This window comes from Streptomyces sp. NPDC104371, from assembly GCF_055583785.1.
On the sequence record NZ_JBVJNF010000010.1, the window covers coordinates 1 to 54,932 of the forward strand.

Annotated in this window: 58 protein-coding genes and 1 pseudogene (1 of these 59 running past the window's edge); 33 read left to right on the forward strand and 26 right to left on the reverse strand. The window is 71.7% G+C overall.

Annotation, left to right across the window (positions count from 1 at the left end; all coding sequences use genetic code 11):
- The first annotated feature begins 140 nt into the window (after window positions 1-140).
- A complete protein-coding gene (locus tag ACZ60T_RS26530; RefSeq protein WP_469668139.1) occupies window positions 141-686 on the forward strand; it encodes a GNAT family N-acetyltransferase in 546 nt (181 codons plus the stop codon).
- Between the two features lie 5 nt (window positions 687-691).
- On the opposite strand, the gene ACZ60T_RS26535 is transcribed toward ACZ60T_RS26530, so the two are convergent.
- From ACZ60T_RS26535 to ACZ60T_RS26560, 6 genes are all read right to left on the reverse strand, one after another.
- Entirely contained in the window at window positions 692-2,293 is a 1,602-nt protein-coding gene (locus ACZ60T_RS26535; protein WP_469668140.1) for a type IV secretory system conjugative DNA transfer family protein, read from the reverse strand.
- Window positions 2,294-2,309: 16 nt separating this feature from the next.
- Window positions 2,310-3,731 carry an ATP-binding protein gene (locus ACZ60T_RS26540; RefSeq protein ID WP_469668141.1) on the reverse strand — a complete coding sequence of 474 codons (1,422 nt, stop codon included), beginning with the start codon at window positions 3,729-3,731 and terminating at the stop codon, window positions 2,310-2,312.
- Window positions 3,732-3,737: 6 nt separating this feature from the next.
- The gene (locus ACZ60T_RS26545; RefSeq protein WP_365625092.1) at window positions 3,738-5,297 is read right to left on the reverse strand and encodes an SCO6880 family protein; all 1,560 of its coding nucleotides are present in this window, start codon (window positions 5,295-5,297) and stop codon (window positions 3,738-3,740) included.
- Entirely contained in the window at window positions 5,294-6,637 is a 1,344-nt protein-coding gene (locus ACZ60T_RS26550; protein ID WP_469668142.1) for a hypothetical protein, read from the reverse strand. Before ACZ60T_RS26550 ends, ACZ60T_RS26545 begins: the two co-directional genes overlap by 4 nt.
- On the reverse strand, window positions 6,627-7,463 hold the full coding sequence (locus ACZ60T_RS26555; RefSeq protein WP_469668143.1) for a DUF8175 domain-containg protein: 837 nt from the start codon (window positions 7,461-7,463) through the stop codon (window positions 6,627-6,629). Before ACZ60T_RS26555 ends, ACZ60T_RS26550 begins: the two co-directional genes overlap by 11 nt.
- 231 nt (window positions 7,464-7,694) lie before the next feature.
- A complete protein-coding gene (locus tag ACZ60T_RS26560) occupies window positions 7,695-8,003 on the reverse strand; it encodes a hypothetical protein (RefSeq protein WP_365625083.1) in 309 nt (102 codons plus the stop codon).
- 650 nt (window positions 8,004-8,653) lie between these two features.
- On the opposite strand from ACZ60T_RS26560, the gene ACZ60T_RS26565 reads away from it, so the two are divergent.
- The 5 genes from ACZ60T_RS26565 (at window position 8,654) to ACZ60T_RS26585 (ending at window position 16,654) form a co-directional block, all read left to right on the forward strand.
- A complete protein-coding gene (locus ACZ60T_RS26565; protein WP_469668144.1) occupies window positions 8,654-9,133 on the forward strand; it encodes a hypothetical protein in 480 nt (159 codons plus the stop codon).
- A 9-nt stretch (window positions 9,134-9,142) separates the two neighbouring features.
- Complete coding sequence (locus tag ACZ60T_RS26570; RefSeq protein ID WP_469668145.1) at window positions 9,143-13,633, forward strand: HAD-IC family P-type ATPase; 4,491 nt, start codon at window positions 9,143-9,145, stop codon at window positions 13,631-13,633.
- A 163-nt stretch (window positions 13,634-13,796) separates the two neighbouring features.
- Window positions 13,797-14,555, forward strand: a complete 759-nt coding sequence (locus ACZ60T_RS26575) for a trypsin-like serine peptidase (RefSeq protein WP_469668146.1) — start codon at window positions 13,797-13,799, stop codon at window positions 14,553-14,555.
- A gap of 112 nt (window positions 14,556-14,667) precedes the next feature.
- Window positions 14,668-15,678: a C40 family peptidase gene (locus tag ACZ60T_RS26580; RefSeq protein ID WP_469668148.1), complete on the forward strand. Its 1,011-nt coding sequence runs from the start codon at window positions 14,668-14,670 to the stop codon at window positions 15,676-15,678.
- Between the two features lie 277 nt (window positions 15,679-15,955).
- On the forward strand, window positions 15,956-16,654 hold the full coding sequence (locus tag ACZ60T_RS26585) for a phosphatase PAP2 family protein (RefSeq protein WP_365625068.1): 699 nt from the start codon (window positions 15,956-15,958) through the stop codon (window positions 16,652-16,654).
- 9 nt (window positions 16,655-16,663) lie between these two features.
- Here ACZ60T_RS26585 and ACZ60T_RS26590 read toward each other — a convergent pair whose 3' ends face one another.
- Complete coding sequence (locus ACZ60T_RS26590) at window positions 16,664-16,825, reverse strand: hypothetical protein (RefSeq protein ID WP_365625065.1); 162 nt, start codon at window positions 16,823-16,825, stop codon at window positions 16,664-16,666.
- Window positions 16,826-16,946: 121 nt separating this feature from the next.
- Between ACZ60T_RS26590 and ACZ60T_RS26595 the strand changes: the two genes are divergently transcribed.
- Window positions 16,947-17,789 (forward strand): SCO4651 family lipoprotein, encoded by an 843-nt coding sequence (locus ACZ60T_RS26595; RefSeq protein ID WP_469668149.1) that lies wholly within the window; start codon window positions 16,947-16,949, stop codon window positions 17,787-17,789.
- A gap of 136 nt (window positions 17,790-17,925) precedes the next feature.
- The gene (locus ACZ60T_RS26600; RefSeq protein WP_252427953.1) at window positions 17,926-18,096 is read left to right on the forward strand and encodes a hypothetical protein; all 171 of its coding nucleotides are present in this window, start codon (window positions 17,926-17,928) and stop codon (window positions 18,094-18,096) included.
- A 42-nt stretch (window positions 18,097-18,138) separates the two neighbouring features.
- On the opposite strand, the gene ACZ60T_RS26605 is transcribed toward ACZ60T_RS26600, so the two are convergent.
- Window positions 18,139-18,495: a metal-sensitive transcriptional regulator gene (locus ACZ60T_RS26605; protein ID WP_469668150.1), complete on the reverse strand. Its 357-nt coding sequence runs from the start codon at window positions 18,493-18,495 to the stop codon at window positions 18,139-18,141.
- Window positions 18,496-18,797: 302 nt separating this feature from the next.
- Here ACZ60T_RS26605 and ACZ60T_RS26610 point away from each other — a divergent pair, with 302 nt between their 5' ends.
- Genes ACZ60T_RS26610 through ACZ60T_RS26620 form a run of 3 tightly spaced genes read left to right on the forward strand, consistent with a single transcriptional unit; the run spans window position 18,798 to window position 20,668 of the window.
- A complete protein-coding gene (locus ACZ60T_RS26610; protein ID WP_252427916.1) occupies window positions 18,798-19,418 on the forward strand; it encodes a DUF47 domain-containing protein in 621 nt (206 codons plus the stop codon).
- 7 nt (window positions 19,419-19,425) lie between these two features.
- A complete protein-coding gene (locus tag ACZ60T_RS26615; RefSeq protein WP_365625058.1) occupies window positions 19,426-20,424 on the forward strand; it encodes an inorganic phosphate transporter in 999 nt (332 codons plus the stop codon).
- Window positions 20,425-20,467: 43 nt separating this feature from the next.
- Window positions 20,468-20,668: a DUF5988 family protein gene (locus ACZ60T_RS26620; protein WP_252427913.1), complete on the forward strand. Its 201-nt coding sequence runs from the start codon at window positions 20,468-20,470 to the stop codon at window positions 20,666-20,668.
- Window positions 20,669-20,777: 109 nt separating this feature from the next.
- Here ACZ60T_RS26620 and pstB read toward each other — a convergent pair whose 3' ends face one another.
- From pstB to ACZ60T_RS26655, 7 genes are all read right to left on the reverse strand, one after another.
- Complete coding sequence (pstB, locus tag ACZ60T_RS26625; RefSeq protein ID WP_365625055.1) at window positions 20,778-21,554, reverse strand: phosphate ABC transporter ATP-binding protein PstB; 777 nt, start codon at window positions 21,552-21,554, stop codon at window positions 20,778-20,780.
- 85 nt (window positions 21,555-21,639) lie between these two features.
- Complete coding sequence (gene pstA / locus ACZ60T_RS26630; protein WP_469668151.1) at window positions 21,640-22,683, reverse strand: phosphate ABC transporter permease PstA; 1,044 nt, start codon at window positions 22,681-22,683, stop codon at window positions 21,640-21,642.
- Window positions 22,680-23,678, reverse strand: coding sequence for a phosphate ABC transporter permease subunit PstC (gene pstC / locus ACZ60T_RS26635; protein ID WP_469668152.1), 999 nt, complete (start codon window positions 23,676-23,678; stop codon window positions 22,680-22,682). The genes pstA and pstC overlap by 4 nt, the downstream gene beginning before the upstream one ends.
- 103 nt (window positions 23,679-23,781) lie before the next feature.
- Complete coding sequence (gene pstS / locus ACZ60T_RS26640) at window positions 23,782-24,909, reverse strand: phosphate ABC transporter substrate-binding protein PstS (RefSeq protein WP_469668154.1); 1,128 nt, start codon at window positions 24,907-24,909, stop codon at window positions 23,782-23,784.
- Between the two features lie 265 nt (window positions 24,910-25,174).
- Window positions 25,175-25,588, reverse strand: coding sequence for an NUDIX hydrolase (locus ACZ60T_RS26645; protein ID WP_365625043.1), 414 nt, complete (start codon window positions 25,586-25,588; stop codon window positions 25,175-25,177).
- Window positions 25,589-25,645: 57 nt separating this feature from the next.
- A complete protein-coding gene (locus ACZ60T_RS26650; protein ID WP_469668155.1) occupies window positions 25,646-26,701 on the reverse strand; it encodes a CHAD domain-containing protein in 1,056 nt (351 codons plus the stop codon).
- Window positions 26,682-29,129 (reverse strand): RNA degradosome polyphosphate kinase, encoded by a 2,448-nt coding sequence (locus tag ACZ60T_RS26655; RefSeq protein WP_469668156.1) that lies wholly within the window; start codon window positions 29,127-29,129, stop codon window positions 26,682-26,684. Before ACZ60T_RS26655 ends, ACZ60T_RS26650 begins: the two co-directional genes overlap by 20 nt.
- A 262-nt stretch (window positions 29,130-29,391) precedes the next feature.
- On the opposite strand from ACZ60T_RS26655, the gene ACZ60T_RS26660 reads away from it, so the two are divergent.
- The 5 genes from ACZ60T_RS26660 (at window position 29,392) to ACZ60T_RS26680 (ending at window position 34,091) form a co-directional block, all read left to right on the forward strand.
- The gene (locus ACZ60T_RS26660; protein ID WP_365625037.1) at window positions 29,392-29,931 is read left to right on the forward strand and encodes an RNA polymerase sigma factor; all 540 of its coding nucleotides are present in this window, start codon (window positions 29,392-29,394) and stop codon (window positions 29,929-29,931) included.
- A gap of 20 nt (window positions 29,932-29,951) precedes the next feature.
- Entirely contained in the window at window positions 29,952-30,800 is an 849-nt protein-coding gene (locus tag ACZ60T_RS26665) for a zf-HC2 domain-containing protein (RefSeq protein WP_469668349.1), read from the forward strand.
- Complete coding sequence (locus ACZ60T_RS26670; RefSeq protein WP_469668158.1) at window positions 30,797-31,666, forward strand: ATP-binding cassette domain-containing protein; 870 nt, start codon at window positions 30,797-30,799, stop codon at window positions 31,664-31,666. The genes ACZ60T_RS26665 and ACZ60T_RS26670 overlap by 4 nt, the downstream gene beginning before the upstream one ends.
- Window positions 31,663-33,228 carry an ABC transporter permease gene (locus ACZ60T_RS26675; protein WP_469668160.1) on the forward strand — a complete coding sequence of 522 codons (1,566 nt, stop codon included), beginning with the start codon at window positions 31,663-31,665 and terminating at the stop codon, window positions 33,226-33,228. Before ACZ60T_RS26670 ends, ACZ60T_RS26675 begins: the two co-directional genes overlap by 4 nt.
- Window positions 33,229-33,434: 206 nt before the next feature.
- Window positions 33,435-34,091 carry an ABC transporter gene (locus ACZ60T_RS26680; RefSeq protein ID WP_469668161.1) on the forward strand — a complete coding sequence of 219 codons (657 nt, stop codon included), beginning with the start codon at window positions 33,435-33,437 and terminating at the stop codon, window positions 34,089-34,091.
- Window positions 34,092-34,151: 60 nt separating this feature from the next.
- On the opposite strand, the gene mshD is transcribed toward ACZ60T_RS26680, so the two are convergent.
- Window positions 34,152-35,090, reverse strand: coding sequence for a mycothiol synthase (gene mshD / locus ACZ60T_RS26685; protein WP_469668162.1), 939 nt, complete (start codon window positions 35,088-35,090; stop codon window positions 34,152-34,154).
- A gap of 238 nt (window positions 35,091-35,328) precedes the next feature.
- On the opposite strand from mshD, the gene ACZ60T_RS26690 reads away from it, so the two are divergent.
- Window positions 35,329-37,125, forward strand: a complete 1,797-nt coding sequence (locus ACZ60T_RS26690; protein ID WP_469668163.1) for a bifunctional metallophosphatase/5'-nucleotidase — start codon at window positions 35,329-35,331, stop codon at window positions 37,123-37,125.
- 61 nt (window positions 37,126-37,186) lie between these two features.
- Here the strand turns inward: ACZ60T_RS26690 and ACZ60T_RS26695 are convergent, their stop codons facing one another.
- From ACZ60T_RS26695 to ACZ60T_RS26720, 6 genes are all read right to left on the reverse strand, one after another.
- Window positions 37,187-38,644 (reverse strand): sensor histidine kinase, encoded by a 1,458-nt coding sequence (locus ACZ60T_RS26695; RefSeq protein WP_469668164.1) that lies wholly within the window; start codon window positions 38,642-38,644, stop codon window positions 37,187-37,189.
- Window positions 38,641-39,372 carry a response regulator transcription factor gene (locus ACZ60T_RS26700; RefSeq protein WP_469668165.1) on the reverse strand — a complete coding sequence of 244 codons (732 nt, stop codon included), beginning with the start codon at window positions 39,370-39,372 and terminating at the stop codon, window positions 38,641-38,643. The genes ACZ60T_RS26695 and ACZ60T_RS26700 overlap by 4 nt, the downstream gene beginning before the upstream one ends.
- A gap of 129 nt (window positions 39,373-39,501) precedes the next feature.
- On the reverse strand, window positions 39,502-39,747 hold the full coding sequence (locus ACZ60T_RS26705) for a hypothetical protein (protein ID WP_365625013.1): 246 nt from the start codon (window positions 39,745-39,747) through the stop codon (window positions 39,502-39,504).
- 84 nt (window positions 39,748-39,831) lie between these two features.
- Window positions 39,832-40,863, reverse strand: coding sequence for a S1C family serine protease (locus ACZ60T_RS26710; RefSeq protein WP_469668166.1), 1,032 nt, complete (start codon window positions 40,861-40,863; stop codon window positions 39,832-39,834).
- Window positions 40,864-40,988: 125 nt separating this feature from the next.
- Entirely contained in the window at window positions 40,989-42,011 is a 1,023-nt protein-coding gene (locus ACZ60T_RS26715) for a LacI family DNA-binding transcriptional regulator (RefSeq protein ID WP_365625007.1), read from the reverse strand.
- A 74-nt stretch (window positions 42,012-42,085) separates the two neighbouring features.
- A complete protein-coding gene (locus ACZ60T_RS26720; RefSeq protein ID WP_365625004.1) occupies window positions 42,086-42,853 on the reverse strand; it encodes a response regulator transcription factor in 768 nt (255 codons plus the stop codon).
- 192 nt (window positions 42,854-43,045) lie between these two features.
- Here ACZ60T_RS26720 and ACZ60T_RS26725 point away from each other — a divergent pair, with 192 nt between their 5' ends.
- From ACZ60T_RS26725 to ACZ60T_RS26760, 8 genes are all read left to right on the forward strand, one after another.
- Window positions 43,046-43,903 carry an alpha/beta hydrolase family protein gene (locus tag ACZ60T_RS26725; protein WP_469668168.1) on the forward strand — a complete coding sequence of 286 codons (858 nt, stop codon included), beginning with the start codon at window positions 43,046-43,048 and terminating at the stop codon, window positions 43,901-43,903.
- 37 nt (window positions 43,904-43,940) lie between these two features.
- A complete protein-coding gene (locus ACZ60T_RS26730) occupies window positions 43,941-44,195 on the forward strand; it encodes a MoaD/ThiS family protein (RefSeq protein WP_365624998.1) in 255 nt (84 codons plus the stop codon).
- An 8-nt stretch (window positions 44,196-44,203) separates the two neighbouring features.
- Window positions 44,204-45,328, forward strand: a complete 1,125-nt coding sequence (locus ACZ60T_RS26735) for a hypothetical protein (RefSeq protein ID WP_469668169.1) — start codon at window positions 44,204-44,206, stop codon at window positions 45,326-45,328.
- Between the two features lie 180 nt (window positions 45,329-45,508).
- Window positions 45,509-46,264, forward strand: a complete 756-nt coding sequence (locus ACZ60T_RS26740) for an LmeA family phospholipid-binding protein (protein ID WP_469668170.1) — start codon at window positions 45,509-45,511, stop codon at window positions 46,262-46,264.
- A 190-nt stretch (window positions 46,265-46,454) separates the two neighbouring features.
- The gene (locus tag ACZ60T_RS26745) at window positions 46,455-46,535 is read left to right on the forward strand and encodes an Ms5788A family Cys-rich leader peptide (protein ID WP_365625177.1); all 81 of its coding nucleotides are present in this window, start codon (window positions 46,455-46,457) and stop codon (window positions 46,533-46,535) included.
- A 197-nt stretch (window positions 46,536-46,732) separates the two neighbouring features.
- The gene (locus ACZ60T_RS26750; RefSeq protein ID WP_469668171.1) at window positions 46,733-47,578 is read left to right on the forward strand and encodes a sulfurtransferase; all 846 of its coding nucleotides are present in this window, start codon (window positions 46,733-46,735) and stop codon (window positions 47,576-47,578) included.
- A 43-nt stretch (window positions 47,579-47,621) separates the two neighbouring features.
- Window positions 47,622-47,909, forward strand: a complete 288-nt coding sequence (locus tag ACZ60T_RS26755) for a DUF1416 domain-containing protein (RefSeq protein WP_469668172.1) — start codon at window positions 47,622-47,624, stop codon at window positions 47,907-47,909.
- A gap of 123 nt (window positions 47,910-48,032) precedes the next feature.
- On the forward strand, window positions 48,033-48,290 hold the full coding sequence (locus tag ACZ60T_RS26760; protein ID WP_252427867.1) for a DUF3099 domain-containing protein: 258 nt from the start codon (window positions 48,033-48,035) through the stop codon (window positions 48,288-48,290).
- A gap of 32 nt (window positions 48,291-48,322) precedes the next feature.
- Here ACZ60T_RS26760 and ACZ60T_RS26765 read toward each other — a convergent pair whose 3' ends face one another.
- Both ACZ60T_RS26765 and ACZ60T_RS26770 read right to left on the reverse strand, forming a co-directional pair.
- Window positions 48,323-48,685, reverse strand: a complete 363-nt coding sequence (locus ACZ60T_RS26765; protein WP_469668173.1) for a DsrE family protein — start codon at window positions 48,683-48,685, stop codon at window positions 48,323-48,325.
- A 29-nt stretch (window positions 48,686-48,714) separates the two neighbouring features.
- Window positions 48,715-49,128: a hypothetical protein gene (locus ACZ60T_RS26770; protein WP_365624981.1), complete on the reverse strand. Its 414-nt coding sequence runs from the start codon at window positions 49,126-49,128 to the stop codon at window positions 48,715-48,717.
- 177 nt (window positions 49,129-49,305) lie between these two features.
- On the opposite strand from ACZ60T_RS26770, the pseudogene ACZ60T_RS26775 reads away from it, so the two are divergent.
- From ACZ60T_RS26775 to ACZ60T_RS26800, 6 genes and pseudogenes are all read left to right on the forward strand, one after another.
- Window positions 49,306-49,428: pseudogene (locus ACZ60T_RS26775) on the forward strand (XRE family transcriptional regulator); the annotation flags it as partial.
- 10 nt (window positions 49,429-49,438) lie between these two features.
- A complete protein-coding gene (locus tag ACZ60T_RS26780) occupies window positions 49,439-49,612 on the forward strand; it encodes a DUF397 domain-containing protein (protein ID WP_469668175.1) in 174 nt (57 codons plus the stop codon).
- A gap of 98 nt (window positions 49,613-49,710) precedes the next feature.
- Window positions 49,711-50,412, forward strand: coding sequence for a hypothetical protein (locus tag ACZ60T_RS26785; protein WP_365624975.1), 702 nt, complete (start codon window positions 49,711-49,713; stop codon window positions 50,410-50,412).
- Window positions 50,409-51,197 carry a hypothetical protein gene (locus ACZ60T_RS26790; protein ID WP_469668176.1) on the forward strand — a complete coding sequence of 263 codons (789 nt, stop codon included), beginning with the start codon at window positions 50,409-50,411 and terminating at the stop codon, window positions 51,195-51,197. Before ACZ60T_RS26785 ends, ACZ60T_RS26790 begins: the two co-directional genes overlap by 4 nt.
- On the forward strand, window positions 51,194-52,318 hold the full coding sequence (locus ACZ60T_RS26795; protein WP_469668177.1) for a hypothetical protein: 1,125 nt from the start codon (window positions 51,194-51,196) through the stop codon (window positions 52,316-52,318). The genes ACZ60T_RS26790 and ACZ60T_RS26795 overlap by 4 nt, the downstream gene beginning before the upstream one ends.
- A gap of 207 nt (window positions 52,319-52,525) precedes the next feature.
- The gene (locus ACZ60T_RS26800; RefSeq protein WP_365624966.1) at window positions 52,526-53,101 is read left to right on the forward strand and encodes a heme-binding beta-barrel domain-containing protein; all 576 of its coding nucleotides are present in this window, start codon (window positions 52,526-52,528) and stop codon (window positions 53,099-53,101) included.
- A gap of 8 nt (window positions 53,102-53,109) precedes the next feature.
- Here ACZ60T_RS26800 and ACZ60T_RS26805 read toward each other — a convergent pair whose 3' ends face one another.
- Window positions 53,110-53,373: a hypothetical protein gene (locus ACZ60T_RS26805; protein WP_365624963.1), complete on the reverse strand. Its 264-nt coding sequence runs from the start codon at window positions 53,371-53,373 to the stop codon at window positions 53,110-53,112.
- Window positions 53,370-53,720 (reverse strand): DUF6247 family protein, encoded by a 351-nt coding sequence (locus ACZ60T_RS26810; RefSeq protein ID WP_469668178.1) that lies wholly within the window; start codon window positions 53,718-53,720, stop codon window positions 53,370-53,372. Before ACZ60T_RS26810 ends, ACZ60T_RS26805 begins: the two co-directional genes overlap by 4 nt.
- Window positions 53,721-53,850: 130 nt before the next feature.
- On the opposite strand from ACZ60T_RS26810, the gene ACZ60T_RS26815 reads away from it, so the two are divergent.
- Both ACZ60T_RS26815 and ygfZ read left to right on the forward strand, forming a co-directional pair.
- Window positions 53,851-54,288 carry a Fur family transcriptional regulator gene (locus ACZ60T_RS26815; RefSeq protein ID WP_365624957.1) on the forward strand — a complete coding sequence of 146 codons (438 nt, stop codon included), beginning with the start codon at window positions 53,851-53,853 and terminating at the stop codon, window positions 54,286-54,288.
- A gap of 10 nt (window positions 54,289-54,298) precedes the next feature.
- On the forward strand, window positions 54,299-54,932 hold the 5' portion of the coding sequence (gene ygfZ / locus ACZ60T_RS26820; RefSeq protein ID WP_469668180.1) for a CAF17-like 4Fe-4S cluster assembly/insertion protein YgfZ. 332 nt of this gene lie beyond the right edge of the window; the window shows 634 of its 966 coding nt (coding positions 1-634); it begins with the start codon at window positions 54,299-54,301; its stop codon lies off the right edge, out of view.

The window sequence follows — 54,932 nt, forward strand, 5'->3', positions numbered from 1 at the left end:
TGCAGGGGGGACCCTGTGGGAGAGTAGGACGCCGCCGAACTAATATTGAGGAAACCCCGCACCTTTTGGTGCGGGGTTTCCTGCGTTTACGGGGTGAAAATCGAGGCGCGTCCACTGTGTCCTGTGGCTACTGTGGCCGCATGCAGCAGAAGATCCGGTCCATACGTTCTGATGAGTGGCTCGCGGTGAAGGAGCTGAGGCTTGCCGCGCTCCAGGACGAGGTCGCGCACCTCGCCTTCCTGGAGACCTATGAGGAAGCCGCCGCCAAGCCCGACGCGTTCTGGCAGGAGCGGGCCGCTGGAGCCGCTGAAGGGGCGCTCGGCGTACAGCAGTTCATCGCCGAGACCCCGGACGGGGACTGGGGCGGCACAGTGACCGTGCTGATGGAAGAGGCCGGTACGACGGACTGGGCCGGGCACGCGGTCGAGCGGCGGCAGGCGCATGTCATCGGGGTGTTCGTACGGCCCGAGCACCGTGGCACCGGGCTGATCAAGGCGCTGTTCGACGCCGGCCTGGAGTGGGCCTGGGGCCGCGGCGCCGAGCGCGTGCGACTCCTCGTGCACGAGGAGAACGGGCGGGCCGGTGCCGCCTACCGCAAGATGGGGTTCGTGCCGAGCGGGGTCACCGTACGGCTGTCCGAGGGCTCGCAGGAGTCCGAGCTGGAGATGGTGATCGAGCGGAACTGAGCTGACTACACCGGGAGTTCATGGTGTGGCCAGCGGGTGCGGGCCTGTTCGCGGGAGCGGAGCAGGGCCAGGGTCGGCAGGCCGCGGTCCGCTCCGGTGGACAGGAGTTCCGGGAGCTGGGGGAGGGGAGCCACGGCCGCCACATCGTCCAGGACGAGCGTGAGTGGTGGGTCGAGGCGACCGGAGGATGACCGTTCGGCCATGCGGCGGCCGCGCTCGACCACGCTGGAGGCGAGGGCAGTCAACAGCGGCATGGCGCCGGGACGTTGTCTGGGGTCCTCGATGGGCTCGCCCACTACGTAAAGCGTGCCCCCTTCGTTGACGAAGGAATCCAAGGCAAGGCTGTCAGTTCGATGTGGTGTGCATGCCTCGCGGATGTTCACCGTGGAGAGGGAGGCCAGCGCGCGGCCCGTCAACTCCTGGGCCATGTCACGGCGTTCGGGATGCGAGGTCAGCGCGGCCTCCAACTCGCCGGCCGTGCCGGACGACGCCTTGGGATTCGTCCGCAGAGCGCGTACCGCCTCCTGGATCTGGGTGCCCTGGGCCCAGCGGTGGAGGTGCCGGATGGTGCGGCCGTCTATCGCGGCGGCGTGCAGATAGCTCCGCAGCAGGGTCTCCGCCACGTCCGCGAGCGCCTCGTCGATACGGGCCGTGGGGCGGACGGGGGCGAGCAGCGCGACGGCGCGTGCCGCCGCCGTGGCCTTGTCCTCGCAGCCGACGGTCGGGGCCCAGTGCAGCCGGGCCGGGGTCTCGCACAGATGCGAGGGGTCATAGAGGAGGACGGGGCCGAGCTTGGCGCGGGCGTCCTTGGTCTCCGACCACAGGGCAGGGCTGGACGTGACGACGAGCGCGGGCCCTTCCGCTTCCCGCAGGGCCTGGGCGGCGATGGGGTGACGTACGTCCGGGGCACCGAGGATGACCGAGGGAGCCGTCTGGAGAGCCGAGGAGGCCGTCTGGACGCTGCCTGTCTGCACCGCCGGGGCCGGTGGTGCCGCCTGCACTGTCTGCGGTTCGTCGGCGGACAGGGCCGCGGGGGCGACCGTCAGCGGTGCGGGCACGGCGGGAGCCTCGGTGGGTTCTGCGGCCGGGCGGGGCGTGGGCACGTGCTCGGTCACCGGGATCTCGCGCGTCACGGGCGCCTCCCGCGTCTCCCGTGTCTCCGCCGGGACCTCGTGCGTGCTCGACGGCGCGGTCGGCCGCTGCTCGGGCGCTTCGTGCCCCCGCTCCGGTCCCGGGCCCGCCGTCCTGCGGTGCGCGCGGAGCGCCCGCCACCGGGTCACCGTGCCGATCGCGAACACGCTGAGCACCACCAGCACCATCAGTTCGCTGATGAACAGGCCCCAGAACAGCCCGTACCCGGAGAGCTGGTCGGCCGGGGTGTCCGGCCACGCGCCCGCGAGATCGTGGGGCTGGGCCAGCAGTTGCCGTATGGCCATCGGCGTACGGCTGAACCGGACGCCGTGCGGCCAGGCACCCCGGGCGAACCAGCCCGCGATACCCGTGGCGGTCCACACCATCAGCGTGACGCCGAGCAGGAAGGTGAGCATGCCCACCAGCAGCCCGTCGGGGATGCCCTCCTGCTTCTGCCGCTCCCTGCCTGGTCTCATACGGGCCCGCCTGTTCCTATGCCACCGTCGACTCGGACGTGCCGTCCAGGTCGCTCAGCCGCTGTTCCATGAACGCCGCCGCACGCTCCTCCGCCTCCAACTCCGCGGCGCGCAGGGCGTCGTCCGTCAGGTCGCTCGACGACTCCGTCATCGCGCGGTCGGTGAAGACGAGCGGCCGTTCCATCTCCGTGATCAGGTGTTTGACCACCTGCACATTGCCGTTGACGTCCCAGACCGCGATACCGGGCGTCAGCGACGGGATGATCTCCACGGCCCACCGGGGCAGGCCGAGGACCCGGCCTGTCGCGCGCGCCTCGTCCGCCTTCTGGGCGTAGATCGTCCTGGTGGAGGCCATCTTCAGGATCGCCGCCGCCTCCTTCGCCGCCGCCCCGTCCACCACGTCGCTCAGATGGTGCACGACGGCCACGAAGGACAGTCCGAGCCGCCGGCCGAACTTCAGCAGCCGCTGGAACAGTTGGGCCACGAACGGGCTGTTGATGATGTGCCAGGCCTCTTCGACCAGGAAGATGCGCTTCTTGCGGTCCGGGCGGATCCAGGTGTGCTCCAGCCACACACCCACGATCGCCATCAGGATCGGCATGGCGATGGAGTTGCGGTCGATATGGGAGAGGTCGAACACGATCAGCGGGGCGTCCAGGTCGATACCGACCGTGGTGGGCCCGTCGAACATGCCCCGCAGGTCACCGTCGACCAGGCGGTCCAGGACCAGCGCCACGTCCAGGCCCCAGGCGCGTACGTCGTCCAGGGCGACGTTCATCGCCTCCGCCGACTCCGGTTCGGGATGGCGCAGTTGCTCCACGATGTCGGTCAGGACCGGCTGGCGCTCGACGATCGTCTCGTTGACGTAGGCGTGGGCGACCTTGAGGGCGAAGCCGGAGCGTTCGTCCAGGCCGTGCCCCATCGCGACCTCGATGATCGTGCGCAGCAGCGCGAGCTGGCCGGTCGTCGTGATCGACGGGTCGAGCGGGTTGAGCCGGATGCCGTGGTCGAGTGCCGCGGTCGGGTCGAGCCGGATGGGGGTGATCCCCAGCTCCTCCGCGATCAGGTTCCACTCGCCGACCCCGTCCTCGCCCTGCGCGTCCAGGACGACGACCTGGCGGTCGCGGAAGCGCAGTTGGCGCAGGACGTATGTCTTCTCCAGCGCCGACTTGCCGTTGCCGGACTCACCGAGCACGAGCCAGTGCGGGGCCGGGAGTTGCTGGCCGTAGAGCTGGAAGGGGTCGTAGATATAGCCCTTCCCGGAGTACACCTCGCGGCCGATGATCACGCCGGAGTCGCCGAGGCCGGGCGCGGCCGTCGGCAGATAGACGGCCTGCGCCTGGCCCGTGGAGGTGCGGACGGGCAGCCGGGTCGTCTCGACCTTGCCGAAGAGGAAGGACGCGAAGGAGTCGGTCAGGACGGACAGCGGATCCCGCATCAGGCCTTACCTCCGAATGCCGGTGGCGAAGGGGAGCGTGTTGACGAAGGCCCGGTGGTGCTCGCGGTCGCACCACTCCAGCTTCAGATACGACTTGCCCGCCGAGGCGCGGATCGTGCGCTTGTCGCGGGCGAGGGCCTCCGGAGAGCGGGCGGAGACGGTGATGTAGCCGACGAGGTTGACGCCTGCGGCGCCGCTCGCGAGGTCCTCGCCGCGCTGGTCGAGGCGGGAGTTGGCGGCGAGGTCGCGGGGGTCGACGGTGCGGTTCATCTTGGCGGCGCGGCTGGCTTCGGCGTCGTCGTTGGTCTTCTCGGTCAGCATCCGCTCGATGGCGACCTCGGTGGGTTCGAGGTCCATGGTGACGGCGACCGTGCGGATGACGTCCGGGGTGTGGACGAGCAGGGGCGCGAGGAAGTTCACGCCGACCGGGGTCATCGGCCACTCCTTGATCCACGCGGTGGCGTGGCACCAGGGGGCGCGGGTCGAGGACTCGCGGGTTTTCGCCTGGAGGTAGGTGGGCTCCATGGCGTCCAGCTCGGCGGGCCAGGCGTTGCGCCGGGTCATCGCCTGGATGTGGTCGATGGGGTGGTCGGGGTCGTACATGGAGTGGATGAGGGAGGCGAGCCGTCCCTGTCCGAGCGGCTGCCGTACGCGGATGTCGGCTTCCTGGAGCCGTGAGCAGATGTCGGTCAGCTCGCGGGCCATGACGATGGCGAGGCCCGCGTCCCGGTCGACCTTCCTGACGCCCTGCGGCCGTGCGGCGCGCGCCATGGCCTGGGCCTCGGCGGCGAGGTCGCGGGTGTAGTGCATACAGGCGACGAGGTAGGCGCGGTGCTGCTCGCTGCTGGTGGACACCATGGACTGGAGCTGGTCGTAGGACCGTTGCAGCCAGGCCGGGGAGCGCATGTCGCCGCGCTGGACGACGTCCTTGGCGTGGGCGTCGGGGTCGGCGGGCAGGGTGCGGGCCAGCATCTGGAGGCGGGTGACGAAGCCGTCGCCGTTCGCGACGTGCTTGAGGAGCGTGCCGAAGCGGTCGACGAGCGCTTCCTGGTCCTCGCTGTCGCGCAGGCCGACGCCGGGGCCCTCGATCTCGATCGCGGCCGTGACGGTGCGCCGGTCGGCGTGCAGCAGGACGGCGATCTCGTCGGGGCCGAAGGGGGCGGCGAGCCAGGAGATCCGGCCGATGCCCGGGGGCGGTCCGATCTCGACCTCGCGTCCGTCGAGGTGGGTGCCCGCCTCGACGGCGCCCGACCGGTAGGCGGTGCCCTGGCGCAGGGTCCGCCGGTAACTGCGGTTGATCTCGTACCACTTGTAGAACGTGCGCTGCCGGTACGGGACGTAGACGGCGCCCAGCGCGATCAGCGGGAAGCCCATCAGGAGCCCGATGCGCAGCAAGAAGATCTTGATGAAGAGCCCGCACATCATGCCGATGAACGCGCCCGCGATGATCAGCGCGATCTCGCCGGTCTCGCGGTTGCGGCCGACGATCGCATTCGGCCGGGCACGCCCGATCAGATATGTCCGGCGGGGCGTGACCGCGGGGGACAGATGGGACTCGGTCGTCAACGCCCTTCACCTCCCGTGCGGTTGGTACTGCTGTTGCGGGTGTTGCTGGAGTGCGGGGAGTCGGCCGGGCTGGTGCGCGGCGGCGGGGGAGCGGCGGCTCCGCCGCCCTGGCCCCGGGTGCTGTGCGCGGCCACGCCGCCGGACATCTGGTTGGCGGGGCGCGCGGCTCCGCCGCCTCCGCCGCCCTGGCTGTCGGCGCGGCTGCTGTGGGTCTTGATGCCCTGGGCGACGAGGGTCGCCGGGGAGCTGATGACGGCCGCGGCCTTGCGCTCGGCGCCCTGCATGATGCGGTTGTTGCGCGAGGCGGCGATGTCGTCGCCGAAGCCGGGCACGAACCGGTAGATCATGGCGCTCGAGAAGATGGCGAGCAGGATGATGGCGAGCCCGGAGACGACGGCCGCGAGGGAGTCCGGGCCGGTGCCCGTGGCCAGGGCCCCGGCGAGGCCGAGCACGATGACGATCACCGGTTTGACCAGGATCACCGCGATCATGATGCCCGCCCAGCGGCGGACATGGCCCCAGAGGTTCTTGTCGACGAGGCCCGAGTAGACGACGACGCCGAGGAGGGCGCCGACGTACAGCAGGACCGCGCGCAGGAACAGCTCCAGGTACAGGACCCCCGCCGCGACGATGGAGACGAGCGACACCAGGATCAGCATGATCGGGCCGCCGCCGATGTCCGTGCCCTTGCTGAGGGCGCCGGAGAACGCGCCGAAGAACGTGTCGGTCTGGTTGCCGGAGGCCTTGGCGAGGACGTCGCTGACGCTGTCCGTCGCCGAGACGACGGTGTAGAGGATCAGCGGGGTGAACGCGGAGGCGACGACGGTCAGCCAGAGGAACCCTATGGCCTCGGACATCGCGGTGCCGAAGGGGACCCCGCGGATGGCCCGCTTCGCGACGGCCAGCAGCCACAGCACCAGGGTCAGGATGGCCGAGGCCGCGAAGACGATGGCGTACTGCTGAAGGAACTTGTGGTTGGTGAAGTCGACACTGGCCGTCTCCTTGATGGCCTTGCTGAGCTGGTCGACGGTCCAGGAGGCGGCGTCGGCGAAGCCCTTGGCGAGCGAGGAGAGGGGGTCCTGGGGGGTGCTGGTGAGGTCGTTGGAGGGGGCGCCGCCCTTCGAGGGGGAGTTGCCCATCTCGCAGTACTTCTTGGCGTCGCCGACGATGAGGTCGCAGGGGTTCTTGCTGGGCGACGGCGACGGCGACGGCGACCCGGACGACGGGGACGTGGGGGTGGGGCTGGGATCGGCGAGGGCGCGGGTGGCCAGCAGCACCACCGCCGTCTGCGCGGCTGTGGCGGCTGCGGCGACCTTGAGTACGCAGCGGTTAGCGGGCATACGTGAACCCTCCGTACTCTTCGGTGGCCTTGCGGATCTCGTCGGAGCCGGCGGCCCGGTCGTCACCGGGGACAGGGGCGGGGCCGTTCTTCTGCTCGTCGGAGGCGATCTTCCAGTCGCCGTTGGACCATTGCAGATCGAACGTCCACGTCTTCCAGGTCGAGGTGATGGGGTCGGTCGACTTCTCGCCGGACATGCCGATGAGCCCCAGGTACCAGACCGCGACCTTGGCGTTGTCGGCGGAGTACCGCTGGACCGTGGTGCCCACGGGGACCACGCGGGAGACGAAGGTGCTGCCCGCCGGTGCGTTGCCGTCGGCGTCGAGGCCCATCTTGCCGAGAAGGTCGGCCGAGTAGGCCTGGTCCATCGCGCCCTGGAGCCGGGCTGCCGCGTCGGGGGTGTAGAGGCGCTTCAGAAGGGCTCGTCTGCTGTCTGTCTTGAACATGGCGTCAGAACCCAGCGCCACCGCGTAGTTCGCGGCAGCGGACTGCGCCCCCTCCTCGTCATGGCCGAAGCCCGAGGGGATGCCCTCCGTCTTCGTACGGACCGGGTGGGCGCCGGAGGCGGCTGTCGGGGCCGCGGCGGCCTTGTCGCCGTGGTGGTCGCCGCCCGGCGAGGAGCCACCGCCGCCGCGGTTCGCGAAGGCGATCGCCGCGATCAGCAGGACGACCACGCCGACGACCATGACCAGTCTCCGCGACGAGGACCGGCCCCGCCGGGCACCCCCGTACACATCGCCGCCCCGCTCGGGCAGCCGGGTACGGGTCTGCCCGACCCCTCCGTACTCTCCGTCGCCCCCCCGGGAGCCACCGTCATCGAGACTCACGCCGAGCACGCCCCCTCGACCTCATAGCCACTCCGCACCTCGTGTCGAAACGCGTAGATGTACGACGGTAGCCGTGCTGGTAGCCGCGCGGGCGCGGTGTGGTGACTCGACATCAGGGAAACGCAACCTCAGCCGGTGGGCGCGACGGACGGATGGGTCGGGAGAGGAACCGGGCGCGCCCGGCCGGGACCTGACGGAGCGCCAGGCGGTGCGTGGCGGTCCGGGGCGGGGCTAGACGGCCATGCCGTACACGATCGTGAACAGCGTGCCGAGCGAACCGATGATGAAGACCCCGGTGAGGCCCGCGATGATCAGCCCCTTGCCCTGTTCCGCGCTGAAGGTGTCGCGCAGGGCTGTCGCGCCGATGCGCTGCTTGGCGGCGCCCCAGATCGCGATCGCCAGGCAGAGGATGATGGCCACGGCCATCACCACCTCGACCATCACGCGTGCTTCGTTGCCCAGGCTGCCGAAGGGCCCCCAGTTCGGAGCGATACCGCCGATGATCGTGTTGATGTCGCCTTTTGCGGCCGCGAGCTCCATGTAAGTCACCGCCCCTGGTGGGTAGTTCTGTACCCCCTGCCACAGTTGCAGAGGTCAGGCTCATTCTCGCCGACAACGAGGCTGTCGTATGTCGACTTGGCGTCATTGAATTGGCCGATTTCGTATGGGCCCCCTGATTCCGATCCCCGCAGGCCCCTCGTGGGGGCGCGGGGCGGTATTCGAAGACACGTATGGTTACTCTGCGTATCTGTGTATCACGGCAGGTCACACCGGGCAATGACGCCTGAGCGGAACCCGTGGTGCGGTCCCGCTGTCGACCCCGTTCGCACCGCGCGGCCCTCGATCGGCCCGCGGTGCCGCCCGCTCAACTTGCCGGTGGCGTACGGCTGTCACCCGTACGAGCGGAAGGCTATCCCCGGTTCGCGGCGCCCGGCGCACAGGGTGGTGGCGCAACGAGGGACCGCCGGGTCTTCCTCCCTCGGGCCCCGCTTCCCCGTGCGCGGGCGATGCCCCCGTGCGCGGGGCACGCCTCGCGCCATGCGTCCCCGGAGCGGCCGAGCGTCCCCGGAGTGTCAGACGCCCTGACGCCCCTGAATACGACTCTTCCTCCCGATTTATCGTTTCTGCGAGTGAAGGCAGGGGCATCGCGGGAACCACTCATACAGAACAGATGTATGGAGGCGAGAGGAATGGCTCAGCAGAAGTCGTCGTCGGACCTTCCCGAGCCGCTGCGGACCATGGTCTCCGCGCTGCGCAGGGTGCCCGGTGCGGAGACAGTCGGCAGGGCCACCGAAGGCGCGCTGAACGCGGTCGGAGCCGTGTCTCCGCGCGGGCGGCGGCTGGCCGTGTACACAGGCGCCGGGGTGCTCGGCGCCGTAGGCCTCGTGGAGTGGCCCGTCGCGGTCACCGGTGCGGCCGTGGCCTGGCTGACCCAGTCGCGGCCCGAGCAGTCGGAGCGGTCCGCGCAGGCGGACGGTTCCCGGAGCACCCAGCGCACGGCGTCCGGCGCGCGCAAGACCGCCTCGGCCCGCAGCACCGCCTCCGGCCGGAGTGCCGCGAAGAGCGCCGCGAGGAGTGCCACGAGGAACGCCGCCAAGGCGGCGAAGGCCGCGAAGAGTGCCGACAGCGCCGGTACGACGCGGCACCGCCGTACCACCGTCGCCACCTGAGGGCGTGCGATGGGGCCAGAAGCGGGGGTGACGCGTCCCTCGACCGCCACCGGCCTCGTCCGGGCCGCCCCCGGGCGGCTGGTGCGCGGCGCCCCGGCCGCGGTGGGAGCGGCGGCAGGCGCCCTCACGGCGGCGGCGCGGGCCGGGGTCCACGGTGCCGACAGCGCGGTACGGGTCGCCCGGGTGGTGCGCAACGCCCTGCCCGGCGACACCGGCCAGTGGCGGTCCGGTGCGCGGGCCCATCTGACGCTGCGGCTCGCCGAACCCGGCCGCGCCGGGCGCGGGAACGCCGTACGACGCGTGGCACAGGCGTCCCGCAGGGTGGCCGAGGCGCTGGCCGAGCGGTCGGACGTGGTCTCCGCGTACTGGGACGGCGGGCTGACCCGGCTGGTGATCACGGCCACCGAGGCGGAGCTGACCGACCAGGTGGTGGAGCGCGCCACCGGCCTGGCCGGACGGTGGGGGCTCACCGTCGCGGCCGACCCGGAGGAGGAGTTCTCCCATCCCGGCGACCCCGCCGCCGTACGGACCGCCGCGGCGGCGCTCGCGGCCGACGTCCTCGGCGCGGGCACCGCGATCGCCGGTGCCGTCCTGCGGCTGCCGCACACCCCGCGCGTCCTGACCGCGGTGGTGACCCTGCTGCGCGAGAACCCGCGCTTTCGCACCTGGCTCACGGGCCGCCTCGGCCGGTCCGGGATGGATCTGACGCTCGGCCTCGCCAACGCGGTGGCGCACACCGCGGGCGGTACGCCGACCGCCCTGGTGCTCGACGGCGGGCTGCGCGCCTGCCAGTTGACGGAGCGGGTGGCGCGCGCGGTCGCGTTCGACGCGACGCACGACCAGTGGTGCGGGCCCGCGCGGACCGGTGTGCCCGCCGATCACTGTCCGCGCCCGCCGCTGCGCATCTCCCCGACCCAGGAGTACGCCGCCCACACCTCCGTCGGCAGCGTGCTCGCGGCGGTGGCGACGGAACTGGTCAAGCGCGACATCGAGGAGGCGGCGGAGGCGGTGCTCGCGGGCTCGCCCAAGGCCGCCCGCTACGGCCCCGCCGCCTTCCACTCCGTCCTGAGCGGCGCCCTGGCGAGGCAGGGCGTACTGGTCCGGGAGCCCGAGCGGCTGCGCCACCTGGAACTGGCCGAGACGCTCGTCCTGCACCCCAGCGCGCTGCTGACCCCGGGCGGCGCGGATCCGTGGATCGAGGCCGTCCTGGACGCGGCGCGCCACGCCGGGCTGCGGGTGGTGATGGTCGACCACCCGGCGCTGGCCGACTTCACGGGGCTCGCCGACCGGGTCGTCGGCGGCGACCGGCCGCTGGAGCAGGTGGTGGAGGAGCTGCGCGAGGACGGCGAGGGCGGGACCGTGGTCACCGTCGCCCGGCCCGCCTCGGCCGAGCAGGACGAGGTGCTCGCCGGTCTGCTCGGCAGCGATGTCGCCATCGCCCTCACGGACCGGGACGGGGTGGTCGTCTGGGGCGCCGATGTGCTCGCCCCGCACGGTCTGGCCGATGCCTGGCGGGTGCTGACCGCGATCCCGGCCGCGCGCGGGGTCGCGGGGAGGTCGCAGACGCTCGCCCGGTCCGGGGCGGCCCTGTCCGGGCTCCTCGTGGCCGTGCGCGGGGCTCGTCCCTCGCGCCGGTGGCCGCTGCCCGGACTGCGGCACACCCCGGTCGACGCGGCCACGGCCGCCGCCCTGCTGATGGGCGTACGGGCGGCGCTCCGCGTGGCCGCGGCCCCGCCCCCGCAGCCGCGCCCGCGGGTCGCCTGGCACGCGCTGGAGCCCGAGGAGGTCCAGGAGCGGCTGGAGCGGCAGCCCGAGCCGGAGGCCGAGCGCGCGAGCGATCGGGCGCGGAGCATCGTGCGGGCCCTGGCCGGGCACCCCTGGCTGCGGCCCGCGAGCGGCCCGGTGCGCTGGACGGTGCGGCTGGCCCGCGCCGTACGGGGGGAACTCGACGATCCGCTCACCCCCGTGCTGGCGGTCGGCTCGGCCGCGTCGGCGATCCTCGGCTCCGCCGCGGACGCGTTGCTGGTCGTCGGCGCGCTCGATCTGAACGCCCTGGTCGGCGGCGTCCAGCGGCTGCGGGCGGAGCGGGCGCTGTCGGGGCTGGTGGCCGAGCAGAAGCGCAAGGCCCGGCTGCGGCAGCGGCGGGGGGCGCACCGGCCCCGCAGGCGGGGCGCGCGGACCGTGGACGCCGCCGAGCTGCGCCCGGGGGACATCATCGAGCTGGAGGGCGACGACGTCGTACCGGCCGACGCGCGGCTGCTGTGGGAGGACGGCCTGGAGATCGACGAGTCCGCGCTGACCGGGGAGTCCCTGCCGGCGGACAAGCAGACCGACTCGACCCCGCGCGCCGCCGTCGCCGACCGCCGCTGCATGGTCTTCGAGGGCACCACCGTGGTGGCCGGGCGGGCCCGCGCGGTCGTGGTGGAGGCCGGTGACCGCACCGAGGCGGCCCGCGCCGTCTCCCTCGCCGCCCGCAAGCCCGCGGCCGCCGGGGTGCAGGCCAGGCTCCAGGAACTCACTCGCAAGGCACTGCCGTTGACGCTCGCGGGCGGGGCCGCGGTGACCGGCCTGTCCCTGCTGCACGGCACACCGATCCGCCGCGCGGTCAGCGGCGGGGTGTCGGTGGCCGTCGCCGCCGTTCCCGAGGGGCTGCCGCTCGTGGCGACGGTGGCCCAGCTCGCCGCCGCCCGGCGGCTGAGCAGGCAGGGCGTCCTGGTCCGTACCCCGCGCACGCTGGAGGCGCTCGGCCGGATGGACACGCTCTGCTTCGACAAGACCGGCACGCTCACCGAGAACCGGTTGCGGGTGGTGCGGGCCGCGGACGCCGACGGCGCCGTACGGGCGGCCGATCACCTCGGATCGGCGCGGGCCCTGTGCGTCGCGGCCCGTGCCTGCCCCCGGCTGACCGGCGAGGAGGACGGCAGGTCGGCGCACGCCACCGACGAGGCCGTCCTGGACGCGGCCGGGTCCGATCCGCACTGGACGCAGACCGAGGGCCGCCCCTTCGAGGCCGGTCGCGGGTACGCCGCAGCGGTGGGCCGTTGCGAGGACGGCGCCCGGGTGCTCGTGGTCAAGGGCGCCCCCGAGATCGTGCTCCCCGCCTGCGCCGGACTGCCGGACCGGGTCTCCGCCGCGGCCCAGGCGCTGGCCGGCGCGGGGCTGCGCGTGCTGGCGGTGGCCGAGCGTCCGCTGACCGGGGACGAGAGGGACGAGGAGGTGCTGGAGCAGGCCCTCGCGGGGCTCCGGTGCACCGGCCTGCTGGCTCTGTCGGACGTGCCGCGGGAGACGTCCACCGCCCTCGTCCAGGGCCTGCGGCGCATCGGCGTACGGCCGGTCATGCTCACCGGCGACCATCCGCAGACCGCGCGGGCGATCGCCGTGGAGCTGGGCTGGCCCGGGGACACGGCCGTGGTCACCGGCGACGAACTGGCCGCCGCGGACCGGGCGGCACGGGCCCGGATGCTGCGGGACGCGGACGTCGTGGCCCGGGTCGCGCCCGAGCAGAAGCTCCAGGTGATCGAGGCGCTGCGGGACGCGGGACGGGTCGTAGGGATGGTGGGCGACGGCGCCAACGACGCCGCGGCCATCCGCGCCGCCGACATCGGCGTGGGCATCAGCGCCCGTGGCTCGGCCGCCGCCCGCAACGCCGCCGACCTCGTCCTCGTCGACTCCGATCTGACCGTGCTGATCGAGACGGTGGCCGAGGGCCGCGCGCTGTGGCACGGCGTCGCCGACGCCATCGCCATCCTCATCGGCGGCAACGCGGGCGAGGTCGGCTTCGGCATCCTCGGCGGGCTGCTGTGGGGCGCGTCCCCGCTCTCCACCCGCCAGATGCTGCTGGTCAACCTGTTCACGGACCTGTTCCCGGCGGTCGCGGTGGCGGTGACCCCCGACCGGGAGCGGCGCGACGGGGCCGATACCGGCAGCGAGCCGGGCGGACGGCTGCTCACCTCTCTCCTCGGGCCCGCGCTGATCCGGCAGATCCGCCACCGCGCCCTGGCGACCTGCCTGGGCGCGAGCGTGGCCTGGCTGATCGGCCGTTTCACCCCGGGCACCGCCCGCCGCGCCACCACGATGGCCCTGTGCGCGCTCGTGGGCACCCAGCTCGCCCAGACCATGGCCGACCGCCGGGACAGCCTGCTGGTGCGGGCCACGGCCCTCGGTTCGGCCGCGGCGCTCGTCGCCCTGGTGCAGACCCCGGGCGTGAGCCAGGCCCTCGGCTGCACCCCGCTCGGCCCGGTCGCCTGGGCGGGTGTGGTGGCGGCCATCGCGGTCGCCGTGGCCGGGCACCGGGCGCTGCCGGGGGTGGAGCGGGCCGTGCTGCGGTGGTGGCGCTCCTCCGAGAGCGCCCCGCCCGAGACACCGGCAGGCAACGCGGCGCGGTCCGTCTCGGAGGCGGCGCGGTCGGTCTCCGATCTGGCGCGCAACGCCTCTGACATCCTGCGCAAGGCCTCCAGCGCCGGTCCGCCGCCCACGGCCGAGCCCCCGGACGGCAGTTGATCCCGCGCGGCCGCGGCCCGAGCCGGCGGCCCTCGGGTGCCCCGAAAGGGGGAAGCAGACGTGGGCCGAATGCGCGCGGCACTCCGCGACGGTGCACCCTCACAGTGGAATTTCACGGCGCTCACGGCGAAATTCCCCCCGGTGTGGTTCACAGTAAGAGGCGATGAACGCCATCAGACGCCCCCATGGCAACCGCCGGCTCGCCTTCCTCGGTGCCCTCGTCCTGCTGGCCGTCACGACGTCCTCCGTGGCGGCGGCCGACGGCGGCGGCGGACCGCTGGGCGCGACCGTCCAGGCGGAGGCCGGTCTGGACAACGCGCGCATCGGACCGCTCTTCGGCTCCAGCGCCCTGGAGGGCGGCCACTTCTGCACCGCCTCCGTGGTGCACAGCGAGCGCGGCAACCTCATCGTCACCGCCGCGCACTGCCTGATGAGCAAGGGCGCGCTCTGGTTCGCCCCCGGCTACCGGGACGGCAAGGCGCCGTACGGGGTGTGGAAGGTGACCAAGACGTTCCTCGGCGGCGGCTGGAGCAGCGGCGACCCGGACGAGAACAGCGACGTCGCCTTCGCCGCCCTGGAGTCGGTCGGCGGCGCGAACGTCGAGGACATCGTCGGCGGCAACAAGTTCGTCACCGGGCGGAAGACCGGCGCCACCGCCGTCACCGTCACGGGATACCCCAACTCCGAGGAATCCCCGATCACCTGCACGAACAAGCCGACCGCCCAGACGCCGACCCAACAGCGCATCGAGTGCCCCGAGTTCACCGGCGGCACCAGCGGCAGCCCCTGGGTGAACAGCGACGGTGAGGTCGTCGGCATCCTCGGCGGCCACGAACAGGGCGGCTCCACCTCCGACATCTCCTACAGCGTCGTCCTCGGCAGCGAGGCCGCGGCCCTGTACCGGACCGCCTCGCGCGGCTGACCCCAGCCACACCCGTCACCGCGGTTCGCACACAGGCTCTGTTCGCCCTGGTTCCGTCCGCGTACGCGCCCCTACACTGACCGTCGGCGTACTCCCGGGCGGCGAGGGGCGGTTGACGGTGCGTAAGGCGTGGGTGTGGGTCACCGCTACCGTCGGCGCCGGGCTCGGCTTCGTGCTGCTGCTCGTCATCGGGGTCTACCTGAACGCCGGGAACCTCTCAGGCGGAGGCGGCGCCCAGGGGTCCGTCGGGCTCGCCAAGAACGCCGTACCCGCCGCGTACTCCTCGCTCGTACAGCGGTGGGGCAATCTGTGCGGCGCGATCAACCCCGCGCTGCTCGCCGCCCAGCTCTACCAGGAGAGCGGCTTCAACCCGAGTGCCAAGAGCCCCGCGCAGGCCGAGGGGATAGCGCAGTTCATGCCCGGCACCTGGGCCACCCACGGCCTCGACGCCAACGGCGACGGCAACGCCGACGTCTGGGACCCGGCCGACGCGATCCCGTCGGCAGCCTCGTACGACTGCAAGCTCGCCTCGTACGTGAAGGACGTGCCCGGCGACCCGACGAAGAACATGCTGGCGTCGTACAACGCGGGGGCGTACGCGGTCATCAAGTACGGCGGTGTGCCGCCGTACAAGGAGACCCAGAACTACGTGAAGACCATCACCACCCTGGCGCAGAGCTTCGCCGCGCCCGTGAGCCGGGTCGACCCCTCCAAGCAGGCGGCCGGGGCGATCTACTACGCGCAGAAGAAGCTCGGCACGCCCTATCTGTGGGGTGGCGAGGGCACCAGGGACCAGGGCGGGCGCTTCGACTGTTCCGGGCTGACCAAGGCCGCGTACGACAGCGTCGGCATCACGCTGCCGCGCGTCGCCAACGACCAGTACAACGCGGGGCCGCACCCGAAGCGGAACGAACTGCTCCCGGGCGACCTGGTGTTCTTCTCGGACGACCTGACCGATTCGCGGGCCATCCGGCACGTCGGGATCTACGTCGGCGGCGGCTACATGATCGACGCGCCCCGGACGGGGGCCGTGATCCGGTTCGACCCCATCGACACCCCGGACTACTTCGGCGCGACGCGGGTCACCCAGGACGGCGCGCAGGCGCTGCCGACGACGGTGTGAACGGGGGGCGCGAACGGCGCGTGCGAGGGCGCACGCATCCGTAACCCTCCGCCGCGCCCCTTCTTCTGAGCTGCGAGGACGAGTCTCTCTTCGATAACGTCTGCGTGATCGTTCGGTTGAGTGCGGAACGCGGACCACCGGCCTGTGCGTTGCTTCTCACGTAGAGCGTCGACGTACGGCAACCGGTTTGACGTGAAGCGGATCTACGACCACGGGGGTGGTGGGCGGCGCGCACAGGCGCGTCCGCGGTAAGGGACAGACGAAGGGGCCGCACACGATGGCTGGACTCGCCGCATCCGGTTCGAACCCCGACGTCGAACTGCTCTACGACATCAACGGCCTGGCCCAGGACGCCCCGCGCTGGTTCGACCGCGTCGTGACGTTCATCGGCGAGTACGGCCTGCTGCTCGCGATGGTCCTGCTGGTGCTCGGCTGCTGGTGGAGCCTGCGCCGACGCGGCGGCGAGCACGCGGCACCGTCCATGGCCGCGCTGCTCTGGGCCCCGCTCGCCGCGGGCGTCGCGGTCCTGGTGAACGTACCGATCCGGGGCTTCGTGGAACGCCCCCGGCCGTTCGTCGACCACCAGGGACTCGACGTCCTCGTCAGCGGCAAGAACGACTACTCCTTCGTCAGCGACCACGCCACGCTCACGATGGCGATGGCGGCCGGACTGTTCCTCGCGCACCGCAAGTTCGGGATCATCGGCCTCGGGCTCGCGCTGCTCGAAGGGTTCTGCCGGGTCTATATGGGCGTGCACTACCCGACGGACGTCATCGGCGGCTTCGCCCTCGGCACGGCCGTGGCCCTGCTGCTCTCGCCGCTCGCCACGGCGCTGTTGACCCCGCTCGCCGAGGCGGCCGAACGCTCACCGCGCTTCGGCACGCTGATCCGGGCCCGCGGAGCGCATCCCGCGCGGGCCGTGATCCCCGGCGCGCGGACGGAGGCGGCGGCCGAGGAGCGGGACCTGGCGGCCTGATCGGTACGGCTAGCCGTCGGCGTGACCCCGCGCGTCCGTTCTGGCCAGGCTGCGGGCCCTGCGGGCCGGGCCGCGCCAGCCGCAGGCGCAGCGAGCGAAACAGAAGCGGCCCTGTTCGACCGTGGTCGTGCGGTGCTCGCCATGAGAGGCGGCGCTGTCCTGCTGGTCCACTCCCGCAGGTTACCCAAGGCGGACGCGGCCTGTGCGCCGACCGCGTGACGGGTCCCGTCGGCCGTCGTTAAGCGGAACGACAGGAGGGACACCGGGACGGACCTGCTGGGGGTAGACGGCGATGGTGGTGCGGCGGCACGGTCGGGCGAACGCGGCATGCGCCACGACGGTGGCACTCCTGGTCTGCACCGCCTCGGTCACGGGCTGCTCGAGCGGCGGCGCCGCCGCCGAGGACGCGCGCGCGGCCACCGGCTCGGTCGCCCTGCTGCGTCAGGCCTCCGCGGCCCTGGTGCGCGCGGGCAGCTCCCGGGCCCGTACGTCGATGGAGATGGCCACGGGCGGCACCCGCGTCACCATCCGCGGCGAGGGCGTGTACGACTTCCACGGCCGCCTCGGCCGACTCACGGTGACCCTGCCGCAGGACCCCACGGGCGCCCAGGAACACCGCCCCATCACCGAACTGCTCGCCGCGGGCGCCCTGTTCATGAAGAACCGGGGCGCGGGCGTGCCCCCGGACAAATGGGTACGGGTCGACACGGCCACGCTCTCCGACGGCAACCTCGTCACCGGCGGCGCCACCGACCCGTACACCGCGGCCGAACTGCTGCGCGGGGTGCGCGAGGCGACGTACGTCGGGCGGACCGAGATCGACGGGACCCCGGTGCGGCACTATCGCGGGATCACGGACATCGGGCGCGCGGCGCGCGGCGCGGCCGAGGGGGACAAGGGGGCGTTGCGCGCGGCGGCGCGAGGGTTCGCCACGGCCGAGGTCCCCTTCGACGCCTATCTCGACGACGAGGGGCGTATCCGCAAGCTCCGCCAGCGGTTCGGCTTCGTCAACGGCGACCGCAAGGCCACGGTCGCTGTGACCTCGACCACGGTGCTGTACGGCTTCGGGGCACCGGCCGAGGTGGTGCTCCCGGCGGCCGGGGACATCTTCGCCGGGAAGATCGCGGAGCGGTGAGAGGGGCCGTGGGGCCGGTGGGCGGGTGGGGAAGTGGCGCGGCTGAGGGGCTGGAAATGGTCCGTCCGTGCCATGCGCCGGGCATGGGCCGCTCCCTACCCTAGGAGGTCGGTGACGGCAGAAAGAGGTGATGCGCGTGGCTTTGCTGGGCGGTACGGCAGTCCATGACCACGTGGCCCTCGCCGAGATCGAGCTGTGCGGCGACCTGATCATCGCGGCCTCGAGCGCGCGCGAGGACCGGCTGAGTCTGGAAAGCATCGACGAGGTGCTGCGGGTGGCCAAGGAGCGGGACCGCTTCGGCGGCTGAGCCGCCCCGCGCGTCCCGCCCGCGTCTTCGCCGACCCGGACGTCAGGTCCGCAGCAGTCGCGCGATCGCCTTCGTCGCCTCCTCGACCTTCGCGTCGATCTCCGTGCCGCCCTTGAGCGCGGCGTCCGCGACGCAGTGGCGCAGATGCTCGTCGAGGAGCTGGAGCGCGAAGGACTGCAGGGCCTTCGTCGAGGCGGAGACCTGCGTGAGTATGTCGATGCAGTACACGTCCTCGTCGACCATCCGCTGCAGCCCGCGGATCTGGCCCTCGATGCGGCGCAGCCGCTTGAGGTGCTCGTCCTTCTGGTGGTGGTAGCCGTGGACGCCGTGGTCGTGGTCGGTCATCACGGCCTCGGCACCCTCGGAGGGCGTCGGCGCGCCGGCCTCGGTGGTCGTCATCGCGTCCTCCTGGAGACGGTGGGCCCGGCGGACCGGGCGTGGGACAGTGCACTCGCGGACGTGGCTCCCGCGTCGCGAAACGGACATATACCCCTGACGGGTATATGGTAACGAACTTTGCCGAGGAGCAGGATCCCTTCGTAGGCCCTGGCCACGGGCCTCGGCCGCCCTCGGCCGCCCCTCGTACGGCCCCCGTGCCGACCACGACGGCCGATGGGCGACACTGGAGACGACCCGTAGCCGTGGCCGGATGATGTGCTTAGCATCAGCCTGACCGAAACCGAAGCACCTGAGGACCCCACGTGCGCTTTCGTCTGACCCCCAGGGAGACGAGCTTCTACGACATGTTCGCCGCATCCGCGGACAACATCGTCACGGGCTCGAAACTCCTGATGGAACTGCTCGGGGCGGACCCCTCCGACCGGGCCGAGATCGCAGAGCGTATGCGGGCCGCGGAACACGCCGGTGACGACGCCACACACGCGATCTTCCACCAGCTGAACTCCTCGTTCATCACGCCCTTCGACCGCGAGGACATCTACGCCCTCGCCTCCTCCCTCGACGACATCATGGACTTCATGGAGGAGGCCGTCGACCTCGTCGTCCTCTACAACGTCGAGGAACTGCCCAAGGGCGTCGCCCAGCAGATCGAGGTGCTGGCGCGGGCGGCGGAGCTGACCGCCGAGGCGATGCCGAACCTCCGCACGATGCAGAACCTCACCGAGTACTGGATCGAGGTGAACCGCCTGGAGAACCAGGCGGACCAGATCCACCGCAAGCTGCTCGCCCATCTCTTCAACGGCAAGTACGACGCGATCGAGGTGCTGAAGCTCAAGCAGATCGTGGACGTGCTGGAGGAGGCCGCGGACGCTTTCGAGCACGTGGCCAACACGGTGGAGACCATCGCGGTCAAGGAGTCCTGAGGCGTCGATGGACACCTTTGCTCTGATCCTGACCATCCTGGTCGCACTCTTCTTCACCTATACGAACGGCTTCCACGACTCGGCGAACGCGATCGCGACGTCGGTGTCGACGCGCGCGCTGACCCCGCGGGCGGCGCTGGCGATGGCCGCGGCGATGAACCTCGCGGGCGCGTTCATCGGCACCGGCGTCGCGGCGACGGTCAGCAAGGGCCTGATCCAGACGCCCGAAGGCGGCAAGGGGATGGCGATCCTCTTCGCGGCGCTGGTCGGTGCCATCGCCTGGAACCTCACCACCTGGTACTTCGGTCTGCCCTCGTCGTCCTCGCACGCGCTGTTCGGCGGCATGGTCGGCGCGGCGCTCGCGGGCGGTACGACGGTGTACTGGTCCGGCGTCCTGGACAAGATCGTCATCCCCATGTTCCTGTCCCCGGTGGTCGGCCTGATCGTCGGCTACCTGGTGATGACGCTGATCATGTGGCTCTTCCGGCGGACCAACCCGCACAAGGCGAAGCGTGGCTTCCGCATAGCGCAGACCGTGTCGGCGGCCGGTATGGCCCTCGGTCACGGTCTCCAGGACGCGCAGAAGACGATGGGCATCGTGGTGATGGCCCTGGTCATCGCCGATGTCCAGGACTACGGGGATCCGATCCCGGTGTGGGTGAAGATCGTCTGCGCGATGATGCTGTCGCTGGGCACGTACGCGGGCGGCTGGCGCATCATGCGCACCCTGGGCCGCAAGATCATCGAGCTGGACCCGCCGCAGGGCTTCGCCGCGGAGGCGACGGGGGCCTCGATCATGTTCACGACGGCGTACCTGTTCCGGGCGCCGATCTCGACGACGCATGTGATCACCTCGGCGATCATGGGCGTGGGCGCGACGAAGCGTGTGAACGCCGTGCGCTGGGGCGTCGCGAAGAACATCGTCCTGGGCTGGTTCATCACCATGCCGGCCGCGGCGATCGTCGCGGCGTGCGGGTACTGGCTGATCGACCTGGCGGTCCTGTAACGCCCCGAGATGCGGTAGTCGGTGGCACGAGAAGACTGGACCTATGACTACCAAGGCACTCCTCGAAGGCGGGCCGGACGATCTGGCGGGCACCCTGGCGCCGATCGTTCCTCCGGGACAAGAGCTGAAGATCCCTCACCGCGGCGGATACGAGCACTACAAGGTCACGTCGCGCCACGAGGACAGCCAGGAAGGTCGGGTCACCGTCTACCAGTGGTGGGAACGCACGGAAGTAGCCGAGTAGAAGCCGAGTAGCGAGAGGGCCCGCCCCTGGGAGCCAGGGGCGGGCCCTCCTTCCTCGCGGTGGCACCGCCATGCAGCACCGCGAGGGGTCTTCCGCCGCTGCGGCCGGCTCAGCCGAAGCGGCCCGAGATGTAGTCCTCGGTCGCCTGCACCGAGGGGTTGGAGAAGATCCGCTCCGTCTCGTCGATCTCGATCAGCTTGCCCGGCTGGCCCACGCCCGCCAGGTTGAAGAACGCCGTACGGTCCGAGACGCGCGCGGCCTGCTGCATGTTGTGCGTCACGATGACGATCGTGAAGCGTTCCTTCAGCTCGCCGATCAGGTCCTCGATGGCCAGCGTCGAGATCGGGTCCAGGGCCGAGCAGGGCTCGTCCATCAGCAGGACCTTCGGCTCGACGGCGATCGCGCGGGCGATGCACAGCCGCTGCTGCTGACCGCCCGACAGCCCCGAGCCCGGCTTGTTCAGGCGGTCCTTGACCTCGTTCCAGAGGTTCGCGCCCTTGAGGGACCTCTCGACGATGTCGCTCAGCTCCGACTTGCGGTGGTCGCCGTTCAGCCGCAGGCCCGCCGCCACGTTGTCGAAGATCGACATCGTGGGGAAGGGGTTGGGGCGCTGGAAGACCATGCCCACCTCGCGGCGGACGGCGACCGGGTCGACGCCCGCGCCGTACAGGTCCTCGTCGTCCAGGAGCACCTTGCCCTCGACGCGTCCGCCCGGGGTCACCTCGTGCATACGGTTGAGGGTCCGCAGGAACGTCGACTTGCCGCAGCCGGAGGGGCCGATGAACGCCGTCACCGACCGCGGCTCGACCGTCATCGAGATGTCCTCGATCGCCTTGTGGGAGCCGTAGTAGGCGGTGAGTCCGCTTACGTCGATTCGCTTGGCCATGTCACTTCCAAAGTCTGATGGTTCGTAAGGGTCCGCGTGGCGGCAGCGGCACCTCGGTGCCCCACGCGGTGGGGGCCGCTGACGGTCAGCGTGGGGACTTCCAGCGGGCGATTCCGCGAGCCACCAGGTTGAGGATCATCACGAAGGCGATCAGTGCGAGCGAGGCCGCCCAGGCGCGGTCGTACGCCGGGTCGGCACCCGCACCGTACTGCTGATAGATGTACAGCGGCAGCGACGCCTGTGCACCCTCGAAGGGGTTGGCGTTGATGAACCGGTTGCCGAAGACCAGCAGCAGGACCGGCGCGGTCTCACCGGCGATACGGGCGATCGCCAGCATGACGCCGGTGGTGATACCGCCGATGGAGGTCGGCAGGACCACCTTCAGGATGGTGCGCCACTTGGGGATACCCAGTGCGAGGGAGGCCTCGCGCAGCTCGTTCGGGACGAGCTTGAGCATCTCCTCCGTGGAGCGGACCACGACCGGCATCATCAGGATGGCCAGGGCCAGCGATCCGGCGAAGCCGAACGGCTGCATGTCGAGGATCAGCATCAGGCTGAGGATGAACAGACCGGCGACGATCGACGGGATACCCGTCATCACGTCCACGAAGAAGGTGACGGCACGGGCGAGCCTGCCGCGGCCGTACTCCACCAGGTAGACGGCGGTGAGCACACCGATCGGCGCGCCGAGCAGGGTGGCGAGGCCGACCTGCTCCAGGCTGCCGAGGATCGCGTGGTAGATGCCGCCGCCCGGCTGGGAGTCGGCGACCACGCCCATCGAGTGGCTCAGGAAGTAGAAGTCGAGGACCTTCACACCGCGCTGCACGGTCACCCAGATCAGGGAGATCAGCGGCACCAGGGCGAGCAGGAAGGCGACCCACACCAGGGAGGTCGCGACCCGGTCCTTGGCCTGGCGGCGGCCCTCGACGCGGGCCGCGATGCCGTAGGTGGCCAGGACGAAGAGGAGTGCGGCGATCAGGCCCTGCTGGACGTGGCTGTGCAGTCCGGCGGCGGCGCCGATGCCGAGCGCGACGGCGACGGAGCCCGCGGCGATGGCCCAGGGGGACCAGCGCGGGAGGGTGGCGCCGCGCAGGGTGCTGCGCTTGTCGGTGACGGCTGCGGTGCTCATGCGTTGGCCCCCGAGTACTCCTTGCGGCGGGCGATGATCACGCGGGCCGCGCCGTTGACCAGCAGGGTGATGACGAACAGGACCAGACCGGAGGCGATCAGCGCGTCCCGGCCGAACTCCGACGCCTCACTGAACTTGCTGGCGATGTTCTGGGCGAAGGTGCCGCCGCCCGGGTTGAGCAGGCTGCCGTGGATGAGGAAGTCCGGGGAGAGCACGGTGGCGACGGCCATCGTCTCGCCGAGCGCGCGGCCGAGGCCGAGCATGGAGGCGGAGATGACGCCGGAGCGGCCGAAGGGCAGGACGGCCATGCGGACGACCTCCCAGCGCGTGGCGCCGAGGGCCAGGGCCGCCTCCTCGTGCATCCGCGGGACCTGCCGGAAGACCTCGCGGCTCACATTGGTGATGATCGGCAGGATCATGATCGCGAGCAGGATGCCGACGGTGAGCATCGAGCGCGGCGCGCCGCCGTCCCAGGAGAAGACGCCGGTCCAGCCGAGGTAGGTGTCCAGCCAGCCGAACAGCCCGTTCAGGTTCGGTACGAGGATCAGGGCGCCCCACAGGCCGTAGACGATGGACGGCACGGCGGCGAGCAGGTCGATCACGTACGCGATGGGCCCGGAGATCTTGCGCGGGGCGTAGTGCGTGAGGAAGAGCGCGATGGCGACCGCGACCGGGACCGCGAGGACCATGGCGATGACCGAGGAGACCACCGTGCCGAAGGCCAGTACGGCGATGCCGAAGACCGGCGGGGTGACGCCGGTGTTCCACTCCAGGGTGGTGAGGAAGTTGCCGTGGTCCTTGGTGATGGCCAGGGACGCGCGGTAGGCGAGGAAGGCCGCGATCGCGGCCATGATCACCAGGAGCAGGATGCCCGCGCCGCGGGAGAGGCCGAGGAAGATGCGGTCTCCGGGCCGGGTGGCGGTGTGCTTGCGCCCGGTCGCGGGAGGCCGCGGAGCGGGGTGGGGCTCTTGTGTGTCGGGTGTAGTTATGTCCATCGGGTTCTCCGGTCTGCGGAGCCGCACGCGGTGTGCGGCTCCAGGCGGCGGTGCACCGGACGGTGCGGCCCGGTCTCTTGGGGGACCGGACCGCACACTCAGGTCAGCTCAGGCCCTCGATGGTGCTGCGGACCTTGGTGATGATGGCGTCGGGGATCGGGGCGTAGTCGTTCTGGGTCAGCACCGACTGGCCGTCCGTGCTGGCGAGGTAGCGCAGGAAGGCCTTGGTGGCGGGCAGGGTGTCCGCCTTGTTGCCCTTGTCGCAGGCGATCTCGTAGGTGACCAGGACGATCGGGTAGGCGCCGTCGGCCTTGGTGCCGTAGTTCAGCTCCAGCGCGAGGTCCTTGCCGGTGCCGACGACCTTGGCGTCCGCGATGGCCTTGGTGGCGTTGTCGACGGTGGCCTTGACCGGGGCGGAGGCGCCCGTGGCGATGGAGACCGTGGACATGTCCTTGGCGTACGACAGCTCGAAGTAGCCGATGGCGCCCGCGGTCTGCTTGACCTGCGCGGCCACACCCGAGGACTGCGGAGCGGACTGGCCGTCCTTGGCCTCCCAGGCCTTGCCGCCGGCGTACTTGCCCCAGACGGACGGGGCGGCGGCCTTCAGGTACTTGGTGAAGTTGTCCGTGGTGCCGGACTCGTCCGAGCGGTGGAAGGCCTGGATCTTGGTGGAGGGCAGCTTGGCGTCGGGGTTCAGCTTCTTGATCGCCGCGTCGTCCCACTTCTTGATCTGGCCGTCGAAGATCTTGGCCAGGGTCTCGGCGTCCAGCACCAGGTTGTCGACGCCCGGCAGGTTGTAGCCGACCGCGATCGGGCCGCCGACCATCGGCAGGTCGACGGCCTGGCCGCCCTTGCAGACCTGCTTGGAGGCCTCGATCTCCTCGGGCTTCAGCGCCGAGTCCGAACCGGCGAAGGCGACCTGGCCCTGGGTGAACGCGGTGACGCCCGCGCCGGAGCCCTGGCCCTTGTAGTTGATCTGCACACCGGAGCAGGCCTGGGAGAACTGCGCGACCCAGGCGTCGATCGCGTTCTTCTGCGCCGAGGAGCCGTCGGCGAGGAGCTGGCCCTTGGCGTCGTCACACTTGATCGAGCCGGCCTTCGCCGCCGAGGAGGCCGAGGGGCTGCTCTTGTCGCCCGTGTCGTCGGAGCCGCACGCCGTGAGGGCCAGGGCGCCGGAGACGGCGAGAGCACCGAGGGTGAGGGCCCGCCGGTTCATGCGCTGAAGCTTCACTTTCGGGTGTTCCTTCCAGGAGCCGCCATCCTGTTCGGCGGCGTGCGAAGTGGGGGAGGGGCGTCCGCGTCCTCGACGAGGCCGCGCCCGCTTCCTCTGGTAAGGCCGAAATTAGGCAGATCAGGTGAAGGCGCCTATGGACGTGAGTGAACGGAGGGTGAACCCCTGCGGACGGTGTGGTGAGGTCACGGAACGCTTACGTCCGCGGCCGAGTACGCCGGGGTGGCACGGGAGGCCACCGCGGTGCGCGGGGCACGGCCGTGGCCTATATCGGGTTCAACGCCTGGAGAACGATGTCCACGAGCTCGCGGTCACGCGGCCGGGTGAGCCGGATCCGGGTCGCGGCCGGCGGAAGCCACAGGATCCGGTCCACCTCACGGCTGGGCGTGAAGGAGCCGTCGCCCGCCTCGGCCGCCCAGTAGCGGACCTGCTTGGGGCGGCCGTTCGCCACGTAATGGACGGTGGGCAGGACGATGCCGGGCAGCGCGGCGTACCCCGTCTCCTCCGCCACCTCCCGCAGCGCGCCCGTGAGCGGGTCCTCGCCCGACTTGAGCTTGCCCTTCGGATGCGACCAGTCGTCGTACTTCGGCCGGTGGACCAGACAGATCTCCACCTCGCCGTCGACGGGGGAGCGGCGCCACAGGACACAGCCCGCCGCGCGGATGATGTCGTCGGTCATCGGGTGCTCACGGCTCCTTCCTCGTGACCGCGGCGCGCCGCGCCGCCGTACAGGTGCCTACGCGGTCCCCACCGTCTGCCTCTGCCACGACTGCTGGAAGGCGAAACGGGCGGCCTCCACTTCATGACGCTGGTCGGCGTGCAGCACGCCGAGGGCGTACGCCGTGGCCGGGGCGATGCGCGGGGTACGCGCCGCCCCGGCCGCCGCGGCGGCCGCCTCCGCGGCGTCGCGGTGCCGGTCCAGGGCCTGGCCTGCGGCGGGCAGTCGTACGTCGACGGGCGTGTCCTCGCCCTGGACCTCCTGGGCGTAGCGGTACAGCCGCAGCAGCAGCCGGGCCTGATGCCAGGGGCCGTCCTGCGGATGCGGGGCCGGGTCCGGGGACAGGCTGCCGACCAGGGCCGCGGCGGTGTACGGCTGGCCCGAGGTGATCAGCGGCAGCGCGGTCACCGCCTCGTACAGCCGCTCCTGCGCCGCCGCGACGGGTCGGCACAGATCGGCGCCGGCCGCGGCGGACGTGAGCGGGACCTCGCTGGCGAGGACGGCGACGCTGTCGGCCACCGCGTGGAAGCGGCTGGATCCGAGGGCCTGGAGGGCCGCCGAGTGCGCGCGGGTGCGGGCCAGGGTGAGCTGGCGGTCCAGCAGGGCGCCCGCCTTCGCCGCGCCGACGGTCAGGGCGCCGCGCTCCGGGGCGCCGGAGGTCCGGCCCGTGCTCCCCGGCTGCGCGGGCAGCGCCGTGGAGCCGGACAGCCGGTGCAGGGCGGTGAGCAGCCGTTCGAGCCGGGCCGCGTAGGCGTGCTCGCGGGCCAGCGTGCCCGACAGCCAGGCCAGTTCGGCGCGCATCCGCTCGGACCAGTCGGCGTCGAGCAGCGGGCGGAACGTATGGAGGGTGCCGCTGATGCGGCGGGCCGAGCGGCGCAGCGCGAGCGCCGCGTCCCCGAGGTCCTCCGTGCTCCCGGCCTCCCCTCTGTCCTGGTGGTGGCGCAGCGCGCGGAGGAACCCCGTGGCCTGGGCTCTCAGATAGTCGGCGAGAGCCTCCCCGGGCAGCAGATCCTCCCCGGGCAGGGTCGGGGCCGCGCGGCCGGTGGTGGATGGGTCAAGGTGCTGCTGTGCCACGCCGGCGCCTCCGGGCGTCAATGAGCATCTCCTGGATGTTGCGCAGGGGCTGGCCGTCCGCGTCGGTCGCGTGCCGGGTCCACTCGCCGTCCGCCCCCAGGTGCCAGGAGGAGGTGGTGTCGGACATACCGGTCTCCAGGAGCCGGTTGAGGGTCGCCCGGTGCGCCGGGTCGGTGACCCTGACGAGTGCCTCGATACGGCGGTCGAGGTTGCGGTGCATCATGTCGGCGCTGCCGATCCATACTTCGGGTTCGCCGCCGCCCGCGAAGACGAAGACGCGGGAGTGCTCGAGGAAGCGGCCGAGGACGGACCGTACGCGGATGTTCTCGGACAGGCCGGGGACGCCGGGCCGCAGCGCGCAGATGCCGCGCACCCAGACGTCGACGGGGACACCGGCCGTGGACGCCCGGTAGAGCGCGTCGACGACCGCCTCGTCCACCATCGAGTTGACCTTGATCCGGACGTACGCGGGCCGTCCGGCGTTGTGGTGCTGGATCTCCTTGTCGATCCGGGAGATCAGCCCGTCGCGCAGGGACCTCGGTGCGACGAGCAGGCGGCGGTAGGTCTCGCGGCGCGAGTAGCCCGAGAGCCGGTTGAAGAGGTCGGACAGATCCGCGCCGACCTGCGGATCGGCGGTCAGCAGCCCCAGGTCCTCGTACAGACGTGCGGTCTTGGGGTGGTAGTTGCCCGTGCCCACATGGCTGTAGCGGCGCAGCGTGTCGCCCTCCTGCCGTACGACGAGCGACAGCTTGCAGTGGGTCTTCAGGCCCACGAGGCCGTACACGACATGGCAGCCCGCCTCCTCCAGCTTGCGGGCCCAACTGATGTTGGCCTGCTCGTCGAAGCGGGCCTTGATCTCGACCAGGACCAGGACCTGCTTGCCCGACTCCGCCGCGTCTATGAGCGCGTCGACGATCGGCGAGGTGTCCGAGGTCCGGTACAGGGTCTGCTTGATGGCGAGGACGTCCGGGTCCCCGGCGGCCTGCTCCAGGAACGCCTGGACGGAGGTGGAGAAGGAGTCGTACGGATGGTGCAGCAGCACGTCCCGCTCGCGCAGCGCCGCGAAGATGTCGGGCGCCGAGGCCGACTCGACCTCGGCGAGGTCGCGGTGGGTGCCCGCGACGAACTTCTGGTACTTCAGCTCGGGGCGGTCGAGGTTGGCGATGCCGAACAGGCCCGTGAGGTCCAGGGGACCGGGCAGCGGGTACACCTCGGCCTCGGAGATCTTCAGCTCGCGCACCAGGAGATCGAGGACGTAACGGTCGATCGACTCCTCCACCTCCAGCCGCACCGGCGGCCCGAAGCGGCGTCGCATCAGCTCCTTCTCCAGGGCCTGGAGCAGGTTCTCGGCGTCGTCCTCCTCGACCTCCAGGTCCTCGTTGCGGGTGATCCGGAAGGTGTGGTGCTCCAGGACCTCCATGCCCGGGAACAGCTCCTCCAGATGCGCGGCGATGACGTCCTCGATGGGGACGTAGCGCTGCGGGGAGGCCTCCAGGAAGCGGGAGAGCAGCGGCGGGACCTTGACGCGCGCGAAGTGACGGTGGCCGGAGACCGGGTTGCGCACGACGACCGCGAGGTTCAGGGACAGCCCCGAGATGTACGGGAAGGGGTGCGCGGGGTCCACGGCCAGCGGGGTCAGCACCGGGAAGATCTGGTGCCGGAAGAGCGTGAACAGGCGCGCCTGCTCCTTCTCGGTCAGCTCGCTCCAGCGCACGAGCTGTATGCCCTCGTCCGCGAGCGCCGGGGCGACGTCCTCGTGGAAGCAGGCCGCGTGCCGGGCCATGAGCTCGCGGGACCGGGCCCATATCATCTCCAGCACCTCGCGCGGCTGGAGGCCGGAGGCGGAGTGGGTGGCGACTCCGGTGGCGATACGGCGCTTGAGGCCCGCGACCCGGACCATGAAGAACTCGTCCAGGTTGCTCGCGAAGATCGCCAGGAACTTCGCGCGTTCGAGCAGCGGGGTGTGCGGGTCCTCGGCCAGCTCCAGCACCCGCTCGTTGAACTGGAGCCAGCTCCGCTCCCGGTCGAGGAAGCGGCCCGGCGGGAGGTGGGCGCCCTCGGGCTCCTCGTACACGTCCAGGTCGGCGTCGAGGTCCGGCTCCAGGTCGGAGACCGCCCCGGCCACGGCGTGGGGGCGGCGCGCGGTGAGGGAGCCCACGGAGGGCTGCCGGGTCCGCGCGCCCGCGCGACCCGAGGACTCTGCCTCGGTGGGGGCCGACCGCTCCTGCGCCGGCGGCTCGTCCTGTGCCCGCTGGTCCTGTGCCCGCTGTGCTGCCTCGGCATTCTGCTGGCTCATGAACCCATTCTTCCGCGCCGAACGGGTGACGGGCGCGTCGGAGCGCGAAGGCGGCGGCGCGGCGAGGCGGCGCCCGCGCTCCGCACCGGCCCCGGATCGCGGGGGCGGCAGGGGCTCTGGGGCGGCATTCATTGGCCGAGCGTCGCAAGCCCGTCTGAATCAATGGTTACGGCCACATGACGTGCGGGATAGCGGGGGGAGGCTCGCGGACGTCCGTGATCGACCGTCGCCGTCCGCGGACGGGTCGTGAGGGAGGCGGAGCGGCGGTACGGAGCCCCGCGGGCGCGGCGGTACGGAGCCCTGTGGGCGCGCGGCGCGTGGAAATTCTTCCGGCGGACCGAAAATTCTTCCCGAGGACGTGAACCGATCGCGGGGGCTCGTCCGATGAAGGGGCGTGAGGGAAACGAGAAGTGACGGGGAGCTGCTGCGTGCCGCGGCAGACGGGGACCGTCGCGCCTTCGAGGAGCTGTACCGGCGGTATGCGCCGTGGCTCACGGCACGCCTGCGCGGCAGATGCGCCGACCCGGGGCTCGTGGACGACGTCGTGCAGGAGACGTTCCTCGCGGTCTGGCGCGGCAGTGCGCGCTACCGCGAGGACGGCGACGTGGCCGGCTGGCTCTGGCGCGTGGGCGCCCGGCGGCTGGTGGACGCGCTGCGCGGCGACGGCGCGCGGGGCCGGCTGCGCCAGGCGCTGGCGCGGCTGCGGCACCGCCATGAGGACTCCGCGGAAGAACGCGTCCTGGCGGGGGTGCAGCACGGCGACCTGGCGGGGGCGCTGATAAGGCTCTCGCCGGAGCTGCGCGCGGTCCTCCAGGCGACGGTGGTCGACGGACTGACGACCAAGGAGGCGGCCGTGGTTCTCGGCATCCCTCCCGGCACGGTCAAGACACGGGCGCAGCGTGCGCGAAGGCGACTGCGGGAGGAGCTGGCATGAGAGACACCGAGCGCGACGCCATGGGATGGCACGCGGACACCGACGACCTGCGCGCCTACGCGCGCGGCGAGCTGGAGGCGCCCCGCCTGTGGTCCGTCGACACGCATCTGCTGGCGTGCGCGCCCTGTCGGCTGGCCCTCGCGGAGGCCACCGAGCCGCGCGCCCTGGACCTCGGCTGGGAGCGGCTGGACGCCGAGCTGGACGCTCCCCGGCCGGGGGTCTTCGAGGCCCTGCTGATGCGGTGCGGCGTCGCCGACCACACGGCGCGCCTGCTGGCCGCCACACCGGTGCTGCGCGCCTCCTGGCTGGGCGCGGTCCTGCTGGTGCTGCTCATGACCGTGGTCAGCGTGTACACGGTGCACTCGCCCTCCCTCTTCCTCGCCCTGGCCCCGCTGCTTCCCCTGGCGGGCGTCGCGCTGTCCTACGGTCCGGCGCTCGACCCGACCTACGAGATGGCGCTCGTCGCCCCGCTGCACGGCTTCCGCCTGCTGATGATCCGCACGGTCGCGGTGCTGGTCGCCAGTCTCGGGCTCAACGGCCTGGCGAGCCTGGCCCTCCCCGGGTACGGGCTGCGCGCGCTGGCCTGGCTGCTGCCCGCCCTCGCGCTGACCGCGACCGGGCTCGCGCTGACCGCACGGCTGGGTCAGGTCACCGCCCCCGCCCTGGTCAGCGGTGCGTGGATCGCCCTGCTGGCCGTGGCCGCGGCGACCGGCCACAAGACGCTCCCGCCGTTCACGGGCGTGGGCCAGGGCGTGGCGGCCCTGGTCGCCGTGACCGCGGCCGTCCTGCTGCACCGCCTGCGCGACAGGTTCGACACCGCCTCGGCCCCGTCCCTTCCCACCGACCTCGCCCACAGGAGCGTCGCATGACCCCCCATCCCACCGTCTCGGGCTCCGGCCTGACCGTGCGCTACGGCGGCAGCCCGGCGCTGGACAACGTCTCGATTCACCTCCAGGAGGGCGTCACCGGGCTGCTCGGGCCCAACGGCGCGGGCAAGACGACCCTGTTGCGGGTGCTCGCCACCGCCACACCCCCCGACCGAGGCGACTTCACGGTGCTCGGGCACGACCCGGGCACGGGCGCGGGCCGCCAGGAGGTGCGCCGCCGCCTGGGCTATCTGCCGCAGAACCCCGGCTTCCACCCGGACTTCACGGCGTTCGCGTTCGTCGACTACGTGGCGATCCTCAAGGAGTTCGCCGACCGGTCCGCCCGCCACCGCGAGGTGCGGCGCGTGCTGGAAGCCGTGAACCTCTCCGAGGTGCGCGGCAAGCGCATCAAGCGGCTCTCCGGCGGAATGCGCCAGCGTGTGGCCCTGGCCGCCGCGCTCCTCGGGGATCCGGGCCTGCTGCTGCTCGACGAACCGACCGTGGGCCTCGACCCCGAACAGCGCATGCAGTTCCGGGAGGTGATCGCCGAGGCGGGCCGGCACCGGACGGTGCTGCTGTCCACGCATCAGACCGAGGACGTGGCGATGCTCTGCCAGCGCGTCATCGTCATGGCCCAGGGCCGCGTCCGCTTCGAGGGCACCCCGGCCGAGCTGACCGCACGGGCGGCGGGCCGGGTCTGGAGCAGCACGGAACGCGACCCGCAGGCCCGCGCGGGCTGGCGGACGGGCCTGGGCACCTTCCGCAACGTCGGCGACCCGCCCCGGGGCGCCGATCTTCTCGAACCCACCTTGGAGGACGGCTACTTGCTCGCTCTCGACGCGCAGTCGGTGGAGGCGATGTCCGCATGAGCGCCGTCATCGACCAGGCCCCCACGGTCTCGGAACCCCTGCGGACCGGACGCCGCCCGGCCGCGGCGGTCCTCGCGCTGGCCCGCTTCGAGGCCCGCGAACTCCTGCGGCAGCCCACGGTGTTGGTCGTCTTCCTGCTCTACGCGGGCTATACGTACTGGCAGTTGCTGTTCCCCGCGGACGCCATGGACCGCTACCCGGTCCTGCACAACGCCGACCGCGCGACGCAGCCCGGCACGCTGGCCCTGGCCCTCGTCGTCCTCCTCGCCGCGAACATCACCGCGCAGCGCTCCCGGCGCCAGGGCACGGACCAGCACTTCGACATCCTGGTCATGGAGCGCTGGCGGCGCACGCTCGCGCACGCGCTGTCGGTGGTGCCGCTCGCCGCGCTCACCGCGCTGATCGTCGCGGTCGAGTTCGCCTGGACGGCGCTGAAGCCGGGCGCGGTCGGCCACGGTTCGGTCGCCGAGCTGGCGGTGGGGCCGCTGGTGACGCTGGCCGCGGGGATCCTGGGAGTGCTGGCCGCGCGGGTGATCCCGAGCGTGCTCGGCGGTGCCGTCGTCGTGGCCCTGGGAGGCATCGCGTCCCTGATCGCCTCCCTCGTCACCGAAACGGACGCGGTGCACTGGCTGGACTGGCTGAACCCCGTGGTCTCCGAGAACGGGGTCGACCCGATCCCCTCCGCGCTCCTCGGCCGCCCGGCCGGCTGGCACGTCCTGTATCTGGCGGGCCTGACCGCCCTGCTGCTGTGCGTCACGCTCCTGCTGAGCGGAGGACGTACCCGCCTGGTGAAGGCGGGCACGGCGGTGGCCCTCGCGGCCACGGTCGGCGGGGTCGCCGGACAGTCCCCGAGCCATGACGCCGCCCTGACCGCGGCCCGGACGAAGGCGAGCCATGCGCCGGTCACGGCCCAGTCCTGTGTGACGCACCACCGGTCGACGTACTGCTCCTTCCCGGAGTGGACCGCCTGGCGGGACGACTGGGCGCAGGTCGTCGACCGAGTCCAGGGCCTCGCGGGCGGGAGCACCCGAGGAGCACGGCTGACGATCCGGCAGCGGATACCGGTCATCGTCAACCTGACGGACGACTCCGCCATCACGCCGCTGCGGACCCCGGGCGAGATCACCGCCGGTACGCGCTGGGGCGGCAACCGCGTCCCCGAGTTCGCCGTCGGAGTCGCGTCGGTCCTGGTGGCGGGGGACGAGGAAGCGGCCTCCAAGATGTGCGACGCCCGCGTGGTGACGGTCATGTGGCTGGCGCTGGCCGCGCAGGACGACCCGATGAAGGCGCTCCGCGATGTCCGCATCGACAACAGCGTCAGCGGCGCCGCCGGCGCGCTGAGCATCACGGACCCGGTCCTGATGAGCACCGAACAGACCCGGATCGTCCGAGAACTCCTGAAGCGTCCGCGCTACAGCGTCACGGCCCGGATGAAGACGCACTGGGCGGAGCTGACGTCCCCGAAGACCTCGCTGACCCAGGTGGCGGAGCTGCTCGGGGTGCCGGCCGGCAAGGCAGCCGCCGAGGACAAGAAGTCCCAGGGGGAGGAGGGGGCGTGCTAGGGCCTGTTGCGAAAGTCGCGTCGTTCGCCCGGAGGGCGGGCCTGGCGGCGTCCGGTGCGGTGCATCGCAAGGCGGAGGGTCGCCCGCGTACTGGATGTACGCGGGTGATCCCGACAACGCGGCGAGGTGCCGTGCCGGGCGTCGCCAGGCAGGCGGGACTTTCGCAACAGGCCCTAGACGGCAGATGCGCGGGGATCGCGGCTCTCGTGCCGCCCGTGGGGCGGTCGCTGCCCTGGGGCGTGCTCGGTGCCGCCGCCGGGCTGGGCCCGGTACTCGGCTGGGTCACCCGGCTGACGCAGGAGGGGGCCGGTACCGCCTTGGCCGTCTTCCTCCTGCGGGTCGCCGCGGTCGGCCTGGCCCTGGGCCTCGCGTTTCTGCTGGACGATCCGGCTCGGCAGACCACCGCGGTGGTGCCGACCCGGCGGGTGGTGCGCAGCGGGGTGCGGCTGATGCTCGTCGCCCCGCTCGCGGCGGCGAGTTGGGCGGCGGCCCTGCTGCTCGTACCGGAGCGGATACGGCCCCCGGCCGGCGATCTCACCCTGGAGGCCGCGGCGCTGGTGGTCCTGGCGCTCTCCGGTGCCGCGTGCGCCGTACGGTTCAGTGACGCGCCGCGGCCCGGGGTGGCGGTGGCGGCGACGCTGCTGACAGGCACGCTGCTGGCGACGCTGCTCCCCACGTCAGGGGCGCTGTTCGTCCAGGTGGACGCCGCGAGCTGGGCGGCGGCGCATCAGCGATGGGCGGCCCTGCTGACGCTCGCCCTCCTGGCGGGCGCGGCCCTCCAGCCGGAGCCGGTCCGCAAACACCGGCTCCGACCGGAGCGCAAGCACCAGCCCCGGCTGAAGGGCAAGCACCGGTCGGCCTGAAGGGCAGGCACCGGTCGGCGGCCCGCGCCGCCCGCCGCTGACGCCGCCGCGCGGGGCCCCTCAGGTCTCCGTCCGGTACATCAGGTCCGTCTCGTGGGTCGTGAAGCCCAGCCGTTCGTAGACGGTGAGCGCGGCCTTGTTGTCCGCGTCGACGTACAGCATCACGGTCGGCAGGCCCTGGGCCGCCAGATGCCGCAGGCCGATCGTGGTGAGGGCGCGGCCGAGGCCGCCGCCCTGGACGCCGGGGCGGACGCCGAGGACGTACACCTCGCCGAGCCGCTCCTCGGCGTGGACCTTGGTCCAGTGGAAGCCGATGAGTTCCGGGCCGTGCTCGCCCTCGCGTTCGGCGAGGAAGAAGCCCTGCGGGTCGAACCACGCCTCGGCCATCCGGGCGTCCAGGTCGCGCTGGGTCAGCGAGCCCTGCTCGGGGTGGTGGGCGAACGCGGACGCGTTGAGGGCGAGCCAGGCCGCGTCGTCCCGGCCGGGCACGAAGGTGCGCACGGTGACGCCGTCGGGCAGCTTCGGCTCGGCCAGGTCGAGGTCGGTCAACGGGCGGCGCATCTGGCGCAGTTCGCGGAAGAGGGTCAGGCCGAGCACCTGGGCCAGATGCCGGGCCGCGGAGTGACCGCCGTGCGCCCACACCCGCAGCCGCTTGCCGGAGGCGGCGAGGAGCGCGGAGCCGAGGGCCCGGCCGTGCCCATGGCCGCGGTACGAGGGGTGCACGACCAGCTCGGCGGCCGGAGCCTCCACCGGGTCGGTGTCCTCCAGTTGCGCGTATCCGACGAGCGTGTCGCCGGTCGTCAGCAGAAGATGGGAGACGCCCTCCCGCTCACCGCCGCGCAGTTGCAGGCGCCCCTGCTCGGACACGGCCGGCTGGCCGTCGATCCGGGCGGCCTCGGTGAGCAACGCGAGCACGGACTCGGCCTGTTCGGGCGAGAGCGCGCCGACGGTGTCGATGGAGCGGGGCGATGCCGGGCGTGCGGAGTCGTCGCTGGTCATGAGTACGAGAGTAAAGGGGCCGCCCGGGAATCGAGAGGCATATGACGCCTTGTTGTAACCCAGGACCCCTGTTCCGCTACGCGCGTTGACCCTAGGCTGCGCGAGCGACGGTCTCGGCGCGCTCCTCATGCGGCGCACGCGAGACGGTCAGGTCCGGACAGACCGGACAGCACAGTCGCGGACGGCGGGTCCGGCCGCGCACACCTGGCGGAACAGCGCGCACACCTCAGGGGAGCACATGCCACCGACGACAGACCGGCACAGACGTACGCACCGCATCCTCGGTGCCGCCGCGGGCCTTGCCACCGTGGGCGCCCTGGTGTCGGCGCTGCCGGCCGACGCGCAGGAGAACAAGGGTCAGGGCAACCCGCAGTCGGGTCGCTACCAGGACGTGCAGTTGCTGTCGTTCAACGACCTGCACGGCAACCTGGAGCCGCCCACCGGTTCCTCGGGCCGGGTCACCGAGCACGAGGCCGACGGCACCACCAAGACCATCGACGCGGGCGGCGTGGAGTACCTCGCCACGCATCTGCGGCAGGCGCGCCAGGGCCACAAGTACTCCGTCACGGCCGGAGCCGGTGACATGGTCGGCGCCTCGCCGCTGCTGTCCGGGCTGTTCCACGACGAGCCGACCATCGACGCGCTCAACAAGCTGGACCTGGACGTCACGAGCGTCGGCAACCACGAGTTCGACGAGGGTGCGAAGGAACTGGCGCGGCTCCAGAACGGCGGCTGCCACCCCGAGGACGGCTGCTACGACAAGAGCCAGAAGTTCAAGGGCGCGAACTTCCCCTATCTGACCGCGAACGTGACGGACGACAAGACCGGCAAGCCGCTCCTCAAGCCGTACTGGGTCTGGAAGAAGTCCGGCGTCAAGATCGGCTTCATCGGGGTGACGCTGAAGGGCACGCCGAACATCGTCTCCGCCGAGGGCGTCAAGGGCCTGAAGTTCGGCGACGAGGTGGAGACGATCAACAAGTACGCCAAGGAGCTGCAGAAGCAGCACGTCCAGTCGATCGTCGCGCTGATCCACGAGGGCGGCATGCCCGCGTCGGGCGACTACAACTACGACTGCGACAGCCCGGGTCCCGGCGACGGCATCTCCGGTCCGATCGCGGACATCGCCAAGCACGTCACCCCGGCCGTGGACGCGCTGGTCACCGGCCACACCCACCAGGCGTATGTGTGCACGATCCCCGACCCGGCGGGCCACCCTCGCATGGTGACCTCGGCGTCCTCGTTCGGCCGCCTGTACACGGACACGACGCTGACCTACGACCGCGCGACCGGTGACGTCGTCCGTACGGCGGTGAAGTCCGCGAACCACGTGGTCACCCGGGACGTCGCCAAGGCCTCCGACATCACCGGGCTGATCGACCGGTGGAACACGCTCGCCGCGCCCGTCGCCTCCCGGCCCGTCGGCTACATCGCGGGCGAGATCGACACCAACGGCACCGAGTCCCCGTTGGGTGACCTGATCGCGGACGCGCAGCTCGCGTACGCCAAGTCCCTCGACCCCGAGGCGGTCCTCGCCCTGATGAACCCCGGCGGCATCCGCGCGCCGCTCACCTACGCGGCGAGCGGCAGCGAGGGTGACGGTGTGGTGACGTACGGGGAGGCGTACACGGTCCAGCCGTTCGCCAACACCGTGAACCTGGTCGACCTGACCGGCGCCCAGGTGATCACCGCGCTGCAGCAGCAGGTCAGCGGCGCGAACGAGGCCTCGCCGAAGATCCTTCAGGTGTCCGAGGGCCTGACCTACACGCTGGACCTGACGAAGTCGGGCGCCGCGCGCGTGGTCACGGACTCGGTCAGGCTGAACGGCAGCGCGATCGACCCGGCCGCCACCTACCGCGTCGCGATGAACTCCTTCCTCGCGGGCGGCGGCGACGGCTTCACCGAGCTGGGCAACGGCACGGACATGCTGATCGGCGGCGACGACCTGGAGGCGTTCGGGGCGTATCTGACGGCCAACTCGTCGGCCTCGGCGCCCTACGCGGTGCCGACCGCGGACCGGATCACCGTCCAGCAGTGACACCCGGCGGTCCGTCCCCGTCCCGCGCACAGGCGGTGCCGGGGACGGACCGCTTCGGTCTTCAGGGCAGCGCCTCCTGCGCCACCGCGGGCGGCGGGGTCGGCGCCCCCGGCAGCCGTACCGTGGCGACCGTCCCCCCGCCCTCCGCCGGGGTCAGGGCCACCTCGCCGCCCGCCTGCTGGACCGTGCGGGCCACGATCGACAGGCCGAGCCCCGAGCCCGGCAGCGCGCGCGCCGTGGGCGAGCGCCAGAACCGGTCGAAGACATAGGGGAGTTCCTCGGCCGCGATCCCCGGACCGTGATCGCGCACCGTCAGGGTGCCGTCCGTCAGCGAGACCTCGACCGTGCCGCCGTCGGGGCTGAACTTCACCGCGTTGTCCAGGACGTTCACGACCGCCCGCTCCAGCGCGGACGGCTCCGCGCGGACGTACCACGGCCTGAGGTCGGCGTTGATCGTCAGTTCCGGGCCGCGCAGCCGGGCGCGGCCCAGGGCGGTCTCGACGATGTCCTGCCAGGCCAGCACCTGCGCCTTCCCGGTGTGCTGGCCCTTCTCCGGCCGCGAGAGTTCCTGAAGGTCCCCGATCAGGGACGCCAGCTCCGACATCTGCGCCGTCACCGAGGTGAGCAGCGCCCGGCGGTCCTCCGTGGGCAGCGGGCGGCCCGTCTCCTCGCTGCGGGAGAGCAGTTCGATGTTGGTGCGCAGCGAGGTGAGCGGCGTCCGCAGCTCGTGGCCCGCGTCCGCGATCAACTGCTGCTGGAGGTCGCGCGAGCTGGCCAGGGCCGACGTCATGGAGTTGAAGGAGCGGGAGAGACGGGCGATCTCGTCCTCGCTGTGCTGGTCCACCGGGATCCTGGTGGTCAGGTCCTCGGTGCGGGCGATGTGCTCGACGGCCGCCGTGAGCTTGTCGACGGGTCGCAGCCCGGCGCGGGCCACGGCGAGGCCCACGGCCCCGGCGCCCATGACCCCGAGCCCGGACACGATCAGCAGGAGCAGGGCCAGATCGCTCAGGGTCTTCGTGGTGTCCTGGAGCGGATAGGCGACGAGCAGCGCGTAGTCCTGGTAGAGCTGCGGGCCCGCCGGACCCTCGCTGACCAGCGGTGTCGTCAGGACCCGTACCGCGTTGCCCTTGCTGTCGGTGCCGTTGTGGAGCACGCCCCGCACCGGGTTCCGCGCGATGTCGGTGTCGCTGCCGGTGACATGGACGAGGCCCGCCGAGTTCGGGTAGACGCAGGAGTCACCGCTCGTGGTGACCACCTGGGTGTAGTACGTACGGGGCTGGGGGCCGCGGTCGTCCTGCGCGGCGGGCGTGGTCGTGCAGTTGCCCAGCACGGTCGCGAGGCCCCCCGCCCGCACGGGCTGGCTCGTGTTCTTCAGATTGCTGTCCACCTGCTGGTACAGCTTCCCCTGCACGATGAACCAGCAGCTCACCGACACCGCGGCCACGCCGAACGCGACGGCCGCCGCCACCAGCAGGGCCAGCCGGGAGCGGAGCGGAAGGGCGCGGAATCGTCTGATCACTCGACGCCGCCCTGCCGCAGTACATAGCCGACGCCGCGGACGGTGTGCACGAGGCGCGGCTCGCCGCCCGCCTCTGTCTTGCGCCGCAGATACATCACATACACATCGAGCGAGTTCGACGACGGCTCGAAGTCGAAGCCCCAGACCGCCTGGAGGATCTGCTCACGGGTGAGCACCTGGCGCGGATGGGCCATGAACATCTCCAGGAGCGTGAACTCCGTACGGGTCAGTTCCACGGCCCGCTCGCTGCGGGTGACCTCGCGTGTCGCCAGGTCCATCCGGAGGTCGGCGAATGTCAGCGCCTCGTCCTCCGCGGCGCCGAGCGCCGTGGCCGCGTACGAGCTGCGCCGCAGCAGGGCCCGGATACGGGCGAACAGCTCGTCCAGTTCGAACGGCTTGACCAGGTAGTCGTCGGCCCCCGCGTCCAGGCCGGTGACGCGGTCGCCCACCGTGTCGCGGGCGGTGAGCATGAGGATCGGGGTGGTGGTGCCCGCGCCGCGCATCCGGCGGGCGGCGGTGAGGCCGTCCATCCGCGGCATCTGGATGTCCAGGACGACCAGATCGGGCCCGTACCCGGTCGCCTTCTCCAGGGCGTCCGCGCCGTCCACGGCGACCGCGGTGTCGTACCCCTCGAAGGCGAGGCTGCGCTGGAGGGCTTCGCGCACCGCGGGCTCGTCGTCGACGATCAGGATGCGCTGGGATTCACGGTCGCCTTCGGCGGGGCTCATGGCTGTGGAGTTCCTCAAGGTGCGATCGGACGGGGCTGCACTCATTCAGACTCGCACGTTTCCGGGCAGAGGCGGAGAGATCGGCCAGGTGCTGTGACGGGGACCGCTGCGCGGCGTACGGCGGACGGCTCAGCCCAGGACGGCGGTGAGCCGGTTCAGCGGCACCTTGCGGCGGTGGGTCCGCCGGGGGCCGGTGCGCAGGCCCATCAGTTGCGGGACGGCCACTTCCGGGGTCCGCACCACGGTGGTGCGCAGCTCGCAGGCCGGCGGCCGGCGGGGCGCGGGGACATGGAGGTCGTGGGCCACGGCCAGGGCCAGGGTGAGGCCGGCGGGGCCGACGGGACCGGTGACGTCGTGGACTATCCGCCTGATCATGTCGTACTCCTTCTCACTTGCTCACTTGCTCGCTTGCCCGTTCTCGTCCGGCAGGTTCCGCGGCCCGGCTCCCGGAGCCGGTGGTCAGCTCTCGGAGCCGCCGCGAAGCTTCGCCAGGTCGGACGTGACGGTGTTGATCGGGATGGCGAAGCCGAGGCCGACGCTGCCGGCGCTCGTCGAGGTCGAGCCCGAACCGTCCGAGTACATCGCCGAGTTGATGCCGATGACGTTGCCGTTCATGTCGATGAGGGCGCCGCCGGAGTTGCCCGGGTTCAAGGACGCGTCCGTCTGGATCGCCTGGTACGTCGTCGTGGACGAGCCCGTGTCGCCGTTGAAGTGGCGGCCGTCGAACTCGAAGGGCCACTGGCCGTCCGGGTCCTGGCTCTGGCTCTCGTCGGTCGAGACGGTGACGCTGCGGTGCAGGGCCGAGACGATGCCGCTGGTGACCGTGCCGCTCAGTCCCTCGGGCGAGCCGATCGCCACGACCTGGTCGCCGACCTGGATGCCGGAGGAATTGCCGAGCGTGGCGGCCTTCAGACCGGTGGCGTTCTCCAGCCTGATCAGCGCGAGGTCCTTCGCGCTGTCGGTGCCGACGACCCGCGCGGTGTACGCCGTGCCGTCGCTCGTCCGCACCTTGACCGAGGAGGCGCCGGAGACGACGTGGTTGTTGGTGATGACCTCGCCCCCGCTGGTGATGATCACACCGGAGCCGGTCGACCGGCCGGACTCGGAGGTGGCGCTGACCTCCACGATGCTCGGGCTGACCGCGGCGGCCACCCCGGCGACCGTGCCCTTCTTGGCTGTGGGCACCACATTGGTGTCGGTGGAGCTGGAGGAGACCGTGTTCTTGCCGGTCAGCTCCTGGATGCCGTACGCCGTGCCGCCTCCGACGGCCGCGGCGGCGATCGCCACGGCGGCGAGGAGGACGAGCGGCCCCTTGGCGCGCCTGTGCGACGCGGGTGCGGGCGTCGGCGCGTAGGCCGGCGGCGTCGGCCACGGGGTCGAGGCCGTGGGGGAGGAGGGGTGCTTCTGCTGGGGGTACGCGGACGCGGACTGCCGTCCGTCACCGTCGGGGTCGTCGTACTCGCCACTGCGGCGGAAGCTCTCGGTCGTCATGCAAGAGAGAGTGTCCCGCGATCATGAGAGCTTCGTGAGTCGTCCCTGAGAAGCCCGACAGAACCCTGTATGTCCGACATAAGAGCTGCTCAGGGCGGGGCCGCGCACCGGGCGGCCCCCGGGGGTCACGCGCAGCCGCAGGACTGCCGTACGACCAGGCGCGAGGGGAACAGCCGCAGCCGCTCGCGGCGCGAGCCCGTCACCCGGAGGCTGTCGTCGAGCACCAGGTCGACGGCGGCGCGGGCCATGGCCGAGCGGTCGGTGGCGACGGTGGTCAGCGGCGGGTCCGTGAGCGCCGCCTCCTTGACGTCGTCGAACCCGGCGACCGCCAGCTCGTCCGGCACCTCGAGACGCAGCTCGCGCGCGGCGCGCAGCACCCCGATCGCCTGGTCGTCGGTGGAGCAGAAGACGGCGGGCGGGCGGTTCGGGCCCGCCAGCAGGTCCAGGGCCACGCGATAGGCGTCGTAGCGGTTGTACGGCGCCTCGAAGAGGCGGCCCTCCGTGGGGATCCCGGCCTCCTGCATGGCGCGCCGCCAGCCCTCGACATGGTCGGAGACCGGGTCGCCGACCGCCGGGGTCTGCTCGGTGCCGCCCATGCAGGCGACATACGGGTAGCCGTGCTCCAGGAGGTGGCGTACGGCGAGCTGGGCGCCGCCGATGTCGTCCGTGACCACCGCGACGTCGTCGATCGCCTCGGGGCGTTCGTGCAGCAGCACCACGCGGGCGTCCCAGGCGTCGATCTCCGCGGCGGCGTGGTCGCTGAGCGCGTGGCTGACCAGGATCAGGCCCGAGACGCGCATACCGAGGAAGGCCCGCAGATAGTGGACCTCGCGCTCGGCGACGTAGTCGGAGTTGCCGACCAGCACCATCTTCCCGCGCTCGGCGGCGGCCTGTTCGACCGCGTGCGCCATCTCCCCGAAGAAGGGCTGGCGCGCGTCCGGCACGATCATGCCTATGAGGTCCGTCCGCCGCGACGCCATGGCCTGGGCGACCCGGTCGGGCCGGTACCCCAGCTCCTTGATCGCGGCGAGGACACGCTCGCGCGTGGCCGGGGCGACCGGCCGGGGTCCGTTGTTGATGACATAGCTGACGACGGCGGTGGACGTCCCCGCCAGCCGCGCCACATCATCCCGAGTCACCTTGGCCACGCGCGGAGTCTACGCGGATGGAACGCCACTGGGCAGGGCGTACGCCTGTTCCTGTGTCTTCGCCGCGCCCGTCCCTATGCCTCGGCGGCGGCCTCGGGCGCCGCGACGCGCGCCGGACCGCCCGCGTTCCGCTGCCCCGCCCGCGCCGTCCCGGCCTTCGTGTCCTCCGGCTTCTCCGGGGTCACGAAGCGGTAGCCGACATTGCGTACGGTGCCGATCAGCGACTCGTTCTCGGGCCCGAGCTTGGCCCGCAGCCGCCGTACATGGACGTCGACCGTGCGCGTGCCGCCGAAGTAGTCGTAGCCCCAGACCTCTTGCAGGAGCTGGGCGCGGGTGAAGACCCGGCCGGGGTGCTGCGCCAGGTACTTCAGCAGCTCGAACTCCTTGAACGTGAGGTCGAGGACGCGGCCCTTGAGCTTGGCGCTGTAGGTCGCCTCGTCCACGGACAGGTCGCCGTTGCGGATCTCCATCGGGGAGTCGTCGCCCGCGAGCTGCTGCCGCCCCACGGCCAGCCGCAGCCGGGCCTCCACCTCGGCGGGCCCCGCCGTGTCCAGCAGCACGTCGTCGATGCCCCAGTCGGCGGTGACGGCCGCCAGACCGCCCTCGGTGACGACGAGGAGGAGGGGGCAGCCGAGCCCGGTGGAGCGCAGCAGGCGGCACAGGCTGCGTACCTGGGGGAGGTCGCGCCGCCCGTCGACGAGGATGACGTCGGCGCTCGGGGTGTCGACCAGCGCGGGGCCTTCCGCCGGGGCCACGCGTACCTCGTGCAGCAGCAGGCCGAGGGCGGGGAGCACCTCGGCCGACGGCTGGAGGGCGTTGGTCAGCAGCAGCAGGGAACTCATCGCGCGCCTCCCGCGTACGCGGACAGGGGTGGGCCCCCGGCCTCGGCCGTCCTGCGCTCGTGCACGGTTCGCTCGCCCATAACGTCTGGTTCCTCCTCGGTCCCTGCGTCTGCGGCACGGCAATGCTTCCGAAAGCACAAAAGGACCCGGGGGCAACGCTGCCCGAGTCCTCTGCCCAGCAGAATAGCCCACATGAGCACCGGTCGGTCAGGTCAAAGGGGACAATCTATCATTCGTCCTACCATTCGTTCGAATTCCCACCCGGGGTGTCGAGGTCCTGTGCGAACGTTCCTGCGCACGGTCGACGGCGTGCCGATCGACGCGGCCTACGACCCGGGCGCCGCCGCCCCCGGCGCGCCCGCGATCGTCGTCGCGCACGGCTTCACCGGCGATCTGGAGCGCCCCCACGTCCGCCGGGTGGCGAGCGCCCTCGCGCGGTACGGCGCGGTGGTCACGTTCTCCTTCCGGGGCCACGGCGCGTCGGGCGGACGCTCGACCGTCGGGGACCGCGAGGTCGAGGACCTGGCGGCGGCGGTGGCGTGGGCGCGCGAGCTGGGCCACTCCCGGGTGGCCACCGTCGGCTTCTCGATGGGCGGCTCCGTGGTGCTGCGGCACGCGGCGCGGCACCACGAGGACGCGCACCCGGACGCGGTGGTCTCGGTCAGCTCGCCCGCCCGCTGGTTCTACCGGGGCACGGCACCCATGCGGCGTCTGCACTGGCTCGTCCTGCGCCCCGAGGGCCGGCTGGTCGGCCGCTACGGCCTGCGCACCCGCATCGACCACCGCACCTGGGACCCCGTACCGCCCTCCCCCACGGAGTCCGTCCCGCTGATCGCGCCGACGCCCCTGCTGATCGTCCACGGTGACCAGGACGGCTACTTCCCCCTCGACCACCCCCGGATGCTGGCGCACGCCGCCCCGGACGCCGAGCTGTGGCTGGAGCCCGGCATGGGCCACGCCGAACACGCCAGCGACGAGGCCCTGCTGGCGCGGATCGGCGCCTGGGTGGTCTCGCATGCGGGTGACCTCGGGCCGGGGCCGGGGCACTAGCCTGGCGATGTTCATGACGGACCGAGTGAGGAAGCAGATGGCAAAGGGCACGGTGCGTTACTGGGCCGCCGCGAAGGCGGCCGCCGGGGCCGCCGAGGAGCCGTACGACGCGATCACGCTCGCGGAGGCGCTCGGTGCGGCCCGCGAGCGACACCCCGGCGAACTCGTCCGCGTCCTGCGGCGATGCTCCTTCCTCGTCGACGGTGACCCCGTGGGGACCCGCGCGCATGAGACGGTACGGCTGGCCGAGGGCGGCACGGTCGAGGTGCTCCCGCCGTTCGCAGGAGGATGAGCGAAGCGATGAGCAACCAGCCGTACGAGGGCTACGACCCGTACCAGCAGCAGCCACCGCAGCAGCAGGGGCAGGGGTGGTACGACCCGAACACGGGCGCCGCGTACCCGCAGCAGCCGCAGCCTCACCCGCAACAGCCGTACCAGCAGGAGCCGTACGCACAACAGCCGTATCCGCAGCAGCCGTACGCGCAGCAGTGGGACGGGCAGGCGTACGGAGGCGCGGGCGCGCAGCCGCTGCCGCCGGAGGCGTCGCTGCACGAGTCCCACGGTTACGCGACCCCCGGCGCCGAGGGCCTCGCCCACCCGTCCGCGCCGAACAGCGGTGGCGGCACCGGCACGACGACGCCCGAGGCGCCCGCCGTCGACATCTCCCGTCTCCCGGCCAACCAGCGCGCCCGGCTCGAAGGCCGTTCGCCGATCATCGAGCCGGGGATCCAGCCCGCCGCGCTCACCGCGGTGCTCGGGGCGCTGCTCGCCGGGGGCGCGGCCCTCGGGTCGTACGCCCTGGTCGTCCCGCTGGTGATCCTTCAGGCCGTGACGGCCGCCGGTTGGTTCCGGCTGAACGGCATGTGGCCCGCCCGGCAGGGCATCGCGCTGGCGTTCCTCGGCGCGGTCGTCTCGGACGTCGCGCTGCTTGCGGTGGGCCGGGACAACGGGCCCGCGGTGATCCTCGGGACTCTCGGCGTCTGGCTGCTGCTGACCCTCGTCCTGCAACTGCGCTCGCACGCCGACCCGGACACCCGGATGTACGGCCTGATGGCGACCGTCGTCTCGGCCGCGCTGGCGATCATGGCGACGGGGCATCTGGCCGCCCCGCACACCGCCGTCACCGTCGGCGCGCTCTCCGTCGCGGCGGCGATCCTTGTGCGCGCGCTGCCGCTGCCGACCGTGCTCTCCGTGGTCGTCGCGCTGGCGGCGGCGGGTGGCGCGGGCTTCGCGCTGGGCCGGGCGACGAGCCTCGGCACGCCCGGGGTCTACCTCGGCCTGGCCGCGGGTGTCTGCGCCCTGATCGGCCACCGGGTCGCCTCCTACGACTACCCGTCCCGCTTCGTCCACTTCACGGCGGGCGTCGCCCTGCCCCTGACGGCGGCGGCCCCGGTGGTCTGGGTCCTGGGACGCGCGCTGGTCTGACGTGCCGTTGCCCGGGGTCGGCGCCGCCCGGCCCCGGGCACCCACGGCGGGTGGGTCGTCTGTCACAGGTGATCCACGATTCCCCCGATCCTCCTCCCCGGAGCGTTACAGTCGCGCTCGACGGCTGTGCGTTCATCGGCGGCCGTCGCCGACGACCGCAGAGGGTGGGGGACTCCGAGCATGCGCGCACTGCGAATACTGCTGATCACGGCAGTGATCCTGGGCGGCCTCCTCGTGATCGGGGACCGCGTCGCCGTCCACTTCGCGGAGGGCGTGGTCGCCGACCAGATCAAGACCCAGGAGAACCTGTCCACCACCCCGGACGTGTCCATCAACGGCTTCCCCTACCTCACCCAGCTCGCCGCCGGTGAGCTGGACGACGTCGAGATCGGCATCAAGAGCTACGAGGCGGCGGCCACCGACGAGGGCGGCGGGGCCGGGGGCGGCGAGAAGATCCGTATCGACGATCTGAACGCCCGGATGAAGGGCGTGAAGTTCTCCGGGAACTTCAGCTCGGTCACCGCCACCGAGGCCACCGGCACCGCGCGCGTCACGTACGACGAGCTGCTGAAGACGGCCAAGTCGGACGCCACGCAGGTCGCCCCCGGGGTCACCGCCCGGGTCGTCGGCCTCTCGGACGGCGGCAACGGCAAGATCAAGGTCGCGGTGGAGGCGACGGTGCTCGGCGCCAAGCTGCCGAGGCCGGTCTATGTGGTCAGCTCGCTCGAGGTCCGGGACGGCGAGGTGAAGGTGCACGCGGACGCCCTGCCCCGGTTCGGCGGCATCCAGCTCCCCGAGTCCCGGATCCGGGGGATCACGGACTTCCAGCAGAAGATCGAGGGGCTCCCCTACGGCATACGGCTCGACAAGGTCGAGGGGGCCGAGGACGGCGTGCGGATCACGGTCAAGGGCTCGGACATCAAGCTGGCCGGGTAAGGGCCGGGGCCCGAAGTCCGCAGAGCGAGACAACTCCGTCCGCATGTGCGGACAAGGCGGGGGAAGGCGCGGGCTCCGGACGCTCGTGAGGCCCTCCGGACCCCACCCTCGTCCCGCATTCCGGACGATCGCGTCTCATATCGCGACACACCGGTGACACGCCCGCCTCTCCCTCCCTACGATCGGCCGCATGCGACGACAGGCGGATCTCACGAAGCGACGGGCAGTTGATCTGTGCCGCGTCGCCGCCATGCTCTGTCGCCCTTACTGAGCTTCCCGAGCGGGAGAGCGGACTCCCGCGGCCCCCGGCCCGATCTGGCGCCCGGATGCCGATGCCCTGATGCTGGAGACAGGGCCCTTCGGATCCCGGCCCCGGTGCCATGCGTGCCTCACGAACGCCATCGCTGAACGGCGTATCCGCACCCTTCTCTCGCATGTCCCCGCCGCAACGCCCGGAGGAGAAAGAGCATGAGCCGTAGCGACGTCCTGGTCGACGCAGACTGGCTGCAGGACCACCTGGACGACTCGGACATCGCCGTCGTCGAGGTGGACGAAGACACGTCCGCGTACGACAAGAACCACATCAGGAACGCCATCCGGATCGACTGGACGCAGGATCTCCAGGACCCGGTCCGCCGTGACTTCATCGACCAGGCCGGCTTCGAGAAGCTGCTGTCGGCCAAGGGCATCGGCAACGACACGCTGGTGGTCCTCTACGGCGGCAACAACAACTGGTTCGCGTCCTACGCCTACTGGTACTTCAAGCTCTACGGCCACGAGAACGTCAAGCTCCTCGACGGCGGCCGCAAGAAGTGGGAGCTGGACGCCCGCGAGCTGGTCGACGGCGACGAGGTCCCGGTGCGCCCGGCCACCGACTACAAGGCCCAGCCGCAGGACACCTCGCTGCGCGCGTTCCGCGACGAGGTGATCGCCGCGATCGGTACGCAGAACCTCGTCGACGTCCGCTCGCCCGACGAGTTCTCCGGCAAGCTGCTCGCCCCCGCGCATCTGCCGCAGGAGCAGTCGCAGCGTCCGGGCCACGTCCCGAGCGCGCGCAACATCCCGTGGTCCAAGAACGCCAACGACGACGGCACGTTCAAGTCGGACGACGAGCTGAGGAGGCTCTACACCGACGAGAAGATCGACCTGGCCGTGGACACCATCGCCTACTGCCGCATCGGTGAGCGTTCCGCGCTGACCTGGTTCGTGCTGCACGAGCTGCTCGGCGTCGAGAACGTCAAGAACTACGACGGCTCCTGGACCGAGTACGGCTCGCTCGTCGGTGTGCCGATCGAGCTGGGCGCCGCCAAGTAACCCCCGGGACCCCCGGACCCCGGACCGACCAGGAGGAAGAACCATGTGTGGAGCGAAGGCCGGTGGCCCCGACGCCTCGACGATCAAGCCCGGTGAGACCACGATCCAGGGCCAGGTGACCCGCGACGGCGAGCCCGTCTCCGGGTACGTGCGCCTGCTGGACGCGACGGGCGAGTTCACCGCCGAGGTCCCCACCTCGGCGACCGGACAGTTCCGCTTCTACGCGGCCGAGGGCACGTGGACCGTCCGCGCCCTGGTGCCGGGCGGCACCGCGGACCGTACGGTCGTGGCGCGGAAGGGCGGGCTCGCGGAGGTCGCGATCGCCGTCTGACCGATTGATACGTCACGGCGGTCCCAGACCGTCCGTGTGCGCCGAAGGGCCGCACCCCCGGGGGTTGGACGCCATTCCGGTCGGGGCGCGGCCCTTCGGCGTGCCCCGGCCTAGCCTGGAGGTATGTACGCACGGCGGCGGCACGTCTACTTCGCCATGATGGGCACCTGCGTCGGGCTGTTCGTCCTGGCCTGGGGTGTCGTACGGCTCTGGTCGGTGCCCGCGGCCGTGGCGATGTGCGTCGTCGCGATGGTCATCCCGCCGCTGGCCGCGATCGTGGCGAACCGGCGTGGTCCCGAGGACCGCTGGTGGGACGACCCGTCCGGGGACCCGAAGTCCGACGAGTGGTGGGACGAACTGGACGGCAAGAAGCGCCGCTAGCGGGGCGAGCGCCCCGCTTCGGCCTCAGTACCTCAGTAGACGAGCGCCTGGGTGTCGTCCGCCAGCGCTTCCTGGACGAACACCTGGGACCCGGCGATCCGTACGCCCTCGATGACGTCCTTCTCCGTGATCTCGCGACGGGTCGCGCACTGCGTGCACAGGGTGATCCGGCCCGCCGCCAGGACCGAGTCGATCAGGTCGCGCAGCGGAGCCGCGTGCGGCAGCTCGAACTCGGCGGCCCGGCCCGGCAGTGCGAACCACGACGACTCACCGGTCAGCCACAGCGAGACATCGACACCGCTGGCCACCGCCACGGCCGCCACGGTGAACGCCTGCGAGCAGCGTTCCGGGGCGTCCGCCCCGGCCGTCACCTTGATCACGAGCTTCTTAGCCATGCCCGCAGCCTAGTGCCGGGCGCGCCGGGTCATGCGCGGTGCTCCTCCCGAAGGTGACGGCACAGCAGGACGTTCGCGTCCGTCTCCGCGCTGCGGTCGTACTCGGCCAGCGCGGCCTCCCGTCGCTTGGCCAGCTCCGTACAGTCCGGGCAGCCGGGGACCGGCAGCGGCGGGCGGCTCAGATCGGCGGGGTCCGGCGCGCTCGCCCCGGCCGCCCAGGTGCGCTCGTTCGCCGCCCGTACCCCGGCCCGCATCCGCTCCCGTGGGGTGGCCGGGCGGAGCACGGCCGGGTCGGCCTGCCACTCCCGGCCCCCGCCGACCGGGCGCAGCAGCGCGTACGGGCCCGCCGCGTCCTGGTACTCGCCCACCCGGTCCACCGCCGGGTCGTAGACGAGCGCCCCACGCTCCAAGGGCTCCGACTGCGTTGTCGACTCCGCCGTCATCCGTTCCGTTCCTTTCCCCGAACGCCTGCGCACAGCGATGGCTGAACTACGCTCCGTATTCTCGACAGTACGAGCATGACCCCTGAGCAGGGACCCAACCGCCGTGGCCCAGGTCACTTTCTGTGCCTCTCGGCGCTCTTTCCACACGCGCCACGGCCTCATCCATGAAGGAGCACGATGCCGCCGAGACGGGTGATTACGGGGCGCAGTCAGGAGCCGCGCAGGCGCTTCGCGGAGGAGCCGCGGTTGCTGCGTACGGAACGGGGGTTGAGCCTGCGGAAGCTGGGTGAGGCGCTGGGGAGCCCGGAGGGTGACGTGGCGTAAGAGCAGTTACGGCAACTCGGGCGGCGGTCAGTGCGTCGAGTTCGTCCCCGACCTCCCCTCCGTCGTCCCCGTCCGGGACAGCAAGGACCCCGCGCGTGGTGCGCTCGTCTTCGAGGCCGCCGCCTGGGCCCGGTTCATAGCCGGCGTCAAGCGCCGCTGAATCGTGATCAACGCCCGTACAACTTCATGAACTTGGTGTGAGTCTCCTGTGAAGCGCGGACGTCGGAATCCGCGATTCCCGTTTCACAGGGAGACGTCATGGAAACGCCTGAAAGACCCCGGCGCGGGCGCACCACCGCGTTGATCGCGGGGGCTGCCGTCCTGGGTGTCGTGGCCGGTGTCTGCACCGGCTACGTCGTCCAAGCCGGGCGCCCACCCGCACAACTGCCCCCGCTGTCACAGCCCGTCGTCCCACAGGCCAAGGGGGCGGTGGAGCCCCTGACGGCGGCGCAGGACCGGCGCGTGAAGACCGACGGAGACCTGCGCAAGCTGCTGCTGCCGCGACCGAGGGACGCGAGGGACACCGGCCAACTCAGCAGCGACCACTGGCTGAGCTTGGCCGACTCCGCGGAGACGTCCAGCAGGCCTGATCTGGCCTTCCGTTGGGATCTGGAGAACGAGTTCCGGCGTGGCGCCACCACCAGTTGGAACGCCGGCGGTGACTACGAGGTCGAGATACGGCTCCTCCAGTACCGCCAGGTGGCCAAGCCCGGTGCCTATGTCGCGATCAACGACCAGAAGATCGCGGCGGACGAGGAGCCGAACACCGACAGTTGGCCGCTCCCTGACACGAGCGACGGCATGGTGTACGTGCACCACGCGCGTACGTCCGTCGGCTACGTGGCCGAGGCGGCGGCCTCGCGCGGGGACATCCTCATGTTGATGTGGGTCTCCGACACGAAGCCGGTCCCCAAGAAGAAGATCATGGACCTCGCTAAGCGGCAGGTGGCCCGGCTGTGAACCCGGCTGTGCAGGAGAAGAAGACCTCTCGGCGGCGCATGGGCCGGATGATCGGGGCGGGGCTGTTGGCCGTCGCGGTCGTCAGCGGGGTCGCGTTCACTGTCGTACGTGTCGACGGGGCCGACCGGGACGCCGGGAAGCCCGTGTGGAAGTTCCCGGCGACCGCCAAGCACGACCAGGGCGACCAGGGCGAGTTCGACGCGCGGGGGAACAAGGACACCGCGGGGCTGCGCGCGCTGCTCATGCCGTACAGCCACGGGGCCAGGGGGTACGGGCCGGGGCCGGACGTCGACGAGTTCGGCAACGACGCGGTGCTCGACGGGCGCGAGGCGACCGCCCTGGCGAAGCGGGATCTCCACGGTATGCCGCAGCAGACCCGGCGGAAGCTGGAGGGGCTGATCGACAAGAAGCACATCCAGGGCATGGCGCTGCGGAGCTACGCACCGGTCGACGACTACGAGGACCTCCCGCAGGCGTTCACGATCAGCTTCCGACTGGTCCGGATGGAGGGCGCGCGCGAGGACTCGAACGTCAGGCGCGAGGCCTTCGAGAGCCTCGGGTTCTTCCCGAAGGGACCGTCGATCGACGGACACAAGGAAGCGGCGTGCTTCCTGTGGCCGAAGGTGGCCGAACTGAAGCTGGACCGCATGGTCTGCACGGCGTACGTGGGCGACGTACTCGTCACCGTCGACGCGTCCGGTATCCGCCCGCTCGGCAGCAACCGCGTCGCCGTCTTCATCGGCAACCAGCTCGACCGCATCAAGGACACGGGGAAGGCGATATGAGCGAGCACCAGACCCCCGAGTCCGCAACGCCCCCCACCGAGCCCCTTACGAAAGCCCCCGCACCCACGACGGAGCCCCTGAAGACCGCCGCACCTCCGGCAGAGCCCCCGAAAACCCCCGAGGCTCCCGCCCCCGCTGAGGCTGTCCGTGAGATTGCCGCGCCTGCGGCGGAGATCCCGGGAACTCCCGAGGCCCCCGCCCCCGCCGAGGCCGCCCGGGAGACTGCCGCGCCCGCGGCGGAGACCCCGGAGGCCGTCGCGCCTGCGGCGGAGACCTCCGAGGTGGCCGTGCCTCTCGCCCTCTCCGAGGCCGCCCCGGACGCCCCCGCACCCCTCGCGGAGACCCCGGAGCCCCCCACACCCCAGAGGCGCCGTCGTCTCCGGGGCGTTCTGCGGTGGACCGCCGCCGTGCTGGTCTTCGCTGTGGCCGGGGCGTCGAGTGCGTACGGCGTCGCGCGGATGGAGCGGGCCGAGCTGCCCGGACTCTCCACCCTCTCGGACGGTCGCTGGGAGTACCCGCGGATCGTCCACCCGCCGCTGCCCGCGGGCCGTCCGGGCCCGTCCGACGACGACAACCTGGCCCTCGTCCACTACGCCGACCTGCGCAAGCTCGTCCTGCCCGCGCCGAAGGGCGCCAAGGCGGATCCGAAGTTCGCCGACCACGGGTGGGTGAAGCCGGAGACGTACATCGCGGAGTACGAGCTCGAGGACGACCGGGACCTGCTCAAGAGCATGCTCGTCGACCGCGGCCTCCGGCACATCGCCGGGCGCGCCTGGACGATGTCGGACGGCACCCGGACCCGGATCTATCTGCTCCAGTTCGAGACCGGCCTGGTCGTCAGCGAGGTGCATGAGAACCACTTCTCCGGCTACGCCACCCCGACGCGCCCCCTGCGCGGGGCGCTCGCGAGCGACACGGACGCGTCGTTCCCCGAGGCCGTGAGCGACGGGATCCTGATGAACGCGTACGTCGAGGCGAAGCCGTACGGCGCCGAGCAGGTCCGGCACGCGTACCTCACCTCCGGTGACGTGATCGCGCTGGTCGTGCAGTCCCGCAAGGGCGGGGCAGAACAGATCCCGTTCCAGCAGACCGTGGCGCTCCAGCGGCAGCTCCTGGACTGAGACCTCGCCACGAGGGCCGGAGCCCGGCCGCGTAAGCTGGGCTCCGGCCCTGTCGTATGCCCACCCTCGCTCAAGGAGCACTCGTGGAGATCTTCTTCGAAACCCTGCTGGTCCTGGTCTGCGTCGGCGTTCTCGCCTTCTTCGGCCTGACCATGAAGAAGCTGTACCAGGGCCAGCGCTGACCATCCACCCAGGAAAGCTCCGCTCATGATCGAGATCCCGTCCGACCTCCACAAGGACCTGGTCCCCCTCGCCTTCCTGCTCGGCAACTGGGCGGGCGCGGGCGTGCACGACTTCCCCGGCGCCGAGAAGTGCAACTTCGGGCAGGAGGTCTCCTTCACCCACGACGGCCGGGACTTCCTGGAGTACCACTCCCGCACCTGGGTGCTGGACAACGAGGGCAACAAGGTCAGGCCGCTGGAGAGCGAGTCCGGCTACTGGCGGATCGACGCCGACCGCAAGGTCGAGGTCACGATGGTCCGCAACGACGGGGTCGTCGAGGTCTGGTACGGCGAGCTGGCGCACAAGAAGCCGCAGATCGACCTCGTGACGGACGCCGTCGCCCGCACGGCCGCCTCGGGCCCGTACACCGGCGGCAAGCGGCTGTACGGCTATGTGAAGGGCGACCTCATGTGGGTCGGCGAGAAGCAGACCCCCGAGGTCCCGCTCCGCCCCTACATGTCGGCCCAGCTCAAGAAGGCCGTCACCCCGGAAGACGTCGAACGCTGGGCCAAGGCCCTCCCGGACGACCTCCCGGACGACGGCATCGCCTTCTTCAAGTAGTCCTCCGCTCACCCGGTCCAGACGACGTTGCAGACGTAGACGCACTCGTGCCGGGGGACCGCCAGGAACTGGATGAAGCCGCGTCCGCCGAAGATGGGGAAGTTCCGGAGCCCACCGGGCTTCCCCTCAGGACGGGTGCCCGCCGTCTCGGCGTCCTGCCCGAGGGCGGCGAGTTCGGTGGCGATGCGTTCCACCTCAGCGACCACGCCGACCGGGAGCCCTGCGGTCAGGTGCTCCTCGCTCGGGTTGTAGTCCCACTTCCAGTCGCTCACAGACCGGCCTCCGCCTCGGCCTCGGCGTGGATCCGCCGGATTTCGGCGATGGCGTCCGTCGGATCCTCGACGCCCGCGCTGATCGATTCCTCCAGCCGACGCAGGCGTGCCGCGCGGGAGGGGTACCGCTGGATCGCGACGAACACTCCCCAGGTGTGGACGAAGGCGCGCAGCGGCGCGAGCGACTGAGTCTGCTGCGCGTTGGTCGTCGCCTCGACGAGATCCTGTACGAACGCGGGTACGCGGCTCGGTGTCAGCCTCTCGACCGCGGTACGCAGTGCCTCGGGCGTGAGCGCAGGCATGGGAAGCAGCGGCTCGGGGCGCGGTTCTGGGTGCTGAGCGGTCACGGGAGGTTCCTCTTGCGTCGAGGGCCGGGTAGCTGTGCCGACAGTACCCGTCCCGCGGTTTCAGGCGCGGTGCGGAACCGGTGCCGGGCAATGGGACGCCTACCGCACCCCGCCCTCCTACACTGGGCCTGTGGTGAGCACCGACTGGAAGAGTGATCTGCGGCAGCGCGGCTACCGGCTGACCCCCCAGCGGCAACTCGTGCTCGAAGCCGTGGACACGCTGGAGCACGCGACCCCCGACGACATCCTCTGCGAGGTGCGCAAGACCGCGTCGGGGGTGAACATCTCCACCGTCTACCGGACCCTGGAGCTGCTGGAGGAGCTGGGGCTGGTCAGTCACGCGCATCTGGGGCACGGCGCCCCGACGTACCACCTCGCGGACCGGCACCACCACATCCACCTGGTCTGCCGTGACTGCACGGCCGTCATCGAGGCCGACCTCTCCGTGGCCGCCGAGTTCACCGCCAAGCTGCGCGAGACCTTCGGCTTCGACACCGACATGAAGCACTTCGCGATCTTCGGCCGGTGCCAGGACTGCTCCCCCAAGAGTTCAACTACCCCGTCGTAGGCTTGGATCCATGAAGAGTCCCCTGCTGTCCCTGCCCGGCGCCGTCCCCGCCGAGGGCGTGGACGAAGGCGTCGCCGCCCACTACGGCGACCTGTTCCGCGAGCAGCGTGCCCTCGCCGAGGGCACCGGGTTCGTGGACCTCTCGCACCGGGGCGTCATCACCGTCAGCGGCGCCGACCGGCTGAGCTGGCTGCATCTCCTGCTCACCCAGCACGTCAGCGAACTCCCTCCGCACCAGGCCACCGAGGCCCTCGTCCTGTCCGCGCACGGCCACGTCGAGCACGCGCTGTACCTGGTCGACGACGGCGAGACGGTCTGGGCCCATGTCGAGCCCGGCACCCAGGACGCGCTGCTCGCGTACCTGGAGTCGATGAAGTTCTTCTACCGCGTCGAAGTCGCCGACCGCACGGACGAGTTCGCGGTGGTGCATCTGCCCGCCGGTTCGATCACCGAGGTCCCGGCGGACGTCCTCGTCCGCGAGACGCCGTACGGCCGCGATCTCTTCCTCCCGCGTACGGACCTGGAGGCGTACGCCGAGCAGCACGGCCCCGCGGCCGGGCTCCTCGCCTACGAGGCGCTGCGCGTCGAACAGCACCGCCCGCGCCTCGGCTTCGAGACCGACCACCGCACCATCCCGCACGAAC

Bases quoted from the DNA above. Each gene is read 5' to 3' on its own strand.
- ACZ60T_RS26530 (WP_469668139.1), top strand. From the start codon at position 141: ATGCAGCAGAAGATCCGGTCCATACGTTCTGATGAGTGGCTCGCGGTG.
- ACZ60T_RS26535 (WP_469668140.1), bottom strand. From the start codon at position 2,293: ATGAGACCAGGCAGGGAGCGGCAGAAGCAGGAGGGCATCCCCGACGGG.
- ACZ60T_RS26540 (WP_469668141.1), bottom strand. From the start codon at position 3,731: ATGCGGGATCCGCTGTCCGTCCTGACCGACTCCTTCGCGTCCTTCCTC.
- ACZ60T_RS26550 (WP_469668142.1), bottom strand. From the start codon at position 6,637: ATGCCCGCTAACCGCTGCGTACTCAAGGTCGCCGCAGCCGCCACAGCC.
- ACZ60T_RS26560 (WP_365625083.1), bottom strand. From the start codon at position 8,003: ATGGAGCTCGCGGCCGCAAAAGGCGACATCAACACGATCATCGGCGGT.
- ACZ60T_RS26565 (WP_469668144.1), top strand. From the start codon at position 8,654: ATGGCTCAGCAGAAGTCGTCGTCGGACCTTCCCGAGCCGCTGCGGACC.
- ACZ60T_RS26570 (WP_469668145.1), top strand. From the start codon at position 9,143: ATGGGGCCAGAAGCGGGGGTGACGCGTCCCTCGACCGCCACCGGCCTC.
- ACZ60T_RS26575 (WP_469668146.1), top strand. From the start codon at position 13,797: ATGAACGCCATCAGACGCCCCCATGGCAACCGCCGGCTCGCCTTCCTC.
- ACZ60T_RS26585 (WP_365625068.1), top strand. From the start codon at position 15,956: ATGGCTGGACTCGCCGCATCCGGTTCGAACCCCGACGTCGAACTGCTC.
- ACZ60T_RS26595 (WP_469668149.1), top strand. From the start codon at position 16,947: ATGGTGGTGCGGCGGCACGGTCGGGCGAACGCGGCATGCGCCACGACG.
- ACZ60T_RS26605 (WP_469668150.1), bottom strand. From the start codon at position 18,495: ATGACGACCACCGAGGCCGGCGCGCCGACGCCCTCCGAGGGTGCCGAG.
- ACZ60T_RS26615 (WP_365625058.1), top strand. From the start codon at position 19,426: ATGGACACCTTTGCTCTGATCCTGACCATCCTGGTCGCACTCTTCTTC.
- ACZ60T_RS26620 (WP_252427913.1), top strand. From the start codon at position 20,468: ATGACTACCAAGGCACTCCTCGAAGGCGGGCCGGACGATCTGGCGGGC.
- pstB (WP_365625055.1), bottom strand. From the start codon at position 21,554: ATGGCCAAGCGAATCGACGTAAGCGGACTCACCGCCTACTACGGCTCC.
- pstA (WP_469668151.1), bottom strand. From the start codon at position 22,683: ATGAGCACCGCAGCCGTCACCGACAAGCGCAGCACCCTGCGCGGCGCC.
- pstC (WP_469668152.1), bottom strand. From the start codon at position 23,678: ATGGACATAACTACACCCGACACACAAGAGCCCCACCCCGCTCCGCGG.
- ACZ60T_RS26645 (WP_365625043.1), bottom strand. From the start codon at position 25,588: ATGACCGACGACATCATCCGCGCGGCGGGCTGTGTCCTGTGGCGCCGC.
- ACZ60T_RS26655 (WP_469668156.1), bottom strand. From the start codon at position 29,129: ATGAATGCCGCCCCAGAGCCCCTGCCGCCCCCGCGATCCGGGGCCGGT.
- ACZ60T_RS26665 (WP_469668349.1), top strand. From the start codon at position 29,952: ATGGGATGGCACGCGGACACCGACGACCTGCGCGCCTACGCGCGCGGC.
- ACZ60T_RS26670 (WP_469668158.1), top strand. From the start codon at position 30,797: ATGACCCCCCATCCCACCGTCTCGGGCTCCGGCCTGACCGTGCGCTAC.
- ACZ60T_RS26675 (WP_469668160.1), top strand. From the start codon at position 31,663: ATGAGCGCCGTCATCGACCAGGCCCCCACGGTCTCGGAACCCCTGCGG.
- mshD (WP_469668162.1), bottom strand. From the start codon at position 35,090: ATGACCAGCGACGACTCCGCACGCCCGGCATCGCCCCGCTCCATCGAC.
- ACZ60T_RS26690 (WP_469668163.1), top strand. From the start codon at position 35,329: ATGCCACCGACGACAGACCGGCACAGACGTACGCACCGCATCCTCGGT.
- ACZ60T_RS26700 (WP_469668165.1), bottom strand. From the start codon at position 39,372: ATGAGCCCCGCCGAAGGCGACCGTGAATCCCAGCGCATCCTGATCGTC.
- ACZ60T_RS26705 (WP_365625013.1), bottom strand. From the start codon at position 39,747: ATGATCAGGCGGATAGTCCACGACGTCACCGGTCCCGTCGGCCCCGCC.
- ACZ60T_RS26710 (WP_469668166.1), bottom strand. From the start codon at position 40,863: ATGACGACCGAGAGCTTCCGCCGCAGTGGCGAGTACGACGACCCCGAC.
- ACZ60T_RS26720 (WP_365625004.1), bottom strand. From the start codon at position 42,853: ATGAGTTCCCTGCTGCTGCTGACCAACGCCCTCCAGCCGTCGGCCGAG.
- ACZ60T_RS26725 (WP_469668168.1), top strand. From the start codon at position 43,046: ATGAGCACCGGTCGGTCAGGTCAAAGGGGACAATCTATCATTCGTCCT.
- ACZ60T_RS26730 (WP_365624998.1), top strand. From the start codon at position 43,941: ATGGCAAAGGGCACGGTGCGTTACTGGGCCGCCGCGAAGGCGGCCGCC.
- ACZ60T_RS26735 (WP_469668169.1), top strand. From the start codon at position 44,204: ATGAGCAACCAGCCGTACGAGGGCTACGACCCGTACCAGCAGCAGCCA.
- ACZ60T_RS26740 (WP_469668170.1), top strand. From the start codon at position 45,509: ATGCGCGCACTGCGAATACTGCTGATCACGGCAGTGATCCTGGGCGGC.
- ACZ60T_RS26745 (WP_365625177.1), top strand. From the start codon at position 46,455: ATGCGACGACAGGCGGATCTCACGAAGCGACGGGCAGTTGATCTGTGC.
- ACZ60T_RS26750 (WP_469668171.1), top strand. From the start codon at position 46,733: ATGAGCCGTAGCGACGTCCTGGTCGACGCAGACTGGCTGCAGGACCAC.
- ACZ60T_RS26755 (WP_469668172.1), top strand. From the start codon at position 47,622: ATGTGTGGAGCGAAGGCCGGTGGCCCCGACGCCTCGACGATCAAGCCC.
- ACZ60T_RS26760 (WP_252427867.1), top strand. From the start codon at position 48,033: ATGTACGCACGGCGGCGGCACGTCTACTTCGCCATGATGGGCACCTGC.
- ACZ60T_RS26765 (WP_469668173.1), bottom strand. From the start codon at position 48,685: ATGGCTAAGAAGCTCGTGATCAAGGTGACGGCCGGGGCGGACGCCCCG.
- ACZ60T_RS26770 (WP_365624981.1), bottom strand. From the start codon at position 49,128: ATGACGGCGGAGTCGACAACGCAGTCGGAGCCCTTGGAGCGTGGGGCG.
- ACZ60T_RS26785 (WP_365624975.1), top strand. From the start codon at position 49,711: ATGGAAACGCCTGAAAGACCCCGGCGCGGGCGCACCACCGCGTTGATC.
- ACZ60T_RS26795 (WP_469668177.1), top strand. From the start codon at position 51,194: ATGAGCGAGCACCAGACCCCCGAGTCCGCAACGCCCCCCACCGAGCCC.
- ACZ60T_RS26800 (WP_365624966.1), top strand. From the start codon at position 52,526: ATGATCGAGATCCCGTCCGACCTCCACAAGGACCTGGTCCCCCTCGCC.